Source organism: Mycobacterium asiaticum (assembly GCF_001668675.1).
Taxonomy (GTDB): domain Bacteria; phylum Actinomycetota; class Actinomycetes; order Mycobacteriales; family Mycobacteriaceae; genus Mycobacterium; species Mycobacterium asiaticum_D.
This window is the reverse complement of sequence record NZ_LZKQ01000210.1, coordinates 56,829-112,115: the sequence shown is the minus strand read 5'-3', so window position 1 is coordinate 112,115 and position 55,287 is coordinate 56,829. Positions and strand designations below refer to the sequence as shown.

The window sequence follows — 55,287 nt, the reverse complement described above, 5'->3', positions numbered from 1 at the left end:
AAGGGCGCCAAATACGGCCGTGACGCCAACGGCGAACTCGACGGCACCGCCGAAGAGATCGGTGCCGTGTTCCCGCTGCTGGGCGGCGCCATCTCGGCCGGCAGCTACCCGGACATGCTGCGCGCCGAATGCGCCCGGCTCAACCGGGCCGGCCTGACCACCTGCTCGGAGATGGCCTTCGACCCGAAGTTCAAGCCGCTGGTCGAGCAGCTGCACAACGACCTGACGGTGCGGCTACGCACCTACGAGGTGTCCAACGCGCAGATGTCCACCGACGCCACGCCGGGCGAGGGCGACGACATGCTGCGGCAGGTCGGCATCAAGATCTGGGTGGACGGCTCGCCGTGGATCGGCAACATCGCTTTGTCCTTCCCCTACCTGGACACCCCGGCCACCCGCAGCGCGGGCATCGAGCCCGGATCCTGCGGTTGCGCCAACTACACCAAGGAGCAGCTGACCGAGATCGTCGGCGCCTACCTGCCGCTGGGTTGGCAGATGGCCTGCCACGTGCAGGGCGACGCCGGCGTGGACACCATCCTGGACGTCTACGAGGAAGCGCTGCGCCAACACCCGCGCACCGACCATCGATTGAGACTCGAACACGTCGGCGCCATCCGGCCCGAGCAACTGCAGCGCGCCGCCGATCTCGGCGTCACCTGCAGCATCTTCGTCGACCAGATCCACTACTGGGGCGACGTGATCGTCGACGGCCTGTTCGGGCCCGAACGCGGCAGCCGCTGGATGCCGGCCGGATCCGCCGTGGCCACCGGCATGCGCATCTCGCTGCACAACGACCCGCCGGTGACGCCCGAGGAGCCGTTGCGCAACATCAGCGTCGCCGCGACCCGGGTGGCCCCAAGCGGCCGAGTGCTCGCGCCCCAGGAGCGGCTCACGGTCGAGCAGGCGATCCGGGCGCAGACCATCGACGCCGCCTGGCAGCTTTTCGCCGACGACGCGATCGGCTCGCTGGAGGTCGGCAAGTACGCCGACCTGGTGATCCTCTCGGCTGACCCGCGCACGGTCCCGCCCGAGCAGATCGCCGACCTGGAAATAAGAGCGACCTACCTGGCCGGTCGGCAGGTTTATCCGCGGTGACCCTAACGCTGTCCGACCTGCTGGATCGCCTGCACGTGGTGGCGCTGCCGATGCGCGTTCGTTTCCGCGGCATCACCACCCGGGAACTGGCACTCATCGAGGGCCCGGCCGGCTGGGGCGAATTCGGGGCCTTCGTGGAGTACGAGCCGCCCGAGGCCGCGCACTGGCTCGCCTCGGCGATCGAGGCGGCCTACCGACAGCCGCCGCCGGCGCGCCGGGACCGCATCCCGATCAACGCGACGGTGCCGGCGGTCAGCGCCGCCGAGGTCCCCGACGTCCTGGCGCGTTTCCCCGGCGCCCGCACCGCCAAGGTCAAGGTCGCCGAGCCGGGCCAGAGCCTGGCGCAGGACGTGGAGCGCGTGAATGCGACCCGGACGCTGATCCCGACCGTGCGGGTGGACGCCAACGGCGGCTGGGATGTGCAAAGCGCCGCCGCGGCCGCCGCCGCGCTGACGGCCGACGGCCCGCTGGAATACCTCGAACAGCCCTGCGCCACCGTCGCCGAACTCGCCGAACTGCGACGCCGGGTCGACGTGCCGATCGCCGCGGACGAAAGCATCCGCAAGGCCGATGACCCGCTGGCCGTGGTCCGGGCCGGTGGCGCGGATGTCGCTGTCCTGAAAGTGGCTCCGCTGGGCGGGATTTCGAAGGTCCTCGAGATCGCCGGACAGATCGACATTCCGATAGTGGTGTCCAGCGCGCTGGATTCGGCGGTCGGCATCGGCCGTGGTTTGCTCGCCGCGGCGGCCCTGCCGGAGTTGCGGCACGCCTGTGGGCTGGGCACCGGACGGTTGTTCGTCGACGACGTCACCGCGCCCGCCGTGCCCGTCGACGGCTTCCTGGGTGTCGAACCGGTGGCACCCGAACCGGGGCGGTTGGCGGCACTGGCGGCGCCGGGGGATCGGCGGCAGTGGTGGATTGACCGAGTCAAGGCCTGCTACCCGTTGCTTGTACCGTCGTTCGGGTGATCAACCTGGCTTACGACGACAAGGGGACCGGTGAGCCGGTTGTCTTTATTTCCGGGCGCGGTGGCGCCGGACGCACCTGGCAGCTGCATCAGGTGCCGGCGTTTTTGGCCGCCGGATATCGCTGCGTCACGTTCGACAATCGCGGCATCGGCGCCACCGAGAACGCCGAGGGTTTCACGGCCCAGACCATGGTGGCCGACACCGCTGCCCTGATCGAATCCCTGGATCTCGGGCCGGTGCGCCTGGTGGGGGTGTCGATGGGTTCGTTCATCGCCCAGGAACTGATGGTGGTCCGGTCCGAGCTGGTCAGCTCCGCGGTGCTGATGGCCACCCGCGGCCGACTGGACCGGACCCGGCAGTTCTTTCACCAGGCCGAGGCCGACCTGGACGGGGCCGGACCCGGGCTGCCGCCCACCTATGACGCGAAAATCCGTCTGCTGGAAAGCTTTTCCCGCAAGACCCTGAACGATGACGCGGCAGTCGCGGACTGGATCGCGATGTTCAGCATGTGGCCCACCAAACTCACGCCGGGCTTCCGCGCCCAACTCGACGTCGCGCCGCTGATCAACCGGCTGCCGGTCTACCGCACCGTCGCCGCGCCCGTGCTGGTGATCGGCTTCTCCGATGACGTGATCACGCCGCCCTACCTGGGCCGCGAGGTCGCCGACGCGCTGCCCAACGGCCGCTACCTGCAGATCCCCGACACCGGTCATCTGGGCTTCCTGGAACGCCCGGAGGCGGTGAATGCGGCGATGCTCAAGTTCTTCGCCGGCGTGAAGGCCTGAGCCGCTGCGACGCAGGTTGTGACACTCTGTAGTAGTGAACCCCTCGACGACCCAGGCCCGCGTCGTCGTCGACGAATTGATCCGCGGTGGGGTGCGCGACGTGGTGCTGTGTCCCGGGTCGCGGAACGCGCCGCTGGCGTTCGCCCTGCACGACGCCGATCGGGCCGGCCGGCTGCGGTTGCACGTGCGCATCGACGAGCGCACCGCCGGTTACCTGGCCATCGGGTTGGCCATCGGGGGCTCAAACGGTCCCGCGCCGGTGTGTATCGCGATGACATCGGGCACCGCGGTGGCCAACCTCGGACCCGCGGTCGTCGAGGCCAACTACGCTCGGGTGCCGTTGATCGTGCTGTCCGCCAACCGGCCCTACGAAATGCTGGGCACCGGGGCCAATCAGACCATGGAGCAGCTGGGCTACTTCGGGTCGCAGGTGCGCGCCACCATCAGCCTGGGCCTGGCCGAAGACGCGCCCGAACGGATTCCCGCCCTGAACGCCACCTGGCGCTCGGCCACCAGCCGAGTGTTGGTGGCGGCCTTGGGTTCTCGTACCGCGAACGCCGGGCCGGTGCACTTCGACATCCCGCTGCGCGAACCCCTGGTGCCCGACCCGGAACACCTGAACGCGCCCACCCCGCCCGGACGTCCCGACGGCAAGCCGTGGACCTACACACCGCCGGTCACCTTCGACCAACCGCTCGACATCGACCTCACGCCAGACACCGTCGTCATCGCCGGGCACGGCGCGGGCAGCTACCCCAATCTGGCGGAATTGCCGACCGTCGCCGAGCCGACGGCGCCGCCGGCCACCAACCCGCTGCATCCCCTCGCCCTGCCGCTGCTACGTCCCCAGCAGGTGATCATGCTGGGCCGGCCGACCCTGCACCGCCCGGTTTCGACGCTGCTGGCTGACCCCAGCGTGCCGGTGTATGCGCTGACGACGGGTCCGCGCTGGCCGGACGTGTCGGGCAACTCCCAGGCCAACGGCACCCGGGCGGTCACCTCGGGAGCGCCCAACCCCGCCTGGCTGCGCCGCTGTGGCGAGCTGCACCAGCAGGCCGTCGCCGCGGTGCGCACCCAGCTCGCCGAGCACCCGCTGACCACCGGCCTGCACGTCGCCGCCGCCGTGGCCGACGCGCTGCGGCCCGGTGACCAGCTGGTGCTGGGCGCGTCGAACCCGGTGCGGGACGCTGCGCTGGTCGCGCTGGACACGCGCGGTATCCGGGTGCGATCCAACCGCGGCGTGGCCGGCATCGACGGGACCGTGTCCACCGCGATCGGCGCGGCACTGGCGCACGCGCGCGTCGCCGACCAGGACGACCCGCCCCGCACGGTCGCGCTGATCGGTGACCTGACCTTTGTGCACGACAGTTCCGGGCTGCTGATCGGGCCCACCGAACCCACACCCCGCCGCCTGACGATCGTGGTGTCCAACGACAACGGCGGCGGGATCTTCGAACTGCTCGAGCAGGGCGACCCGCGCTTCAGCGACGTCTCGTCCCGGATCTTCGGCACCCCACACGACGTCGATGTGGGCGCGCTGTGCCGCGCCTACCACGTGGAGAGCCGTCAGATCGAGGTCCAGGAGCTGGCGGCCGCCCTCGACGAACCCGGCGAGGGTATGCGGGTGCTGGAGGTCAAGGCGGACCGGTCGTCGCTGCGACGATTGCACGCGGCGATCAGGGCGGCCCTTTGACGTCGCTGAAACGGTTGGTGCGCATACTGATTCATGGCACCACCGAGGACAGGCCGGACACCAGGGCCAGGATTGTGGTGCGCTGGGCGCGCATCACTGTGCTGATCGTCACCTTCCTGGTGACCCTGCAATCGGTGCTGCTGGTGGCCGGCGCGTGGCGCAACGATCTGGCGATCCAGCGCAACATGGGGGTGGCGCAGGCCGAGGTGCTCAGCGCCGGGCCGCGGCGCTCCACCATCGAGTTCGTCACGCCCGAGCGGGTCACCTACCGGCCCGAGCTGGGGGTTCTCTACCCGTCCGAGCTGGCCACCGGCATGCGGATCTACGTCGAGTACAACAAGCGGGACCCCAACCTGGTGCGGGTGCAGCACCGCAACGCCGGGCTGGCGATCATCCCGGCGGGGTCGATCGCGGTGGTCGGCTGGTTGGCGGCCGCCGTCGCTCTGACGCTGCTCGCGGTGCTGGACAAGCGGCTGCACAAACGCACCGGTTCGTAGCCCCGGATTCTGCGACGCGTATCCCGTCGGCAACCTTGCCGACAGGCGGCGCTGCCACCGTGGTGTCGTGCGCGTTGCGATCGTCGCCGAATCGTTCCTTCCACAGGTCAACGGTGTCAGCAACTCGGTGGTCCGGGTCCTCGAGCATCTGCGCCGAACCGGGCACCAGGCGATCGTCATCGCGCCGGACAACCCGGCCGGTGAGCCGCGCGCCGACCGCCTGCACGACGGTGTCTGGGTGCATCGGGCGCCGTCGCGGATGTTCCCCAAGGTGACGACGCTGCCGTTGGGCGTACCCACCCCGAAGATGTTGCGGGTGCTGCGCGGGTTCGATCCGGACGTGGTTCATCTGGCTTCACCGGCGCTGCTCGGCTACGGCGGGATGCTCGCCGCGCGCCGGCTGGGTGTGCCGACGGTGGCGGTCTATCAGACCGACGTGCCGGGCTTCGCGGCCAGCTACGGCATCCCGATGACCACCCGGGCCGCGTGGGCGTGGTTCCGGCACCTGCACAGTCTCGCCGACCGCACCCTGGCGCCCTCCACGCCCACCATGGAAGTCCTTGCCGCGCAGCGGTTCCCACGGGTACACCGGTGGGCCAGGGGAGTGGACCTGATCCGCTTCGCGCCCTCTGCGTGCGACGAGGTGCTGCGCCGCCGGTGGTCCCCGCACGGCAAGCCGCTCGACGTGCTTTTCCGGGGCGAGGCGGCCGACGACTCGGTGCAGGTCGTTGTAGTTGGCGACGGCATCGACCGCGTCAAGCTGCAATCGGCAATGCCCACAGCGGTTTTCACCGGGGCGTTGTACGGCAGCGCGCTGGCCGCGGCATATGCCAGCATGGACGTCTTCGTGCACCCCGGGGAGCACGAGACGTTCTGTCAGGTCGTGCAGGAAGCGCTGGCGTCGGGGTTGCCGGTTATCGCCCCCGACGCCGGCGGCCCGCGCGACCTGGTCACCCCGTACCGCACCGGGCTGCTGTTGCCGGTGGGGCAGTTCGAGGCGCAACTGCCCAATGCCGTCGCGCACCTGCTGCAGCAACGGCGGCGCTACGCCCCGGCAGCGCGGCGCAGTGTGCTGGGCCGCAGCTGGCCGGTCATCTGCGACGAGTTGCTCGGCCACTACGAAGCGGTGCTGGCCGCTCCGGCGCGCCCGAGCCTCACCCGGCGCTACGCCTGAGCCCTAGCCCTGCGCGAGTTCGGCGACGGGCTGCCATTCCTCCCAGGTGCGCAGCCGGTTCTCGTAGTCCTCCTTAGCGATCTGCAGCGGTCCCGCTCCGAAAAATACTCGCAGTGGCGGCTTTTCGGCGTCGACCACCTTCAGCACCGCCGCCGCCGAGGCGGACGGATCGCCGGGCTTGGCCCAGCGCTGTTTGCGCCACTCGTCCTGCGCGGCGTGTACGTCGGCGTAGTCGGGCAGGCGCGTGGCGCGCTTGGACGACGAGCCGCTCCAGTCGGTGTCGAAGCCGCCGGGTTCGATCAGCGTGACGTGCACACCGAACGGCGCGACCTCCTGGGCCAGCGCCTGGGAGAACCCCTCTAGCGCCCACTTGGATGCGTGGTAGATGCCGACGTCGGGAAACGCGCTGATGCCACCGATCGAGGAGACCTGGATGATGTGCCCGCTGCCCTGTGCCCGCAGATAGGGCAACGCGGCCTGGGTGATCCACAGCGCGCCGAAGACGTTCGTCTCGATCTGGTCGCGAGCCTCCTGCTCGGTCAGCTCCTCGATGAACCCGAACTGTCCGTATCCGGCGTTGTTGACCACGATGTCCAGGCGCCCGAAGTGGTCGTGTGCCTGCTTGACGGCAGCGAAATCCGCCTCGCGGTCGGTGACGTCCAGCTGAATCGGCAACACCGCGTCACCGTATTGGCTGACGAGGTCGTCCAGCGTCGCGGTGTTTCGTGCGGTAGCGGCCACCTTGTCGCCACGTTTCAGTGCGGCGGCGGCCCATTCCCGTCCGAAGCCGCGCGACGTACCGGTGATAAACCAAACTTTTTCGCTCACGCCAAGATGTAACGCAGTGACCGGCGGTGAATTCCCGCGCGCGCCGGGCCGGTAGCGTCTGAGGCGTGAGCCGCGCGGACCTCGACAAAGATCCCCGCGACGTCGCGTCGATGTTCGACGGCGTCGCACGCCGCTATGACCTCACCAACACCGTGCTTTCGCTGGGCCAGGACCGGTTCTGGCGTCGGGCCACCCGCGCGGCGCTGGGGATCGGGCCCGGCCAGAAGGTCCTCGATCTCGCCGCGGGTACCGCCGTCTCGACGGTCGAGTTGGCCAAGTCCGGCGCGTGGTGTGTGGCGGCCGACTTCTCGGTCGGCATGCTGGCCGCCGGCAGCGCACGTGCGGTGCCCAAGGTCGCGGGTGACGCGACCAAGCTGCCGTTCGCCGATGAGGTATTCGATGCGGTGACAATCAGTTTCGGCCTGCGCAATGTGGCCGACTATCCCGCCGGGCTGCGCGAGATGGCCCGCGTCACCAAACCCGGCGGCCGGTTGGTGGTGTGCGAATTCTCCACTCCGACAAGCAAAGTGTTCGCCACGGCGTACAAGGAATATCTGATGCAGGCGCTGCCGCGGGTGGCGCGCGCGGTGTCAAGCAACCCCGACGCCTACGTCTACCTCGCCGAGTCGATCAGGGCGTGGCCGGATCAGGCGGCGCTCGCGAACGCGATTTCGCGCGCTGGGTGGTCGGCGGTGCGGTGGCGGAATCTGAGCGGCGGCATCGTGGCGCTGCACGCCGCGTACAAGCCGGCCTGACTAGGTGCCGGCGCGCTGCAGAACGCCGACCTGCTCGGGGCAGTAGTGGTCGATGCCGGCGCCGAGGAACTGCAGCGACTGACCCTGGGTGGTGCCGCGGGGCAGGTTGCGTTGCAGGAACGTCGCCGCCTGGTGGGCGTCGTGATCGACGCCCCGCTCCAGACGCTGGCAACTGATCTTGGCCAGCCAGGCGTTGTAGTCCTGCGGGCCGTAGATGCCGAACCCGTTCAGCGTTTTGTTGAAGACCTGGTCGTAGTCATCGGCCTGGGCGGGTGCCGCAAACCCGATCGCGGCAACCGCCAGCCCAGCGAAAACAGCCAGCCGTGTGCGCTTCATTAGACGGACTATACACCTGGCTTGTGCACGCTATTGCCCCAGATGTGCGGCGAGCAGCCACGCCCCGACCGATTTGCGGCCGTCGGGTTCGTCGTGGGCGATGAAGCGCTCGCTCGTCGAGTTCGGCGGGATGTACGCGTAGATGCGGGCCGGCCGGATCTCGTCGATCACCCAGTGCCTGGCGACGGCCTCGCGCAGTTCTTCCTCGGTCACCGCAAACGGCGGGGGGTCGGGGATGGCTGCCTTGTCGAAGACCAGCACGAAGTAGCGGGCACCCGGTGCGGCGGCCTGCACGATCGCGCGCTGGTAACCCTCGCGCAGCTCGACGGGCATCGAATGGAACAGGGTGCTGTCCACGATGGTGCCGAACCGTCCGGCCGACCCCGGCGGGTAAGCGCCGAAATCGGTGATGTCGGCCACCGCGAATGTGGCGGTTGTGACTCCCTGCCTCTGCGCCTCGGCCTGGGCCAGCTTGATGGCGGTGGGCGAGGAGTCCAGGCCAACGGTGGTGTGGCCGCGCTTGGCCAGAGCCAACGAGATGGCGCCCTCGCCGCAGCCGGCGTCGAGCACGTCGCCGGTGAACTTGCCCTGTTCGATCAGGGCGGCCAGCTCCGGCTGCGGCTCGCCCAGGCTCCACGGGGGCCGCACGCCCTCGCCCATGCTGGCGGATTCGCCACGGTAAACGGATTCGAACTCGAATTCTGTTGGCGTATTCATACCGGTAGGTATATCAACCGTCCTGATATATGTCAACCACCTTGATATGGGTGAGCAGACGCTGAAGCCCCCGACGCGCCGTGCGCGCGGGGGCTTCAGCGTCTGCTCGCGCTACCTAACTGAACGGTGGTCGGCGGTCGATCAACCGCGATGCGCGCCCGCCGCTGCGCCACACCCTGGCCACCAGATCGGTGTCTTCGTCGGTGACCAGGTTGGCCATCACCCGGACCGCGATGCGCATCAGGGTCGTGGAGCGCATCGCGATCGGTCCGGTCGCCGGCAAGAACCGCTGGAAGGTCAACAGCAGCGCCAGCCGGCGGGCCACCGAGAAGCCGCGGGCGTAGTGGTCGGTCAGCAACGCGGGCCACAGCTGCGACAGGTCGGGCGAATCCAGCACCTCGGCGGCCAGTCGACCCGTCTCCAGCCCGTAGTCGATGCCCTCGCCGTTGAGCGGATTCACGCAGGCCGCGGCGTCGCCGATCAGCACCCAGTTGGGTCCGGCCACCCCGGACACCGCGCCCCCCATCGGCAGCAACGCCGAGGCCACCGCCCGCGGACCGCCTTCGAAACCCCACTCGTCGCGGCGCAGGTCGGTGTAGTAGGAGATCAGCGGCCGCAACGAGAGGTCGGCCGGTCGCTTGGTGGTCGACAGTGCGCCGACGCCGATGTTCACCTCGCCATTGCCCAGCGGGAAGATCCAGCCGTAGCCGGGCAGCACGGCGCCGTCCGGCGACCGCAGTTCCAGGTGCGACGTGAGCCAAGGGTCGTCGGCGCGGGCGGTGGCCAGGTAGCCGCGCGCCGCCACGCCGTACACCGTTTCCTGGTGCCAGCGCCGGCCCAATTTGCGGCCCAGCGAAGACCGCGCCCCGTCGGCCACAATCAGATGGCCGCAGGTCACCTCGGTGCGGTCGGCCAGTGTCAGCGACGTCACGCGCCGTGACGAGTCATGGTGCACCCCAACAACTTTGGTGCCCAACAGCATCCGCGCCCCGGATTCCTCGGCGACCTTGCGGATCCGGTCGTCGAGCTCCGTCCGCGCCACCGCGCTGCTGTGGGCGGGGAACGAGGGACCCGGCCAGGCGACCTCGACCTCGCCACCGAAGCCACTCATCCGCAGCCCACGGTGCTGGATCCGGCCGGCCAGCCACTCGCCGAGCCCCAGCAGCTCCATCTCGGCGATTGCGCGCGGCGTCAGCCCGTCGCCGCAGGCCTTGTCCCGCGGGAAGCTGGCCGAGTCGATGACCAGCACATCCCGGCCCGCTCGCGCTGCCCAGGCGGCCGCCGCCGACCCGGCGGGTCCGGCGCCCACGACGACCACGTCGGCGTGCAGGGCTCTGGCGGCTTGGTTCTCCACGCCCACCAGTATGTTGGTCGAATGAGAACTCCGGCGACGGTGGTGGCGGGCGTGGACTTCGGCGACGCCGATTTCGCCGCTACCGTGCGCGACGGCGTGGGCCGGGTCGAGCAGCTCATGGATGCCGAATTGCGTGGCTCCGACGAGGTGATGACCGAGTCGCTGCTGCATCTGTTCCAGGCCGGCGGCAAGCGTTTCCGCCCGCTGTTCACCGTCCTCAGCGCGCACACCGGACCCGACCCGGACAACCCGGAGGTGACGCTGGCGGGCGCGGTGGTCGAGCTCATCCACCTCGCGACGCTGTACCACGACGACGTCATGGACGAGGCGGAAGTGCGTCGCGGCGCGCCCAGCGCCAACGCGCGGTGGGGCAACAACGTGGCCATCCTGGCCGGCGACTACCTGCTGGCGACGGCGTCGCGACTGGTCTCCCGGTTGGGTCCCGAAGCGGTGCGGATCGTCGCCGACACCTTCGCCGAGCTGGTGACCGGTCAGATGCGGGAAACCCGCGGGACCCCGGAGGGTGCGGATCGCATCGAGCAGTACCTGCGGGTGGTCCATGAGAAGACCGGCAGCCTGATCGGGGCCGCGGGCCGGTTCGGCGGCATGTTCTCCCGCGCTGACGACGAGCAGATCGAACGGTTGAGCCGGCTTGGCGCCATCGTTGGTACCGCGTTCCAGATCGCCGACGACATCATCGACATCGACAGCGAATCCGATGAATCCGGCAAACTGCCGGGCACCGACCTGCGCGAAGGCGTCCGTACCCTGCCGATGCTCTACGCGCTGGAAGAAACAGCACCCGAGGGTGCGCGGCTGCGTGAGCTGCTGGCCGGGCCCATTCACGACGACGCCGAGGTGGGTGAGGCGTTGCGGCTGTTGCGGTCGTCGTCGGGGATGGCCAAGGCCAAGGAGACCCTCGCGCAGTACGCCGACCAGGCACGCCACGAGCTGGAGTTGTTGCCCGACGGCCCGGGCCGGACCGCGCTGCGGGCCCTGGTCGACTACACCGTCAGCCGGCACGGGTAGGACGAATTCCCGCCGTCCGGAACCTTGACTGTCCGCTCGAGCGTTGATCGGCTGAAGTCAAGACAAGCTGAGGTGTTCGTAGGAGGACACAAAAATGACCTGGCATCCGCATGCCAACAGGCTGAAGACCTTCGTGCTGTTGGTCGGTATGTCCGCGTTGATCGTGTTCGTCGGCGCCCTGTTCGGGAAGACGGCGCTCATCCTGGCGACGCTGTTCGCCGTCGGCCTCAACGTCTACACCTACTTCAACAGCGACAAGCTGGCCTTGCGCGCCATGCACGCCCAGCCGGTGTCCGAATTACAGGCCCCGGTGATGTACAAGATCGTGCGCGAGCTCGCCACCGCGGCCCATCAGCCCATGCCCCGGCTGTTCATCAGTGACACCAGCGCACCCAATGCGTTCGCGACCGGCCGCAACCCGCGCAACGCCGCGGTGTGCTGCACCACCGGCATTCTGCAGATCCTCAACGAGCGCGAGCTGCGTGCGGTCCTGGGCCATGAGCTGTCCCATGTCTACAACCGCGACATCCTGATCTCCTGCGTCGCCGGTGCGCTCGCGTCGGTGGTCACCGCGCTGGCCAACATGGCGATGTTCTTCGGCGCGTTCGGCGGCAACCGCGAAGGTGGCGCCAATCCCTTTGCGCTGCTGCTTGTTTCGCTGCTAGGCCCGATCGCCGCCACGGTGGTCCGGCTGGCGGTGTCGCGCTCGCGGGAGTACCAGGCCGACGAATCCGGGGCGATGCTGACCGGTGACCCGCTTGCGTTGGCGTCGGCGTTGCGCAAGATCTCCGGCGGGGTGCAGATGGCTCCGTTGCCGCCCGAGCCGCAACTGGCCAGCCAGGCACATCTGATGATCGCCAACCCATTCCGCGCTGGCGAGCGCATCGGGTCGCTGTTCTCCACGCACCCGCCGATCGAGGACCGCATCCGTCGCCTGGAGGCGATGGCGCGCGGCTAGATTGGGGTATACCTGCCGTATCGACAACGAGCAGGACAACTCCAAAAGGCTGTGATTGCAATGCCGCAGGGCAAATCGATGGAAGTTCATGAAGCCGGTGTCTCACTGAATGTCGCTGAGTTGATCTTCGAGACCCGGGCCGGCGCGGAACTGAGCCAGGAGCAACTGGCCACCGCGCTCGGAGTCAGCAAGGCCGATGTCGACGCCTGGGAGACGGGTGCCGAGTCACCGCGCGTTGACGTGCTAGACAGGTTGGCGCAGCTGTGCGGCAAGCGGCTGCACATCGCCATCGAGGCCGATTAGGGCCGCGGCCCGCGCTGGCGCACAAGCGGATACGGTTGTCGAAATCGCTTGGCGATCCTAGAAACCCGACCCGTGCACCTCGTGACCGGGGATCTCGGCGGCCAGACCGCGGTAGGCTTGCTCGACCGAGGACCCATGGTTGATCACCGCATCGACCTCGCGTGCGATCGGCATGTTCAGGCCGAACTCGTTGGCGAACTCCATGATCACGCTCGCCGCCTTGACGCCCTCGGCGACCTGGTTCATCGACGCGATGATCTCCTCGATCGGCTTGCCCGCGCCTAGCTGTTCACCGACATGCCGGTTACGGCTGCGCTGGCTGGTGCACGTGACAATCAGATCACCGAGGCCGGCCAGGCCGGGGAAGGTCTGGGCGTCACCGCCCATGGCCACTCCGAGTTTGGTCATTTCCCGCAGCGACCGGGCAATCACCAGCGCGCGGGTGTTCTCACCGATGCCCAGCGAATAGCCCATCCCGACGGCGATCGCGAAGACGTTCTTCAACGCGCCCGCCATCTCGACGCCGACCACGTCATCGGTGGTGTAGACGCGGAACAGGCGGGTGCGGAACAGCGTGGACAGCCGCGTGGCCAGATGCTGGTCGGGCATCGCCAGCACCGCGGCGGCGGCATAGCCCTCGGCCACCTCGCGGGCGATGTTCGGCCCGGCCAGGATGCCGGCCGGGTGCCCGGGCAGGATCTCCTCGATGATCTGCGACATCCGCATGTTGGTGCCCTGTTCGAGGCCCTTCACCAGCGAGACCACCGGCACCCACGGGCGCAGTTCCTTGCCCAGTTCGGTGAGCACACCACGGAAGCCGTGCGACGGAACGCCCATCACGATGACATCGGCGGTATTGGCGGCCTCGACGAAGTCGGTAGTGGCGCGCAGGTTTTCGCACAGCTCCACCGCGTCGCCCAAGTAGCGACTGTTGCGGTGGTTCTCGTTGATGTCCTTGGCCGTTTCCTCCGAGCGCACCCACTGCAACGTCGGCCCCCGGCGCGCACAGATGGACGCCACGGTGGTGCCCCAGGATCCGCCACCAAGGACAACGACTTTGGGTTCGCGCTTGTCGGCTGCCATGAGGCTTAGCGTAAACCCAAAACTAGCCCGCCAAAGCTGCCCGGTCGGCGGCGCGTCCGAACACCATTGCCTCGTCGATCCGATCGAATCGGTAATCGATCGCGTCGGCGAAATAGTTCTGTCGCACATTCCACGGCCGCTTGGTTCCCGATTTCGGCAGCGCGTGCAGCGCCCGGCGCACATAGCCGGCCTGGATGTCCCACGCGGGCTTCTCATCCATTCGCTCGTCGCCCAGGTGCGGGCTCGCGTGGGTGTAACCGTGCGCGGCCATGTACTCGATCAGTTTGGCCGTGGCGCGGGCGGTCATGTCGGCACGCAGGGTCCAGGACGCGTTCGTATAGCCGACACACCAGAACAGGTTGGGCACGTCTTCGAGCATGTGCGCCTTGTAGACGAAGCGGTCGGTGGGATTGATCTCGACCCCGTCGATGCTGATCCGGGTACCGCCGAGGGCCTGCAGCTGCAGGCCGGTCGCGGTGACGACGATGTCGGCGTCCAGGTGCTTGCCCGACTTGAGCGCAATTCCGGTGGCATCGAAATGGTCGATGTGGTCGGTCACCACCTCGGCGCGGCCGTCGGCGATGGCGGTGTACAGGTCGGCGTCGGGAATCAGGCACAGCCGCTGGTCCCAGGGGTTGTACCGGGGCTTGAAATGCACATCGACCGCATAGCCCTCGGGCAGGTTCTGGACCGCCTTGCGGCGCAGCAGCCACTTGATGAACGCGGGGGTCTTGCGCGACAGGAACCACAGCACCCCTTCCATCAGGGCGTTGTAGAACCGGATGGTGAGGTGAGAAGGCCTGCGGGGCAGAACCTTTCGGCTGAACCAAGCGAACTTGCTGTATTTCGAGGCCGCGATCATGTACGTCGGTGAGCGCTGCAGCATGGTCACCTTGCCGGCGCGTTCGGACATCGACGGAATCAGCGTCACCGCGGTGGCCCCGCTGCCGATCACCACCACGTTCTTGCCGGTGTAGTCCAGGTCTTCGGGCCAGTGCTGGGGATGCACGACGGTGCCGCCGAACCGTTCGATGCCGGGGAAGTCGGGGGTGTAACCCTCGTCGTAGTTGTAGTAGCCGCTGCCGAAGAACAGGAACCGGGTGCGGTATTGCTTGACGGCCCCGTCCTGCTCGCAGGTCACGGTCCAGGTGTCGGTGCTGGAGTCCCAGTTCGCGCTGCGCACGTAGCTGTTGAACCGGATGTGCCGGTCGATGCCGTGCTTGCGAGCGGTGTCGGCCAGGTACTCGCGGATGTGGTCGCCGTCGGCGACGCCTTCCTCGCGCGTCCACGGCTCGAACGGAAAGCTCAGCGTGAAGATGCTGCTGTCCGACCGCACGCCGGGGTAGCGGAACAGGTCCCAGGTGCCGCCGATCCGGTCGCGGCGCTCCAGGATCGTGTAGCGCAGCCACGGGTTGCGCTGGGCGATGCGGTAGGCCGCGCCGATCCCGGAAATGCCGGCGCCGACGATCAGGACGTCGAAGCGGTCGGTGTCGACGTGCTGGTTGGTCACGGTCATCGGGAACCTCGCTGGAAGTTAGCGGTAGTTGACGAACTGCAGCGCGACGTCGAGATCGGCCTGTTTGAGCAGGCCCTGCACGGCCTGCAGGTCGTCGCGCTTCTTGCTGGTGACCCTGACCTCGTCGCCCTGGATCTGGGTCTTGACGGATTTCGGCCCTTCGTCGCGGATGAGCTTGGTGATCTTCTTCGCGTTTTCGCTGCTGATGCCCTGTTTGAGGGTGCCGGTCACCTTGTAGGTCTTGCCGGAGGCTTGCGGCTCGCCGGCCTCGAAGGCCTTCATCGAGATGTCGCGACGGATCAGCTTCTCCTTGAAGACGTCGACGGCCGCCTTCACCCGCTCCTCGGTGGACGAGGTCAGCTCGATGTTCTCCTCGCCCTTCCAGGCGATCTTGGTGTCGGTCCCGCGGAAGTCGAAACGGGTGGATAGTTCCTTCGCGGCCTGGTTGAGCGCGTTGTCGACCTCCTGCCGGTCGACCTTGCTGACGATGTCGAACGATGAGTCCGCCATGCGATAGCCCTTCCTGATCGTGCTAGCCGTTTGTGAACTGTCTACCCGTTCGTTGTAACCTGCTAGGCGGCAGGTTGCCCGAGCGGCCAATGGGAGCGGACTGTAAATCCGTCGCGAAAGCTTCACAGGTTCGAATCCTGTACCTGCCACCAGACCGATGTCTCAGGACATCGGACCAGCCCGGACCCACTTTTCAGGGTCCGGGTTCTTTCTTGGGCGGCAAGCGGTCGGCAGCACTCAGCGGGATCGCGCGACGAAGTTGCCGTGGAAACCCTGCGGGATGTGGTGGCGCAAACCGGCGGATGCAATCGGACCTCCGGCGATGTCGGCCGCGTCGAAGATGACCAGCCGAGACGTGTGGGTCCGGGCCTGGTACTCCACGGAAAGTACCCAGCCCTCATCCTCCGAGGCGGCGTTCGGCTTGGGGGTGAACACCGGCTCGCAGAAGCTGTTGCCCGCCTCGGGCGTGGTGTAGGTGGATTCGGACGAGTCGCTCAGGTCGATTCTGGTGATCGAGTCGTAGAACGCGGCGAGATGGCGACGGGTATTGATGTAGGCGTAGCGGTATTTTCGACCCTCGTATGCGGCGTGGTGGCGCGGGAACTCGCACGGTAGGTCGGAGAGCGCTTCGCCAAGGACGCGCCCCGAGCGCGTGATTCGGTAACGCATGAAGACCGACGGCGCGTCGTCGAGGATGCTGGTATGAAATCGGCTGATCCGCTTCAGCAACCGTCCGTCGCGATAGGTGATCGCATCGATCACGGTGTCGCCGCCGTCGTCGTACGCATTGCTGAGGTGGAACACCATGACGGCTCCGTATTCGACGGTGCGTATCTTGCCACCGTCACGCGGCACCAATATGAAGACGCTGCCGCGATCGGGCCGGTACCGCAGGCCATCGCCTAATGATTTGAGCCCCAATGCCACCGGAACGGCGTCCGGGATGATCGGTGACACCACGAACACCAGATGGCTTGGTGTGAGGGCGAAGTCGTGCACCATGGTGACGTACGGAAGTGGTGCCGAACGGAAGTGCTTCAGTTTGCCCGTCGGGTCGGTCCGGTAGATGCGCAGATGCGGTCTCGGAATGAATTCGACCCCGAAGTTGAACATGTCGCCGCTCTGCGGGCACGTGCTGGGATGCGCCGAATAAGAACCCACCCAGCGCAACTCGCCCCCGAACCGCCGGACGCCGATGGTTTCCAGTGTGACGGGGTCGATCTCGTGGGGAGGTCCGCCTTCCCACAGCGCATACAACCTGCCGGCGTGTTCAACCACGTTGGTATTGGCCAGATTTGGCACCAGTCGGCCGATATTGGCCTTGATCCCGCCGGGAGCGGCGGTGCCCAGATGGCGCAATCCGGTCTTGCCGAGGTAGTGGCGGGTCCGAACATATTTGTTCCGGTAGTGAACCGAGCCATCGGCGACGCTGAAGGCCGAGAGCATGCCATCTCCGTCGAACAGATGGTGCAGCGGCCGACCGCTGTGGTCCTGCCAGCGGCCGGGTCCGTTGCGGTACAGGGTTCCCTCGAGGTCGGCCGGAATGCATCCGTCGATGTCGTCAACCGGGTAGTCGTGTTCGACCGGTTGCGCCTCGCTGACCCCCAGGCTTGCTAGGTCGGCATCGCCGAGCGCACCGAGGCACGCCGTCGCTCGATCCCGTTCCTTGTCCGGCAACGACGCAAGGTATCGCCCCAGATCGGGCAACCCGGTCAGGTCGGCGCCAGCGCGCGATTGCAGCGGAGAACGAGACACCACGAGCACTCCTCGGCGGCAGAAGGACCCAAACTGAGACTGATTGCCAATTTAGTCTCAGTTCAGCGTCGGACGCAATGGGGTCGAGTACAACTGAGCGGTGGCCAAGACTCGCTCGTCGTCGCAACTGGTCCAGGCCGCGCTGGCGTTGATCGTCGATAACGGCATCGATCGGCTGACCTTGAGCCAGGTCGCGGCCCGCGCCGGCGTCTCACGTGCTACCGCCTACCGTGAGTTCGGCGGAAAAGACGGCCTCCTCGCGGCGGTCGCCCAGCAGGAGATCGGCGCCATGATCGTCGCCACCCTCGCCGATCTCGACCGGGAAGCCGATTTCACCTCGCAGGTGACCTCCGTCGTCACCGCTGCGCTGCGTTATCTGCGGAATCACCATGCGTTCGTCTACGTGCGCGACCACGAGCCGCACTGGCTGCTGTACGCCGGTTTGCCCATTGACAATTCACGTAAGAGCCTGGTGCAGACGGTGGCTGCCATGGTCGCCCCGGCAATACCCGATCCCGATCAGCTCGCCCTGACTCCGGTCGCCGCCGCTGAAGTCGTGGTTCGGACCGTTCTGTCGCACACCTTGATCGAGGACAGCGCCCTCACCGATCGGGAAGTGGCCGAAACGGTCAGCCGCGCCATCGCCCGGCACTGATGGACGGGTTCGGGCGCTACCCTCGAGTCATGGCTAGCCGCAAAGTCTGGACGGTGACGTGCTTCTTCTGCGAGCGCAACGTGCCGGTATGGCAGTCACGACGCACGCCGCAGGGCAACACCTACGGTCCCTGCTGCGCCGAACTCGGGCGCAAGGGAAACAAGCCCCACCGGCTGTTCGCGCGTTGGCGTTAAGCGGGCCCAAAACTCGTTGAGGCGGATGCCCCATGCGCCATTGAGGCGCAAGCTCGAAGATGTCCGCATGGTTGTCGCTGATATCGAGCCCCCGGTCGTGTCCCACCAGTTGTGGGACAAGGTCCTAACGGACGGTCATGCCCCGCTGGTGAAGGCGCGCCGCATGTTTCGGTATCTGCCCTCGGCGCCGCGCTGCAAAGTGTGCAACAACCCGTTCGGGGGCCCGGTCGGCCGCATCCTCGCTGTCGCCGGGTTCACCCCCTCGCGCAAGAACCCCAACCTGTGCAGCCGTTGTTGCGACGCGTTGCCGTCCGGGGGCGCCGAGGTGGACATCGCGGTCTTGTTCGCCGATGTGCGCGGCTCCACGATGCTGGGCAAGCATCGCGACGCCACCGACTTCGCCGGCCTGCTGAACCGCTTCTACGCCGCCGCGACGCACACCCTGCTGCGCCACGACGCCGTGATCGACAAGCTGATCGGCGACGAGGTGATGGCGTTCTTCGTCCGTGGCATCAGCGGTCCCGACTACCGACGCAGGGCGGTGCTGGCGGGGCGGGACCTGCTCGAGGCGGTCGGTTACCGAAGCGGGCGTGAGCCGTGGATCGACGTGGGCGTGGCGGTCAACGCCGGTGTCGCGTATGTGGGCAACGTCGGGCAGGCAGTCGTCGACTTCACCGCCCTGGGCGACCCGGTCAACGTCGCGGCGCGGATGCAGCAGCACGCAGCCGGCGGGGAACTGCTCGTGGCGGCGGGGGTCGCCGACGAACTCACCGCGGGCGCGCCGCAGCGGCGGCTGAATCTGCGCGGCCACCAGCAGCCGATTGATGCCCGCGTGGTGCGCAGTCCGCAGTAAAGGCCCACTCGCGCAACTAATTTGCCAATGACCTCCCACTCGACGATCGAGTCGGCGAACCGGTCGACAATGAAATGCACTGGCAAGAAAGGGTTTCGCGGCGCGAGCAGGAAGGCAAAGCCTCAGATGTCACGCCAGCGTGGCGCCGGTTCTTCAGCGCGGCGGTGGTGGCGGATGGAATGCACCAACAGCACAATCCCCAGCACCGCGATACCACCGAAAACGAAGGTGAGGACCATGTTGACCGTTTCACCTTCAAAACAGGTGCCGCCCCGCGTACCGCTGCCACACGCATACGCGCGGTTTTCTTCATCGTGCGCCAACCACTTGTAGCCGAAGAATCCCGCCATTACCAGGAACGCGACGATCCCGGCCGTCGCGAGCACCGCGTTCAGCCAGAGGCCGGCCTTGGTCATGGCTTACGCTAACCCAACCGGGCCCGCCGTCGCGCCCTCGCGTTGCGCGCGGCAGAAATATGGGTAGATACGGCAAAGAATGAGCGTGCCAGAGGATCGACTGCTTGTGCCCGGCCAAACCTGCTGGCGCTTGGCGCGCGCCGGGCAGTTCACGATGGTGATCGATGCCGCCGACTATTTCCGGCACGTCAAGGCCGCAATGCTGCGCGCCCAGCACCGGATCATGCTCATCGGTTGGGATTTGGACCTCAGGATGGCTTTTGAGCGGGGTGCCAGGACCCTGCCCGGCCCCAATCAACTGGGCACCTTCTTGTACTGGATGCTGCGCAAGCGCCCGGATCTGCAGATCTACCTGCTGAAGTCCAATCTGCGCCTGCTGCCGGTGTTCGACGACGTGTGGTTCGGACTTACCCCGGTGTCGCTGGTGAACCAGATCAGCAACAAGCGACTGCACTTCGCCGTCGACGGCGACCATCCGACCGGATCGGTCCACCACCAGAAGATCGTGGTGATCGACGATGCGGTGGGGTTCTGCGGCGGAATCGATCTGACCATCGGGCGCTGGGACACCCCGGCGCATCAGCACGGCAGCCGCCGGCGGCGCGCCCTGGGGCGTAGCTACGGGCCGCGTCACGAGGTGGGCGCGCTCGTCGACGGCGCTGCCGCAGCGGCTCTCGCCGAGCAGGCCAGGGAGCGGTGGCGAAATGCGACCGGCGAATCGTTGGCGCCGGTGGAGGCCAGGCATGCCGCGTGGCCCGGCAGGGTGGAGCCCATCCTCCGCGACGTCGACGTAGCTATATCCCGCACGATCCCGGAATCGGAGGACCGCGGCGAGGTCCGCGAGGTCGAGGCACTGAATCTGAAGGCAATCGCCTTGGCGCGACGCACCATCTATCTGGAGAATCAGTACCTGGCGGCGCGACGCATCGTCGAGGCCCTGGCCGATCGATTGAAGGAGAACGACGGTCCCGAGATCGTCATCGTCCTGCCGCGACGGGGCAACAACCCGCTCGAACGGGGGGCGATGGACAGTGCGCGTCATCTGCTCCTGCGGCTGCTCTGGGAGGCGGACACGCAGGGGCGATTGGGTGTCTATTGGCCGGTGACCGACGGCGGTACGCCGATCTATGTTCACTCGAAGGTGCTGGCGATCGACGATCGGCTGCTGCGTATCGGATCATCCAACATCAACAATCGGTCGTTGGGGTTCGACAGCGAATGCGACCTGGCAATCGAGGCGCATCCCGCGGATGGGACCTACGACGACGTTCGGCGTCAAATCGTCTGCGTGCGTGACCGGTTGATCGCCGAACACCTCGGCGTGTCGGTCAGCGAATTCGAGCGGGTGGCGGGGCAATCCGGTTCTGTCCTGAAATCCCTTGAGGCACTTCGTGGTCGGGGCAAGACGTTGCGGCCACTCACCGAGGACACCGTGTCCGGCGAGGCGGGTCCGCTGGCCGAGAACGACCTAATGGACCCGGACCACGTGCCGCGGTCACTGGCCCGGACCGTACAGCGGTTCATCACGGGACTCCGTGGCTGACCCGGAACCCTGGTCACCGCAGCTGCGGGATCACCTGTTCGGCAAGAAGCTCGATGTGCGCCAGGTCGGACATATCCAGCATCTGCGCGTATACGCGCTGCGTCCCCAACTCCGCCCAAAGCCCGAGCTTGTCCACGATCTCGGCGGGCGTGCCGACCAGCGGGCTGTTGGAGCGCATCTCGTCGACCTCGCGGCCGATCACCGATGCCCGACGGGCCACTTCGGCGTCGTCTCGCCCGGCGCACAACACGAAGGCGCAGGAGTAGACGATCGAGTCCGGCGCCCTGCCCGCGGCGTCGACCGCGTCGGCCACCCGCCGAAATTGTCTCTCCGCCACCTCCATCGAGACGAAGGGCAAGTTGAACTCGGCGGCGTAAGCGGCGGCCAGCTCCGGTGTGCGCTTGGCGCCCGTGCCACCGATCACGATCGGCGGATGCGGGCTCTGCACCGGCTTGGGCAGGGCCGGCGATCCGGCGATCGTGTAGTGCGTACCGGAATAGTCGAACGTTTCGCCCGGCGGCGTCGTCCAGAGTCCCTTGATGATGGCCAGCTGTTCGCTGAGCCGGTCGAACCGCTCCCGCACCGGTGGGAACGGAATGCCGTAGGCCTGATGTTCGGCGTCAAACCATCCGCTGCCCAAACCGAATTCAACTCGGCCGCCGCTCATTTCGTCCACCTGTGCCACCGCGATCGCGAGCGGGCCGGGGTAGCGGAAGGTCGCCGAAGCAACCAGCGTGCCTAGGCGTATCTGGGACGTCTCGCGCGCGATCGCTCCCAAGGTGACCCACGAATCGGTCGGACCGGGCAGACCGTCGCCGCTCATCGCCAGATAGTGATCCGAGCGGAAGAACGCGTCATAACCGAGCCGTTCGGCGGTTTGCGCGACGGCGAGCTGGTCGGTATACGAGGCGCCTTGCTGCGGTTCGACAAATACCCGAAACTCCATGGTTCCTTCCGAATCCGTCGTTACCGCAACATGTTAACGGCTCACGGCGCGTGCGTCTCCTTGCGGTGCAGATCGCTGAACTTCACGCTGACCCGTTGGAAACCCTTGACGCGTTCGGCTTTGGCTTTCCTGGTGTAGGTCTTACGGTCCGCCGGAGTCAGATCGACGTCGTCGGTGAAGGGGGTCAGCAACGCGCGCGGGTGCAGCTGCTCGACCAGGACAACGTTGATCTCGGCGCAGAGCACCAGCGTCGAAGAGATCAGGAACAAGAATGCCAGCATGCCAAGGACCAGCGCGAAGACGCTGTTGGTGGCGCTCGACGTTTTCACGACATGCCCGATGTACCCGGCGCCGAACCATTGCAGCACCTGCCAGATCAATGCGCCCGCCAGCGCACCCGGCAACACCTGCCGGTAGGTCAACTCGCGTGCGGTGGTGACGCGGAACAGCACCAGACAGATCACGGCGTTCATACACACCGTGATGACGGTGACGCCGAGCTTCCCCACCACGCCCAGCGATCCGGTCACATGGCCGACGGCGGACAGGACAGTGGTGGCAATGGCAGCCGAGCCAAGCACCAGGAGCAAGATCAGGCTGTGTTTGCGGCTCCTGATCGGGTCGCGACGCGCGTGCTTCGGCACCGCCCACACCGAGTCCATCGCGTTCTGCACCGCCTGCCCCACGCCCAGTCCGCCGTAGAGCGCGCCGAGAATGCCGACCACCACGGCGACGGTTCCTCCGCTGAGGCCTTCCGGCTGGTGTAGCTGGCTGCCGATGACCGGAAATTGGCTCAGCGTGCTGTGCAGCACCTGCGCCTGCAGATCCGGCCGGCCGCGAAGCAGCACTCCGAGGCCGGTGGTCAGCAGCAACAGCAGCGGAAACAGCGACACGAAGGCGTAATACGTGATCAGTGCGGCCAGGTATCCGCCCTGGTCGTCGAGGTACTTGTAGATGACCGCGACGACCAACCCCACGCCGCGGTTGCGTCGCTGCAGCCTGTCCAGCCAGCCGACCATCGCCGTCTCACTTCAATCACACCGAAGCCATCCCCGCCCGCAGGGCTGCCGGTGAGATACCCCCAACGGCGCGATGTCAACCAGGCGCGCCGTGAACGGTCACGGCAGGTTGGTGGCCAGGAACGTGAGCGGCAGCCCGCACACCGAAAGATCGATCTCCTCGAGGTAGTTGCCGTCACCGGAGAATCCCTGTCGGAATCGGGTGATCGAACCGTAGCGCTGGGCGATGTCCTCCGCTTCCGAGGCGCCCGGAACTTGCACCACCACCGTGTAAACGCCGTCACCATGAGTGGACAGGAATTCGGTCACTGAGGCGGCGACCGCGGCGGTCGATCCCGGGTCGGGACTGATCACTTCGATGCCCCGCTCCCAGTCCAGCAGCACCCGCAGTCCCAACTCGTCCAGGGTGAGGTCGTTGAAGCTGAAGCCGAGTTGGGTGAACAGTTGCCCCACCCGGTCGTGCCGGTCCCGGGCCACCGCGAAGACGACGTGATGCAGCCGCGACGGTGCGTCGGTCATCGCCCTGGCCCGAACTCGATGGTCAGGCTGGTCGGTCCGCTCATGCCCATCATCGGTTTCCAGGGGGCCGGGCCGGCACGGCGGGCATCGGGCATCCGTCGCGCCAGAATCTTGAGCCCTTCGGCCAATTCCTTCCTGGCCAGGTTCGCGCCGAGGCAGTAGTGCGCGCCGCCGCCGAACGTCAACACCGCGGGTGCCCCCTGCCGGGTGATGTCGAAGTGGTCGGGGTCCGGATAAATGCCGGGATCACGATTGGCCGCAAAGGAATTGACGAAGATGAACGCGCCGGCCGGGAAGGTGTATCCGCCGAACGTGACGTCCTCAGCCACGGTGCGCACCGTGGTACAGACGGCAGGCGAGTGACGCATGCTCTCCTCGACCGCGGACATGGCCAGTTCCGGGCGGTCCCGCAGCAGCGCCCACTGTTCGGGATGATCCAGCAGGACCTGTAGGGAGGCGGCCAGTTGATTGCGAGTGGTGTCGGTGCCGGCAAGTAACAGTCCAGCCACCGTCATGCGTAATTCGTCGGCGCTGAGTCGGTCGCCGTCATCCTCGGCGCGGATGAGATCGGAGAGCAGGTCTTCGGTCAGGTGGTGCCGCCGGTCGGCGATCATGTCGTCGACGTAGGCGTCGAGCTCGGCCCACCCGCGCAGGACGGTTGGCATCTCCTCGATCAGGTTGACCGAGAAGTTGACCATCTTGAAGATGGCTTCGGCCCATCCTTCGAACTGGCCCCAATCTCCACGTGGCGCACCGATCAACGCACAGATGATCGGGATCGGATAGTGCCGGGCGATATCGGTGACGATGTCGCAGCGCCCCGCGCCGGCCACGCCGTCGATCAGGTCGTTGAGCACGCTCGCGATCGTGTCGTCGAGCCGGGCAATTGCGCGAGGGGTGAAGGCCCGCGAGACGAGGCTGCGCAGCCGATGGTGTTCGGCGCCTTCGGCGCAGATGATGCTGCCGACGACCCGGTCCCACAGCGGACCCGACGTCACGCCCTGGGCAGCCAGATGAAGGCCCGGTGGGATGACGAACCGGGTATCGCGAAGAATGCCCCGGGCGAGTTCGTATGAAAGCACTTCGGGACCAAGCGGGCCGAGGGCGATCGGGGCGACCTGCTGTGCGGCCCGGATTCGGTCGCAGACCGCATGTGGTGGTTCGTTGACGTCGTATTCAAGCGTTGGCAGTCCCGCATCGAAGATGCTGGGCGCGCTGGTCGCGGCGGTCATCTGCGCACCAGCCCTCGTTGGATCACCCGATAGGTCTTCGACATCGAATACCCCTCCTTTCAGTTGCTTGCCAGCACGCCTCGCGGAAGTAGCAGGGGCAGGTCGGTGTAGGTGGCGATGCCGGGCGGCGCCGCGACTACCGCGGGTATCGCCGTGATCGGCGGCATCGCGGTAATGGTCAGCCCGAGCATGATGTAGTCCTCGATCGATTCGCCGTGAAAGTCCGGTGGCGGTTCGAAATTCAGCGTTGTCTTGATGGTGGGGCGACCCTCGACGGTGACGGTGTAACCGAAGTTCGTCGACCAGGCCGGGTCCAGGGACTGACCCTTGGTCCAGACGGCGCGGAGCTCAACCACCTCGCGCGCATCGAAAATCCCCTTCCACCGGACGTCGATGCCCGCCACACATCCCTTCTTGATCGTCCAGTCGCCCGGCAGTGTGAGATCTTCTGTGGTTTGGGCGTATTCGGCCGTGCAACTGATGTTGTCGAGTTGAACGCCGAGGGCATCGGCTAGCAGCTGCACCGCTTCGCGGAAGATGCCGGATCCCTTTTCGGTGATCGTGTGCAGATCCGGCTGGCCGATCGGGTAGCCGAAACCCATCGGTATCTCCGTCGCCGGTGAGTTGTAGATGCTGGTGTCGAAGGATTCGACGATCGCTATCCGGTCGACTCGGTCGGAGAGGCCGGCGGTGACGATCGCGAGGAGTTGAATGAACCCCGGGTTGATGCCGCTACCGAAGATGGTCGCGCCGCCTTGCGCACACGCGTCGCTGATGCGGCCCCGGGCGGAGCCCAGTTGGTGCCCGGTGATGAATTCCGAGGTGGTCACGACGTTGATTCCGGCTCGCAGAATGCGCGCCACCTCATCGACATCGGCGAACATCGGGTTGTAGACGACGCAATCGGGTTTCAGGCCGAGCAGCGCATCGACATCGTTGGTGGCGTGCACTCCGAGAGGCGCGATGCCACACAGTTCCCCGACATCACGGCCGACCTTTTCGGGCGACCACGCGTAGCAGCCGACGAGTTCCAGCAGTGAATTGGCGGTGATGGCGTGGACGGATTTCTTGCCCACGTTGCCCGTCGTCCACTGGACGACGCGCAGCTTCGGTGTCACGGCTTCGCGCCGGCCTGCTGTTGCGCGGCTTGGCGGGCGAGCCTTTCCTCGTGGATGCGCACCAGTTCACGGAACCCGAGCCGGTGGTATTTCGGTGTCGGTTGAATACCCCACACGTCCTTGGCGGTGTCCTTGCCTTCGGCGCCTTCCGGCGGTCCCAGCGGCGGGTAGGGGTACTTGCACTCCAAGTTGTCGTCGGAGTAGCGGACTTTGAGTAACTCACTGCAGATCTCGGTCAGGCTCAACGTCGGATAGCCGTAGTAGACCGCCATGAACGGAAGCGTGAACGCGCCCTCGATGACCAGCGCCACCAGGCACACGAGTACCGCCCGCTTGATCCACTTGTGCATGCGCGCGTAATAGGGCGTGGTACCCGGTGGAAGGGCTTCTGCCGCTTCGTTTTCGGCTGTGGGTGATGGCGTGGTGGTCATGGAAGTGCTCCTTCAGCAGCCTCAGTCGGAGAAGATTTCACGGTTGACGGTGTGCAGGTACGGGATGGCCAGGAACGGGGTGATGTAGAAGATGTCGAAAAGCCACCAGCCGATCACCGGGAAAACGACACCGGCGTAGCGCACGTCGGCGTACATCGTCATGTTGAACACGTATGCGGTCCAGATGACCGTGCCCATCCAGCAGGTGATGATCATCCATTGATGGCCCCACCGCTTCATTTGCAGGAATCCGATCGCCGCGGCGACCCGCATCGAGAACACGGTGAGAATCAGCCCCGCCACATAGGCCTTTTCACCGGGGCCCGCCGCACCGCCGACCCACAATTCGTTGTAGTGCCAGAAGTAACCGGCATCGAACATGTTGCCCCAGCCGACCATCAGCACCCGATTGATCAAGGTGTGGTTGGCGACGAGATCCAAGGACCAGCCAAGGGTGTTGAGCATTCCGTCGATCAGGACCAGGTAACCGATCAAGGTGATGATCATCGGCCGAACCGACAAGCCCGCACGCAACGCCTGGCGCTGCAACCAGACTCCGCGCATGAAGATGGGGAACCCGATGAGACCGGGCGCCCAGCATCCCATCAAGCCGGCGCCGACGATCATCCACTTGTCGGCCCGGCGTTGTGCTTGCTGCGATTCGTCGTCGTGTTCGCCGAGGCCGACCGAGTCTTGCGGAGCGACAGAAAGACTCACAGATCCCACCAGCCCCGGGCGAAGGACATGTACAGCTGAATGCTGAACATGATCAGCAGGTAGCCGTAGATGAAGATCTGGAAGACGATCAGTGCCTTCTTGCGCTTGCGTTCTTGTTGGTCCACCATTTCGCTGATGCCTTTCCCTCGTGGTCCTAGGAGTTGCTTGCGAGCAATGTCGCCGCCGCGACTTCACGCAAACCGTCGTTGATCGCACCGTCGGTGCTGAGCGGCGCGAGTATGCAGGCCTCGGCCGCGTTCATTTCGGAGGCGCCGGCCGCGATCAGTTTCGCCGCGGTGACCAGCACCCTGGTGGACGGCGGCTCGAAGTGGAAGACATCGTCGGCGTTCCGGATAGCATTGGCGCAGTGCACAAGACGCCTGGCCGTCGTGACCTCCAGCCCCGATTCCGCGACGATCACCTCGGCCTCTTGCTCGGGTGGTAGGTATTTCATCGGGAGCGTGGCGAATCGTTGACGGAACGACGGCTTCAGCTCCTTCAGGGAGCTGCGGTAGGCGGGATTGTAGGAGCAGACCAGCATGAACGAATCCGGCGCCCGGACAACCTCGTCCGCGCGATCGAGGTAGAGAGCCCGGCGGTGATCGGTCAGCGAGTGCAGGATCGCCAACGAATCGTGCCGGGCCTCCACCACCTCGTCGAGATAACAGATTGCCCCCGCCTTGACGGCTCTGGTCAACGGACCGTCGGTCCACACCACGTCACCGCCGGTGACCATGAACCGGCCGACGAGGTCGGAACTGGTGAGGTCGTCGTGGCAGCTGATGGTGACGACGGGCTGGCCAAGCAGCGCACCCATGTGTTCGACGAAGCGGGTCTTACCGCAGCCGGTCGGGCCGGTGAGCATTACCGGAATGCGTTCGCGGTAGGCCTGTTCGAACAATTCGACTTCATTGCCGTTGGCGATGTAGGTGTCAGTCATGCAGCAACCAGCTCTCGGTGGACGTGGGCGAGCACCCGCGGGAGTTCCTCAACACGCTTGATGCGCCGGGACCGGCGCGACCCGAATACCTCGGGCAGTGGATCGACGCGGGTGGGCCCGACACCCACGTAGTACACGGAGACACCGGCGTCGTTGGCTTCCTCGACGGCGTGCGCCACGTCGGCCCACGCATAGCGGCCTTCATAACCTTCGTCGGAGATCAGCCCGTCGCCGATCACGATGAGCAGGCGGCGCTCCGAAGGCTGGGCCAGCAGGCGCGATGTCAAGTGGCGAATCGGTGCACCAAGCCTGGTGTAGCCGCCGGTCATCAGGCCGAGGCTGCCCGGAGCCACATATCGACCGTCGCGAAAATCCTTGAGACAGCGAACTTCGACGCGATGCCTGGTGTTCCCGGTGAACACGAAGATCCCGTGACGTTCGCGTGCGAGCGTCATCGCGCGCGACAGCGCGTCGGCGCATTCCAGTTCCAGCCGGAAGATCCGCCCGCCGTGGACACCCAATGACGAACTTCCGTCAAGTAACAATGCGGTGGTGACGTCGCGGCCGCTCGGCATGAGTTCCCGAAATATTCGGGGTTCGCTCGTCTGGCTGGTCATGGTGTCGATGTAGTGGCGGACGTATTGGTCGACGTCGAGGTCGGACCCGTCTTCGAGCCCGTTGGTCATCGCACGGTGCGTGTGTTCCTCGAACCATTTACGGAGATTCGCCGAGAGTGGTTGCGGCTGACCGCCGCGCGGCCCGGGCGGGAGTTCGAGCACCGCGACGTGGTCCTTCAGGAAGCTCTTGGTCCACGCATTCCACTCCGGATAAGGAATGCCCTGTCGCCGTTCGGGACTGATGTCCAGGTCGTTGTCCTCGGGCCGACTCGGCGGCGGCAGGTTGGGATTGCGCACACCGCCGTCTCCACCGACCGGGACGGAGTGGGCACGGGGATGACGTTTCTGAGTTGTGGTCCACGGCATGCGGCCGAATCTCTTGATCGCACTGGCCAATCCGCGAGCACTCGAGTAGGTGCGCGGTAACGTGCCGAGCAGAGAATATTCGGGAAGCGACTGACCGGCACGCGCCATTTCGATTGCCCGGTCGAACATCGCCGCGGCATCGAGTTCTGGGTCGCCGACCTCGATGTCGGGCAGCACCCTGTGCAACTCGGGCATCAACCCCGGCCACCTGGCGGCGATCCAGCCCAGGGCGACGCCGGCCTCGATGATCACCAGCGCGCGGTGCTCTCGGGCAGACAGATCGGTCAACCGGTATTGCGCGAGACGATCTTTGGACGGCGAGCATTGCAGGGCGACCCCGCACGTTAACGTTCGCCGCGTCCAGTCGCGGGCGAACGACGGGTAGGGGACGAGCACGGTGTCCAGCTCGCCGCTCAAGCCGAAGCTGCGCTGGTCGCCGGTCATCAACCGGGCGCCTTGGCGGCGCCGGTCGCTGAGCGCCACCGCCGTCAGGGCGCAACTGCGCTCCATCGTCATCGCCGACGTGTCGGCCGCCTCGGTCACGTGCTTAGAACGTTCCGATGTTGGAGAACATCCAGTACCAGAACCAAATGATCAAAGCGGTACCGCCCCAAGCGGCGACGTACCGCAACAGCTCCCAGACCATGTCCATATGCGCCAATCTCCTTATCGGGTTGCAGGATTCATCGAGGCTCCAGGCTCCGGACGGCAGTGGCGATGAGCTCACCCAGCATCGTGTCGCGTGTGTGGCCGGACGGGGTCGTGCTGAGCGCACCGTAGACGCCCAGCAGAAATAAGACGGCGCTGTAGAACGGGTCGACATCGGCGTGCACAGCACCGAGATCGCGTGCTCGCTGAATTTCGTTGACCAGCAGCACAATCAGCGGGTGATCGGTCCACTCCTCATCACGGGCGGGGCGGGTGGGGGAGAAATGGATACCAAGAAAGTCCCTGAAGAGCGGGCCGCCGAGGCGCTGTTCGAGGTCGACGACGAGTCGTGTCACCTTGGTCAGGACAGCAACCAGGTCATGAGGCTTCGTAACAAAGCGCGCCAGTTCGGCCGCCATGCGCGCTTCTTCCCGAGTCTCCAGTTCGAGCAGGACATGCTCTTTGGTGGGGAAGTGGAAGAAGAACGTGCCGTGCGCGACGCCGGCGGCGCTGATGATCGCACTCACCTCGGCGGCGGCCATGCCTGCCCGCTGGAACTCGGCCAGCGCCGCGCCGAGCAACCGCTGACGCGTTTGCAAGCGCTGCGCTTCGCGCAGAGACGTTCTGACTTGGGCAGTCATCCTGCGCTCTGTTGTAGTCTTGTTGCTGACTGAAGTCAATAGAAGTATCGTGCCGTAGTTCCCGAAAGACCTGTGGGAAACGCTAAATCAGCTCAAGTGCCAAGGGGATCGGCTATGACAAAAGTCAGTCAGAAAAGATCTCGCGATTGACCGTATGCAGGTAGGGGATCGCGAGGAATGGGGTGATGTAGAAGATGTCGTACAGCCACCAGCCGATGACTGGAAGGATGACGCCGGAAAACCGCACGTCCGCGTACATGGTCATGTTGAACACGTAGCCGATCCAGATCACCACGCCCATCCAGCAGGTGACCACCATCCATTGGTGTCCCCACCGCTTCATCTGCAAGAAGCCGATCCCGGCCGCAATCCGCATGGTGAACACGGTGAAGATCAACCCGATCTCCCAGCCCTTCTCGCCGGGGCCGGCCGCGCCACCGATCCATAATTCGTTGAAGTGCCAGAAGTAGCCGGCATCGAACATGTTGCCCCAGCCCACCAAAAGCACTCTGCCAAGCAGGGTGTGGTTGCCGACCATGTCCAGCGCCCAACCCACCGTGTTGATGGCGGCGTCGATGATGACCAGATAGCCGAGCAGGGTGACGAGCATTGGCCGCACGGACAGGCCGGTCCGCTGCGCGCGCCGGAGCAGCCAGACTCCGCGCAGAAACAGCGGAAGGCCGAAGATGCCGAGGGCGGCGGTGCCGATCAACAGCGAGCCGGAGATCAGCCATTTGTCGGCCTGCCGCTGGGCGAGCCGCGACTCCTCCGTGTGCTCGTCGAAGGCCACGCCGTCCCGGTTGCTGGGTGCGGGTGCCCCGTTTCCGGTGGAGCGACGGAAGTTCAGTGTGGGCAGATTCAAGGTTGCCTCCCCCGCCTGTTGTAGTCCACAAACTGACTAAGGTCAACACCGTTGGCGGCTGGTGACGGGTCGAAACTATCGCACTCCGAGGCTTCGCAACGACCTGGTCACGTAGTCGCCGAGCATGGCGTCGCGCGTCGGCCACGTGTTCGTCGTCGTCAACAGCGCGTACAGACCGAGCAGAAAGAACACGGCGCTGTTCATCGGGTTCACGTCCGGATCAACGTGGCCGGCTTCCTGTGCCTGCGCGATCTCCTGGGCAAGGGCCACGATGACCGGATGGTCCCTGCCATCTTCGGCGGGTGGACGCGTCTGCGAAAAATGCAGCGCCAGAAACTCTTTGAACAACACTTCGCCCAGGCGGCGTTCCAGGCCCGAGATCAGCCGAACGGCCTCTTGCAGGGCATCCGCAAGGTCGTGCTCGGCTTCCAGGAATCGGCCGAACTGGCCGGCGATGCGCTGTTCTTCGCGATGCTCCAGCTCCAGTAGCACGTGCTCTTTGGTGGGGAAATGAAAAAAGAAGGTGCCGTGGGCAACTCCCGCGGCGGCTACGATTGCCCCGACGTCCGCTTCGGCCATTCCCGAGCGCTTGAACTCGGCCACTGCCGCACCCATCAGGCGCTCTCGCGTCTGTAGACGTTTGGTCTCGCGGACCGAAACCCGATTGCTCGACGTCATTGTTCCGTTCTGTTCCTAGGCGAGCCCCACTGCAAACAGTATCGCGAGGATTACCGCCGGGCCAGGTGAGGTGGAGGCACATCACCCAATCCATCGTTGACTTAAGTCAGTTTCAGCCGTTAGATGGGGACGGCGCGTCGTCGTCCGCGGTCTGCGAGAGGGAGCTGGCATGGCTTTGGAGCAGTTCAACTTGGCTGGACAGGTCGCCATTGTGACAGGCGCCGGTAAGGGTGTGGGCCAAGGCATTGCGAGGGTGCTCGCGGAAGCCGGTGCGACGGTGGTGGGAACGGCGCGGACGGAATCGGACATCGTGGCCACCATCGACGGCATCGAGGCGGCCGGCGGCAAGGGGCTGGCACTGGTCGCCGACGCGATGAGCCGCCCGGACGGCGAGCGAGTGGTCTCGACGGCTATCGAGCAATTCGGTCGGGTCGACATCCTGATCAACAACGTCGGCGGGGCCACGTACGCCAGATTTCTCGATATCACCGACGAAGATTTCCAACTCGCCTTCGACTGGTGCGTCAAGTCCACGTTCATCATGAGCCAGCTCGTCGCCCCGCACATGATCGAGGCCGGCCGCGGCAACATCGTCAACATCTCTTCAGGCGCAGGACGCTTCGGCATCCGCGCGCTGGCCTCGTATTGCACCGCAAAGGGCGCGCTGGAAGCGTTGACCCGCGCGATGGCCCAGGAATTAGCGCCGAAGATCCGGGTCAACGCCATCGCACTCGGTTCGTTCGCCACCGACGGCTTGCAGTCCAGCCTCGACCTGATGCCTGGGTCGCTGGAGAAAATGCAGCAAGCCACCCCGCTGCATCGGCTCGGCAATGTCGAGGACCTCGGTCGCCTCTGCGTGTACCTGAGTACGGCCGACTGCTACGCCACCAACGCGATCTTCCACGTGGACGGCGGAATCGACTCGAACAACTCGCCTTTGCCGATCCCGGACTACTGAGGAGGCTGCTGATGCGCCGGGTGATCCAGTTCTCGACCGGCAACGTGGGACGACATTCGTTGCGGGCCATCATCGGGCGCCCGGACCTTGAGCTGGTCGGAGTCCACGCCTCAGGCCCGGCGAAGGTCGGCAAGGATGCCGCCGAGCTGTGCGGGTTGACCGAGCCGACCGGCATCACGGCCACCGATGATGTCGATGCGCTCGTCGCCCTCGGCGCCGACTGCGTGGTTTACACGGCGCTGGGCGAGACCCGGCCGATGGAGGTCATCGACCAAATCGCAAGATTTCTCGCCGCCGGTACCAATGTGGTTGGCACATCACTGGTTTGGCTTGCCAATCCGCGGCATGCCGATGAATGGCTGCGAGACCCGTTGCAGCGGGCGTGCGAGGCGGGCAACTCGTCGCTGTATGTCAATGGCATTGACCCAGGGTTCTCCGGGGACACCCTGGTCTACTCGGCGTGTAGCCTCACGACACGTATTTCCTCGATCACCGTCCAGGAAATATTCGACTACGCCAATTACGATGACTACGAATTCACCGGCAAGTCAATGGGCTTCGGCATGAAACCGGATGGCGACCCGCCGATGCTCTTTTTGCCCGGCGTTGTGGTGTCCATGTTCGGAGGCGCAGTTCGTAATCTGGCGGACCACCTTGGGATCACACTCGACGAGGTGCGGCAACGCGATGAACGCTGGTACACGCCGGAGCCGATCGACTGCATCATGACCAGAGTCGAGCCGGGCGGAATGGCCGCAGTCCGGTTCGCCGCCGAGGGCGTCGTCGACGGGCAGCCAGTGATCACGCTGGAGCACATCACCAGACTCACCAACGCCGCCGCACCCGAATGGCCCTACCCGCCAGACGGCGAACCCGGGGTACACCGGGTAGTCGCCGAGGGCGAACCCCGAATTGAGATCAACACACATATCTCGCATCCGGTATTCGATACGACAGACGCCGGCTGTATCTCGACGGCCGCGCGGGCCGTGAACGTCATCGACTGGGTGTGTCGTGCGCCCGCGGGATTGATCGCCGTCGACGAGATACCGCCCGCGGAGGCTCTCCGGGGGCTCATGTGGAAGGAATAGCGATGACGCAGACGGCGGAGAAAAAGTATCGCGTAATCCAGTGGGGCATCGGAAATGTCGGAACGCTCGCGTTGCGCCATTTCGCCGACAACCCCGTCTACGAGGTCGTCGGCGTGCTTTGTAGTCGCCCCGAGAAGGTCGGTAAAGACGCCGGCGAACTTGTCGGGGTGGCCCCGTTCGGTGTGCTCGCAACAACCGACAAGGCCGCCCTGGAAGCACTGGATGCGGACTGTGTGTTTTATGCACCGCTCTGGTCCGACCTCGACGAGATCTGCCGACTGTTGCGGGGCGGCAAGAACGTCGTCGCCTCCGGTGGTGCCTGGTGGTACCGAACCGAAACCAACGCCGCGGACATCGACAAGATTGAGGAAGCATGCCGGCAGGGCGGCACATCGTTCCACGGCGGCGGGATTCATCCCGGCTTTGCGGCGGACCTGCTGGTGCTGACGCTGTGCCGGATCGCGAGCCGGATCGACCGCATTCACATTTACGAAGTGGTGAACTTCAACAAGGACACGCTCAAGTACCTCGACGAAATGGGATTCGGGAAGGAGCCCGCGGAATTCGAAGCGGGGAATTTGTTCGGGGCAGCGTGGTCCCTGTTCGCGCAGTCGCTGTCCATGGTGGTGGACGGCGTGGGCAAGTCCGTCGACAAGTTCACAACAGAAACAAAAATCGGGCTGGCCACGCGCGACATTCCGTACGAGGGAACCGAAGAAATGGATATGCCCGGGTTGAAGGGGGTCATCAAGAAGGGCACCGTGGCATCCCAGCAGCACGAGTGGACGGCCTGGGTAGACGGCCGGCCCTTCATCACCCTGCACGAGATGTACTCGTTCATCGAGCACGACGCCATTGACCCCAAGCCCGACTGGGACGGCTACTACCACTACCGCCTGGTGGTGCAGGGCGACGTGTCCACCGAATTGATCCTGCGCGGCGCCGCCGATGAAAACGGTGATCACGGAAATCCCGGATACACCTGGACGGCGATGGGCCCGGTCAACACCATCCCGGCCGTCTGTGATGCATCACCAGGGTTCCTCACCCACAAGGAACTTGGGCTGGTGACGCTACGCGGCGTGGTGCGCTGAAGGCTTTCGGACGAGCGGACTACGTCCGGTCACGGGTCCTAGCTGTTTGCCCGTTTGCGAGCGACCTTGCCGGTAGTCACCGAGCGCCCTCAGGCGGCAACGGCGGTACCACAGATGCCGCAGACCTCGAACTGTCTGCGACTCCACCGCGCGACCGGAACGAAGAACAGCGTGATCTGCTTGTATTCCTGCATCCGCGTCCACTGCGTCGTGTTGTGGCAGCGCGGACAGGTCCTGACCTCTCCCACGCCGAGGTACTTCTCCTTGTTGCCGTAGCTGAAGAAGAACAACACGACACCAGCGTAGGGGTTTCGCCGTAGGACGTCCGTGGTGGGGGCGGCGGACCGTTGAACTGTGTCGACTCTTGATCTGTTTGCCCAGACGCGATGCGGGAACACAAATCGGGGTGGAGGGCAACAACGCGGACCGGTCTGCTTCGGCCAGTGACATCGTGTCGAATGCCGTCGACACGTCCTGCGACGACGGTAATGAGGGAATCGACATCGCCACTCACCCAATTGTTGCCAGGCGTGCGGGAGTGAACAGCGAGGTGACGGAGCGGACGTCGGTGGGTGAGTTAACCCCCGAACAGTTCACCGCTCTCGTGCTGCTCGCGGCGGCGCCGCCCGACAGGGTTGGCCAGGTGGTGGCTCGCCTAGTAGGTGATCACCTCACGATCGGCCCGCTCGAAGTCGGGCCAGGCGGGATCGCGTCGGCGACGGCGCGAGGTAGGCGCGGGCGGGTCCGCGTCGCCACCTGTGATCACGACTACTGGCGCCAAATCGTCATCGTCCCAATCGAGCTCCGGGTGGAGGTACGGATAGCGGGGCGACTCGTCCGCTACCGCGGCCAGGTTGAGGTGCAGACGCGATTTCGGTTGCGGCTCGACCCCCCGTGCACGGTGACCGTTGAGCTCGAAGAAGTGCAGAAACATTATGTCCGCACAACCGTCGATCCAGTCGGCTTCGGTGCTCGCCTCATCGGCTGGGTCGGCGGGGTAGACCAAATTGTCGCCGAGCAGGTCCTGTGTTACGTACGAGATCTAGTGGCAACTCCCGAGTTTGAAGCAGCCATGCACATCGACGTGGCCGGCCTGTTGGATCGCGCATGGGACGCGGGTCTGGTTGTCACGCTGCCCGCAGGTTGATCGGGTCCGCGAGCGGTCCGCATCGGATCACTCCACGCGTGCTTCGGTGGGCGTCACACGGTCGCGCGGTCGCGGCCGTCCCAATACGGCTTGCGCAGATCCTTTTTCAGGATCTTGCCCGTCGGGTTGCGGGGTAGCGCGTCGGCGATGTCGATGGTCTTGGGACACTTGTAGGCGGCCAGCCGTTCCCGGGTGAACGCGATCAGCTCCTGCTCGGTGACCTCACCCTCAAGGGCGACAACGGCTTTGACCACCTCACCCCATTTCTCGTCCGGCACCCCGATGACGGCGACCTCTGTCACCGCTGGGTGTTCGGCCAGGACACGCTCCACCTCGATCGAGTAGATGTTCTCCCCGCCCGAAATGATCATGTCCTTGAGCCGGTCCTCCACGAAGATATAGCCGTCCTCGTCGACGCGACCGATATCGCCGGTGCGGAACCAGCCGTCCTCGGTGATGGCTTCGGCCGTTGCCTCCGGCTTGTTGTGGTAGCCCTTCATCAATTGCGGTGAACGGAACCACAATTCGCCCTGCTCGCCGGTCGGCACGTCTTGCAGGGTGTAGGGGTCGACGACCCGCACCTCGGCGTTGGGCACCAGCGTCCCCGCACTGCTCAACCGCTCCGGGTGGTCCTGCGCCCGGTGCGCCTCCGGGAGCAGGTGGCTGATCACACCGCACAATTCGGTCAGACCGTAGGCCTGGATGAAGTCGGTGTTCGGCCAGGCTTTCAGCGCCGCACGCAGCAGCGGCAGGGGCATCGGCGACGCCCCGTACGAATACGTCTTCAGCGCGCCGAACAGTTTCACGGCGTCCTCGCCGGACTCGAGCACCTTGGCCAGCACCGCGGGAACCAGGAAGGTCCGGTTGGCGCCCTTGAGAATCGCCCCGGCCAGGGTCATGCCGTCGACGTCGCGGGTCATCACGCTCGGCACCCCGTCGTGAATGCCGAACTGCACGTACGACGAACCGCCCACGTGGAACAGCGGCATGGACACCATGCTCTTGTCACCGGGATCGAAATCGAAACCCTCGTGTGCGTTGAGGGTATGCGCGATCATGTTCGCCTGGGTCAACTCGACGCCCTTCGGGCGCCCCGTAGTACCCGACGAGTACATGATGATGCACACGTCGTCCGGTTCGACATCCGCGGAACGGTCGACCGGTGTCGCACCGGCCAACAGCGCCTCGTACTCGTCGCCGTCGGCGCCGTCGGGGGTGACCTCAAAGATGTGCTCGACGTTGGTCAGTGCCCCGCGCACCTTTTCCACGTTCGGCTTCAGCTCGGATCCGACGATCAACACCTTGGCGCCCGAATCGTTGAGCACATAGTCGAGTTCGTCCGCCGCCAACCTGAAATTGATGATCGCGTTCGCCGCGCCCAGCGACGCGGCGGCGAAAGTCAGCTCGACGCAGGCAGGATGGTTCTTGTCCAAGAACGCCACCACATCCCCGCGCCGCACGCCGAGTTCGGTCAGAGCGCCGGCCAACCGGCGCACCCGGTCATTCCACTGCGCCCAGGTCCAGTTCCGGTCCAGGTAGTCGATGGCTTCCTCGTCGGGTTTGGTCGCGGCCCAATGGGCGAGGCGCTCGTCGAGGAACCGTGGGTTTGCTAGATCCGGCATGCCGTGAGCCTTCCATTGTCGATCGAATAGGGATCAGTTGATCCGCGCGCTACCGCCCAGACCAATCTCCAACACGCAGCCGGTCACCACCCCCGGGTCGGTGACCAGGTAGACCACGCCGCGGCTGACGTCCTCGGGTTGCAGCCACGGTTGCGGAATCGGATTGGCCTTCATCATCCGGCGCACCAGATCGTCGGGGATGTCGTCGCCGCCGGCGGGCTGCACCATCGGTGTCTGCGTCGTGGTGGGGCAAACGACGTTGACGGTGACTCCCTCTTTGGCGACCTCAAGGGCGACCGACTTGGCCAGTCCGATCACGCCCCACTTGGTGGCGTTGTAAGCCGCGAGCTCAGGGATGCCCATCCGACCGCCCATGGACGAGGTCACCACGACCCGGCCGAACCGCTGTCGCCGCATCACGGGGATGGCAGCCCTTAGCGTATGGAACACGCCGGTCAGGTTGGTGTCGACCAACTGCCGCCAGATCTCATCGGTGACCTGATCCAGCGGCCCGGTGCTGACCACGCCGGCGTTGGCTACCACGATGTCGAGGCTGCCCATGTCGTTGACGGTCTGCTCGACGATCGCGTTGACCTGGGCCGGGTCACGCACGTCGACGGCCACCGGCAGGCACCGCCGCCCCAGCTCTTCGACGAGCTTGGCCGTCTCGCGCAGGTCATCCTCGGTGCCGAGGGGATAGGTCAGGCCCGCCATCGGTGCCGGTGCGTCGGCGGCGACGATGTCGGCGCCTTCGGCCGCCAGCGCCAATGCATGCGCCCGGCCCTGTCCGCGAGCCCCTCCGGTGATTAATGCAACCCGTCCATCCAAGACACCCATAGCGCGCAACGTTAGCGGGTGACCGTCAGTCCACCGGGAGCCTAGTGCCGCGTTCGGGTCGGCTCGGGCCGCGGGACGCAGGCACCCCGAACACATCCCAGGACTCCGCGCGTCGGAGCGGGTAGCGCGCGGGGCGGCTGGTGACAACTGACCTCGGAGCAACCGGGGGCCGGGGGTGTCGGATCGGCGTGTGCGGGTGGCGGACTGGCGAGGGTCAGCGCGGCCGCAGCCATCACTGCTGCCATCAACAACTTCACGGTGTACACCCGCCTTCGAACTGACTGCATGTAAATAACACGGTAGTCGTTGCGGCACGGTTCGAAGCTGTCAATCTGGTGCGCATAGGCTTTACATATGGGCGCCGGTGAGCAGCGGGCGGGAGTCGAGCTGACCAATCTGGACCAGCCGCTGAGTGCCGAGGCCGGCGCCACCAAGCGCGACCTGATCGACTACCTGGATGCGGTGGCGGACAGGATCCTGCCCGCACTCGCCGACCGTCCGCTGACCGTGCTGCGGGTGTTGCGGGGACGCGCGCCCTTCATGCAGAAGAACGCACCCAAGTACACCCCGGAATGGGTGCGAACGGTGGTCATCTGGGCGGAGGCGTCCCATCGCGAGGTGCACTACCCGGTCTGCGACGACCGCCGGACGCTGCTGTGGCTCGCCAATCAGCGAGCCGTCGAATACCACCCCGCGTTGGGGTTTGCCGACAACATATATCGGCCCACCCACCTCGTGCTCGACCTCGACCCGCCCGCCGAGGGCGGCTTTGCCGCGGTCGTGAAAGTGGCCCAGCTGGTGCGTCAGGCGCTACAGGACTGCGGTTTGGGCGGCGCGGTCAAAACCAGCGGCGCCAAGGGCATTCACATATTCGTACCGATCGACGACCACGCGCCGGTGGATGATGTCGCGGCGGCGACCCGGGCCCTCGCCGCCCGCGCCGAAGCGCTCGACCCTGCGTTGGCGACAACGGCATTCGTCGTGGAGGACCGCGCGGGGAAGGTGTTCGTCGACGCGACACGGGCCGGGGGTGCCACGGTGGCCGCCGCCTACAGCCCGCGATTGCGCCCCGGCACTCCGGTGTCATTCCCGTTGGACTGGTCCGACCTGGACCGGGTGAACCCCGCCGACTTCACCGTCCACTCGGCAATCGACGCTCTCGGCGGCCGCGACCCCTGGGTCGACTCGATGCCTGGGCCGCAACGCCTGCCGCATGATCTGATTGAGCAAGGCCGCGCGATTCCGGTCGCTCGGGTGGCCGCGATGCATGAGGGAAAGCGACGTGCCCGGGCGCGACGGGCGAACGAGAACTGAGGAGCAGAGGTGTCAACGTTCAAGCGGTACCTCGGAATTCAACTCACCATATTCATCTTCGGCATCGTCGGGCCGATCTTCCTGATCCTGTTCTTTGCGTCGCAGCCGGATCCGCAGATGCGGTGGGCATTTTGGATGGGTTTGTTCATCACCTACGCCGACATCATGATCGCGCTGGGAATTACCAAGGGAACACTCGACAACGACAAACCGCCGTCGGATGTGCGTGTCGCGCTGGCGGTGGCCAAGCGGCTGCAGCAAAAGCAAGGCTTCGTACTGGACGGCGACCCGTCGCTGTCCGAGTAGTGGTTACTCGATTCGCGAAGCCTGGTAGTACGCGATCTTTCCCTCGCCCTCGCCCTCGCCCTCGGTGATCAATACGCCGATGCGGACGCTGATGGTCGGCCGGTCGGGGAAGGAGAAGTCGGCGTGCAGGTATGCGAGCACGGCACCGGCAAGCGGACGGGTTTCCAGGATGTCATAGGACACCGTCATGCCGAGCGGTTGCGAGTCGTAGTACGCGGCAACGCCTTGCGGCCCAACGCTGTACGGCCGCAGACCCTGAAAGATGGCATTGTCGGTGAACAGCTCGGCGACCCGCTGCGGTTCGTGCACGTCGATGTTCGTCTTCCAGCGGTTCATCACCGCACGGACTACCTGTGCTGCGTCAGTGTCCGGCACTTTGGCCTCCGTCCACGTGCAGGATCTCGCCGGTGACGAACGAGTTGCCCTCCAAGTAGAGCACCGCGTCGACGACTTCACCGATTTCACCGAGTCGTCCGAGCGGATGCATCCGAGCTAAGAAGTCGTGCGTCGACGGGTCATGCATCGGTGTGCGGATGTTGCCCAGCGCCACCGCGTTAACGCGGATGCCGCGGTCCGCGTATTCGACCGCGAGCGCTGTGGTCGCGGCGTTGAGTCCACCCTTGGTCAACGACGCCAACGCCGATGGCACCTGGGAGTTCGGGTGGTCGACGAGGCTGGTGGAGATGTTGACGACGTGCCCGCCGCCGTCGCGGGACAGCATGGCGGCGATGGCGGCACGCGAAACTTCAAAGAAGCCACGTAGATTCACGCCGGTGACCGCGTCGTAGTCTGCGTCGGTGTACTCCGTGAACGGCTTGGGGACGAAGATCCCGGCGTTGTTGACCACGGTGTCGACCCGGCCGAAACGCTCCAGCGCCGCCGCGACGATGCGATCACCGACCCCCGGCTGCGCGACGTCGCCCGGTACGGCGAGCACCAAGGGATCGCTGCTCTCGTTGATGCGGCGCGAGTTGGCCACCACGGCGTAGCCGCGGTCGCGGTAGCCGGCGACGAGTGCGTCACCGATCCCCTGCGAGGCGCCGGTGATGATGGCGACGCGTTCACTCATTGGCAGAACCCCTTCTGACTGTGGTGCACTCGTCAACGACCATTTGGCTGCGGTGAATTCCGCCGCTCTGAGTGAATGGAACCACATGGTGACTCAGCCCGACATCGCCGTCGTCGGCGTCCATGTCCTCGACACGCACATCGTCGGGGTCGCCTCGATTCCGCAGGGATCCGACGGTCAACTGGTGGAGACGATCAAGGTGTCCGCGGCCGGCACCGCGGGTGGCACCGCCGTCGTGCTGAGCCGCCTCGGAGCCCGCGTCCGCTCCTATGGAGCCATCGGCGCCGACCCGCTCGGCGACGTCCTGTTGTCGTTGCTCGGGTCCAGTGGTGTGGATGTCGGCGGTTTGGTGCGGATCCAGGGGAGCCAGACATCCGCGTCGGTGATTCCGGTGCGGCCCAACGGGGATCGGCCCGCATGGCACTGCGTGGGAGCCAACGCCGCCTTCAGCCTTGATGCGGTCGACCTCGACGAGCTCGCCGACGTTACCCATGTGCATCTGGGAGGTCCTGAGTTCCTCGGCGGAACCGCTGCCGCAACACTGCTGCGGCACGCCAAGGGCAACGGCTGCAGCACCTCGATCGACATTCTCGCCGCCGGGGATCCCGGCTTGCTGGCCTGGATCGCCGAGGCCTTTCCGTACACCGACTACCTGTTGCCCAACGACGAGCAGGTCCTTGGCTTCACCGGTGCGGCGGACCTGGAGACGGGCGCGCGGAAGCTGCTGTCCGCCGGCGTGGGTTGTGTCGCGGTCACCAGAGGGCGGGAGGGCGCCCTGGTGGTCACCGCGGATGAGGCCGTTGCGGTGCCTGCCTATGCGGTGGACGTCGTCGACACCACCGGATGCGGCGACGCGTTCTCCGCGGGATTCATCCTCGGCCGCGCTTTCGGTCGTGACTTCGCCGAGTCAGCGCGGTTGGGCTGTGCGGTGGCGGCCCATGTCGCCGGTGGCTTGGGCACCGATGCCGGGGTGTACGACCTTGCGGTCGTCGACGATTTCGCCGCTCAGAACCAGGGCCCGGGGTAACGGCCGTCGGCGTCCTGCACCAGGACGATCTCCTTGCAGTCGCCGCGCTGGGCGGGCGCCGTCTCACCCTGGCAGACCAGCGTCCAGCCTGTTATCCGGCCGAACGGACGGCCGGACCAGGTGGATGCGACCGGGTCGGTTCCGGGCAGGGCGAGCACCGAGAACGTGCCGCCGGTGTTGGTGACATACAGGTGGTCACCGAAGAACGCCAGCTTCGAGATCGGCTGCTTCTTGGCGTCGTCTCGATTGGTCAGCAGATCCCAGTGCTGGGTGCGCAGATTCCACACGCCGTAGCCGAACTGCGACGTATCCGAGCCGCGGCCGTCGACGAACAACTTCCCGTCCGATAACGTCGCCACCAGTCCGCCGCCGGAAATCCTTTCGCTGTCACCGATTTTGATCAGGGCTCGGGTACCCAGGTCGAAAAACTCGGTGGACAGCACTGGCGGATTCTCTGCATCCCGGTGCGTGATCTGCACCAATTTGTCTGGCCCGTCGGACAATTCGCCCTCAACGGTGGCGATGTCGTTGTCCTGATAAATGGGTTCGCCGGTGGGCAAGCGCAATTCCGCACCCGCCGTGCTGCCGGGCACGGTGCTGCGCTGGAACGACAGCACGTCCTGCCACACTCGCCCCTGCTGCGGGTCAGCCCACAGCTCGGTCAGATCGGTGTTGGAAAGGACCACCGTCCTTGGTGGTGCAGGCGTTCCACGGGCGTCGGTGTAGGCGTTGATCCAGGCCACGCCGGTGGTGGTCGGCGCCAGTCGCCAGTCCTTCGCGGTGGCCAGTTTCAGCTCGGGGTTTGGCGATTGCAGATCCCTGGTGGCCAGCGGTTGACTGGACTTCAAGTCGAACACATAGGCAGTGGTCCTGGCGGCGCCAGGCTGCGGCCCGTTCTGCGGTTTGACGGTGGCGACGACGTACACGACCTTCATGTCGCTGACGTTGTTCGACAGTGCGCACATGGCGCCGGTGACGGTTTCGCCGGCCGCGACCGCAGGCACCGCCGGCATGATCAGATCGGCGGATTTCGGGTCCAGAATTTTGGGCCGAATGTCATCGAGTGCGGATTTGCTGGCGGAGAATTCGCTAGGGCAGCCGAAGTAGACGGTTTCGCCGTAGGTTTTCCAATCCTTGGCCAACGCGCTGATGTGCTGGGGCGGTGGCGCAACGGTGTTGGGCGGCGGCTTGATCGTGGTCTGCGTGGTGTGGGCGGCGGGGGGAGTCACTGTCGCGGTGGTGGCACAAGAGGCAATGGCCAGGCAGCCAAAAGCGGCGGCCAGCGCGCGCAAGCGTCTGGACGCGAACAGCCCGGTAGGCACCCTCATAGCGTTTCCCCCCGCTGAGTCGTGTCCTTCGAGCCTAAAGGCGTTCGCTGCGAGAGGCGACTTGGGCATTTCCTGTCGCGAGGCAGGTGGCCTTTACGAGTTGGCAACGATGTTTTGCTGAGTGGGCCGTGATAGACCAAGAGCCATGACGGGCCTCGCCGAACAAACACGCTGGATGGACGCCACGGACCAGGCGTCGCTGATCGCCCGGGGCGAGGTGACCCCCGCCGAATTGTTGGATGCGGCGATCGAACGCATCGAACAGTCCAACCCGGCGCTGAACGCGGTGGTCATCGAGTGGTTCGAACACGCCCGGTCGGTGGCCGCCGACCCCGCGCTGCCCGACGGCCCGTTCCGCGGCGTGCCGTTCCTGTTGAAGGACCTCTACACCAGCTTCGCCGGCCAGACGATGTCCAACGGCAACGTTGCGCTCAAAGAGGCGGGCCGGATCGACACCACCGACACAACCTTGGTGTCCCGGTTCAAGGCGGCCGGACTCGTCATCGCCGGGCGCACGAACAGTCCCGAGATGGGCAGCCTGCCTACAACCCAGCCGCTGGCCTGGGGCCCGACGCGCAATCCGTGGGACCTGGACCGCACGCCGGGCGGGTCCAGTGGCGGCGCGGCCGCGGCGGTGGCCGTCGGGATGGTTCCGTTCGCCAATGCCTCCGACGGCGGTGGCAGCATCCGGATCCCGGCGTCGTGCTGCGGACTGGTGGGGCTCAAGCCGAGCCAGGGCCGGATCACCGTCGGCCCGGTCCGCGCCGAGGTGGGTCTGGGAGTGGAGCTGTGCGTGAGCCGGACGGTGCGCGACACTGCCGGATTGCTGGACGCGGTGCGCGGCCCCGGTGTGGGTGACACCGTCATCGCGCCCGCGCCGGTGCGGCCCTACCTCGAGGAGGTCGGCGCCGAACCCGGCCGGCTACGCGTCGGGCTGCTCGACTTCCATCCGCGCGGCGGCCTTGTCCACCACGATTGCGTTGCCGCGGTGCGGTCCGCCGCGTCGATGCTGGAAAATCTTGGGCACATCGTCGAGCCGGCGTACCCGTCGTGTCTGGCCGATACGACGTTGCAGCAGAAGTTCATGGCGCTGTGGGCCACGCAGCTGGCGATGGCGGCGCGTGGCTTCAGCGCGACGCTGGGCCGCGAAGTCACCGCCGCGGACATCGAACCGGTGAACTGGGTGCTCATCGAGCGGGCGCGGCACGTCAGTGCCGTCGACTATGCCGCGGCCGAGAACGCGGTGTACGCCTTCCGGCGTGCGTTGCAGCAGTGGTGGGCCGACGGCTGGGACCTGCTGCTCACCCCGACCGTTTCCGAGCCGCCAATTCCGTTAATGGAGTTCGAGAACAACCCGGAACACCCGACGGCACCGATGCGTCGCGGCGGCGAGTTCGCCGCCTTCACACCGCCGTTCAACATGAGTGGGCAACCGGCGATCAGCCTGCCGCTGCATCGCAACGCCGACGGTCTGCCGATCGGCGTTCAGCTCGCCGCCGCTTACGGCAGGGAGGACGTGCTGATTCGCGTTGCCGCGCAACTGGAATCGGCGCACCCGTGGGCGGGGTACCGCCCGGCGATTCCGTAACATCAACCGAATTCGATCGGCAAGCTGATCGGACCGCTCAGGCTCACCATCGGCTTCCAGGGGACCGGACCCGCCAATCGCGGATTCTGGAATCGGCGCGTGAGCACCGTGAGCGCTTCGGCGAGCTCGCCTCGGGCCAGGTTGGCGCCGAGGCAGTAGTGAATGCCGCCGCCGAACGTCAGAATCGCCGGCGTCCCCTGCCGGGTGATGTCCACACGCTCGGGTTCGTCGTAGATCGCCGGATCTCGGTTGGCCGCAGCGGTATTGACCAGTACCGTGGTGCCGGCCGGGAAGAGGTAACCGTCGAGCTCGACGTCCTCGACCACCATACGAAGGGTGCCGCACGCGATCGGCGAGTGACGCATGGTCTCCTCGACCGCACCCATCGCCAGTTCGGGCCGCCGCTGCAGCAGCTCCCACTGCTCGCGGTGCTCACACAGCACCTGCACCGATGCGGCGAGTTGATTGCGAGTGGTGTCGGTACCGGCCAACAGCAGGCCACCGGCGAGCATGCGCAATTCGGCCGGGTTCAATCGGTCGCCATCGTCTTCGGCGCGGATCAGGTCGGAAAGCAGGTCATCGGTGAGACTGTGCCGGCGCCGGGCCACCATCTCGTCGACGTAGTCGTCGAGCTCTCGCCAGGCGCGCATGACGTCCGGCTCGATCGCGGCCACGCCGTCGATGAAGCTGAAGGCCTTGAAGATCTCGTCGGCCCAGCGCGAAAACCGTTGCCAATCCTCGCGGGGCGCGCCCAGCAGCGCGCAGATGATCGGCACCGGATATGGGCGTGCGAGATCCGTGACGACGTCGCAACGGCCGCCGTCGGCAACCCGGTCGACCAATTCGTCCATCACGTCGACCATCGTGTCGTGCAGGCGCAGGGTGGCCTTTGGCGTGAATGCCTTCGATGTCAGGCTGCGTAGCCGGTGGTGCGCATCGCCCTCCACGCACAGCAAGCTGTTCATCACCTTGTCCCACAAGGGGCCCGAAGTGATGCCCTGCACCACCAGATTCAGGCCGGGCGGGATCCGAAACCGGTTGTCGCGCAACACTGATCGAACCAGGTGATAGGAGAGGATCTCGGGGCCGAACGGTCCCAGCGCAACTGGGGCCTGCTGCTGTGCCTCCTGGATGCGGGGATAGATGGCTGCCGGGGTCTCCTCGGGGTGGTAGGAGAGCGTCGGTAGATCGGCATCGAAGATGTTCCTGGGCGCAATTCCGACGGCCATCGGACCCTCCTATGCAGACGAGGCTGCCACGAATGTATGGCCAGGGGTAGGTGGTGTCAACGACTACAGCGGGGCATCGGAGGTATCGCCATACATAATTCCTTGGCCGTATGGCGGGCGTTATTACTGCACGGCGGGGGGCGCCGCCGAGGGTGCGCGGAATGCCAGGGCTCGCGGCGTGTCGCCGTACCGCTGCGCACCTTCGCGCCACGAAGAAAGTTGGCCCCCTGGCCCATCGCCAACTCAAGCACGTCATCTTCATTCCGCATCGCGGCGCCCGGGTCAAAGTCCGGGCGATCAGAAATATGCCGCCCGCGACACAATCCGTCGCGTGCCCGGCCGCGCATCAGCCGACCTAGTACTACTGTCGCGGTGTGGACTTCGCGCTCGACGATGAGCAACGGGCCTGGCTGGCCGAGGTGCGCCAGTTCCTCGGTGACAACGTCACCCCCGCCCTGCGCGCCGAGTTGGCCGAGCACGACTTGGAATGCCAGGGCGGCGAGCTGTCGGCATTCCGCCGCAAAATCGGCGAGCGCGGCTGGTTCGGACTGAACTGGCCCCGTGAGTACGGTGGCCTCGGGCTGAGCGCCATGCACCAGCACCTGTTGATGAGCGAGTTCGAATATTGGGGTGTCCCCGGCCCGGATCTCACGGTCACCTCGGTAGCGCCGATGATCATGCGGCACGGCAACGAACAGAACAGGAAGGAATTCCTGCCGCCCATCGCCAAGGGCGAGATCGTCTGCGCGGTAGGCTATTCCGAGCCAAATGCCGGCACCGACCTGGCCAGCCTGCGCACCCGTGCCGTGCGCGACGGCGACGAATGGGTAATCACCGGGTCCAAGATCTGGAACAGCGGCGCACAGCGCTGCACCCACGAGTGGCTGTGCGTGCGCACCGATCCGGACGCGGCGCGCCATCGGGGCATCTCGGTGATCATGGTGCCGATCGACGCTCCCGGCATCGAGATCCGCCCGCTGTACGCCTGGTCGGGCTACCGCACCAACGAGACCTTCTTCGACGACGTGCGGGTGCCGGTTGGCAACCTCATCGGCGAGGTCAACAAGGGTTGGACTTACATCACCGGCGCCCTCGACCTGGAGCGCGGAGCCCTGACCAACGCGGGTGATCTGCGGCGCGCGCTCGACGATCTGCTGACGCTGGCCGCCAGGCCGCGCCGGGACGGGTCGGTGCCCGCGCATGACACCCTCTTCCGGCGGCGGCTCGCCCAGGCCGAGGCCGACGTCGAGGCCGCGAGACTGATGGGATACGAGGCGGCGTCAATCCTGGACAGCGGCCGCATCCCGTCGGTCGAGGTCAGTGTCGAAAAGATCTTCACCAGCGAATTGCGCCAGCGCATAGCGGATTTGGCGATTGATCTGCTGGGGCCCGACGGTTTGTTGGCGCATCGCAGCAACGAGGCGCCGCTGGGCGGCTTCTTCGAACGTCTTTATCGCGTGTCACCGCTGATGCGCTTCGGCGGCGGGACCAACGAAGTGTTGCGGGATGTGATCGCCCAGCGCGGGCACGGCATGCCGTCCTACGGGCGGTGACCGGATGCGACTGCTACCGACCCGGGACCAGCACGACCTCGCCGCCATGTGCCGAAACCTGCTGGCCGAAGACCACTCCGCGCCGCTCTGGTGGCAGGCGCTTGCCGACGCCGGAGTGCTGGGATTGACGATCGAGGAGGCGTGTGGTGGGTCGGGCGGCACCCTGACCGACCTCGGAATCTTCTACGTCGAAGCGGGACGGGCGCTGTGTCCGTTGACCGTGCACAGCACCCTGCAGGCGGCGCTAGCCATCGATTGGCTGGGCGGCCCGGCGGTGCGGCAAGCCTGGCTGCCGCCGTTGGCCGCGGGAACTGCGCGAGGCACCACCGCGCTGTGGAGTCCGCGGGATGCGGCGATGCTGACGCCTACCGTGCGTGCCGTCAAAGCGGTCGACGGTTGGCTATTGAGCGGGGTCGCCGACTTCGTCCCCGATGCCGACACCGCCGACCTGATCGTCGTCGCCGCTCAAAGCGACGGCCAGACAATGGGTTTCGTGGTCCCGGCGGAGGCGGTGGCCGTCCGTCCGCTCACCCTGATGGGTGGACACCGCGCATTCACGGTCACCTTCGACGACGTACCGGTCGATGATCCCCGCCGCATCCTCGGTGGCGGAGCGGGACTGGCGGAGCGGGAGCTGCGCCGGGTGGCGAACGCGGCGATCGCGCTGCTCTGCCTGGATCTGGTAGGGGTGGGCGAAGCGGTGCTGCAACGCACCGTCGACTACACCAAGATGCGGGAGCAGTTCGGCAGGTCGATCGCCTCCTTTCAGGCCGCCCAGCACCTGGTGGCCGATATGCACATCGCGCTGTCGGCTGCCCGGCTTACGGCGCATTCGGCAGCGTTCTGGTTGGGCCGCGGTGAGACCGCCACCCGGGAGACCGCCATCGCCAGGATGCACGCCGCGGCGGTCAAGCAGATCACCCTGGACGCCCACCAGTTGCACGGCGGCATGGGTTATGTGGTGGACACCGATCTGCACCTGTTCTCCGAGCGGGCCCGCGTACTGGCCACGATGGGCGGTGGCGCCGATGTCGCGGCCACATGGCTTGACGCAGAGATGGATTGGAGCGGCGGACAATGAGCACCGAGAGCCTGATAGATCCCGACTCCGCGGCCCGCGTCGGCACCGTTGTCGCGACCGCCACCGGCGAGGTGAACCAGCGTGACTGGCAGCGTTGGGCCGCAGCGGTCGAAGACCACAACCCGCTGTGGTTCGACCCGGACTATGCCCGGGCGCACGGATATCGCGACATCATCTGCCCGCCGCTGTTCCTGCAATACGCGATCCTCGGCGTCGCCGCGTTACGCGATCTACGGCCCGACGGATCGTCCGGGGCGGCGACCGGCAGCCTCGCGTTTCCTCGGGCCCCGCGACGCATGGCCGGTGGCGAAAGCACCACATTCCACCTGCCCGCGTACCACCGCGACCAGATCGAGATGATGCGTATGGTCGAATCGATCGTGGAGAAACAAGGCCGTTCGGGACGATTCGTGCTGGTGACCTGGCGCGCCGAATACCGCAACCAACACCGCGAATTGGTCGCCGAAGCAACCACGTCAATGATTGCCAGGCCCGCATGACCGCACAGGTGTTCTTCGAGGACGTCCAAAACGGCGATGCGGTAGCTCCTTTGACCGTCACCGTGACCGAGACGCAGATGTTCTTCTTCAGCGCCGCGACCTACAACGGGCACCGCATCCACTACGACAAGGACTGGGCGCGCGACGTGGAGGGTTATGACAACGTGCTGGTGCAGGGTCCGCTGCAGGCCGCGCTGTTGTCCCGGGCGCTCACCGATTGGATCGGCGGCGCAGGGCGGTTGGTGAGATTCACGGTGCAGAACCGTGCGATCGCCTACCCCGAGCAAGAACTGACATTCGGCGGCGTGGTCACCGGCAAACGCGCACCGAATCTGGTCGACCTCGACATCTTCTGCCGCCGGGGGGCGGACGTGTTGATGCCGGGCAGCGCCACCGTCGCATTGCCCCGTCGGGACACGACGTGACCGGCCTGCGCGGTGAGGCCGCCATCATCGGCATCGCGGAACTGCCGGCCGAACGGCGGCAGAGCCGACCGCCGTCGTTCACCCTCGATCAGTACGCCCTGCTCGCCAAACGGGTGATCGAGGATGCCGGGGTGGATCCGTCGGTGGTGAACGGCTTGTCGACCCACGGCATCACGGAATCCGACATGTTCGCGCCGGCCACGCTGTCTGAATACCTGGGCATCCCTTTGGACTTCGGTGACCGGGTGGACCTGGGCGGGGCCACCGCGGCCGGCATGGTGTGGCGGGCGGCAGCCGCGGTTGAACTCGGGATCTGTGCTGCCGTGCTGGCGGTAGTGCCCGGATCACTAGAAATCCCTCGCTCCGAGGGGCGGCCCGCCCGCACGCTGGGGTGGTACGGGGCGTCGAGCAACAACTACGGCTCACCGCAGGCCGAGTTCGAGATTCCCTACGGCAATGTCGGACAGAACGCGCCCTACGCCCAGATCGCTCAGCGCTATGCGGCCGAATACGGCTACGACGCGGCGGCTTTGGCGAGTATTGCGGTGCAACAACGGGTCAACGCCTGCGCTCACCCCGGTGCGGTTTTCCACGGCAGATCGATCACCGTCGACGACGTGCTGAACAGCCCGATCATCGCCGACCCGATCCACATGCTGGAGACGGTGATGCGGGTGCAAGGCGGCACCGCCGTCCTGATCGGCAACGCCGATGTTGCGCGACGTGGCCGCCATCGACCGGTCTGGATCAAGGGATTCGGTGAACATATCCGGTACAAGACCCCGACCTATGCCGACAACCTGTTGCACACGCCGATCGCCCGCGCCGCCGACACGGCGTTCGCGATGTCGGGTTTGGAAAGATCCGACGTGGATGTCGCATCGATCTATGACTGCTACACGATCACCGTCCTCATGACCTTGGAAGACGCGGGGTTCTGCGGAAAAGGCATGGGCATGTCGTGGTTGGCCCAGCGTGACTTGACGTTTCGGGGTGACTTCCCACTGAACACCGCCGGCGGGCAGCTCTCCTACGGTCAGGCCGGGATGGCCGGGGGCATGCACCACGTGGTCGACGCTGCCCGCCAGATCATGGGCCGAGCAGGGGACGCACAGGTCCGCGACTGCAACATCGCGTTCGTCAGCGGCACCGGCGGCATCATGAGCGAACAAGTGGCCCTGGTGTTGGGGGGTGACTGACATGAGCGATCAACGCCCGCTGCCCGAGCCGACGCCGGTGTCCCAGCCGTTCTGGGACGCACTGCGCGAACACCGGATCGTGATCCAGTATTCGCCGTCGGCGGGCAAGTACGTCTTTTATCCGCGGACGCTGACGCCGGGAACCCTCGCCGACGACTTGGAGTGGCGCGAAATCGACGGCGCCGGAACCTTGTACACCTACACCGTCGCGCGGCGCCCTACCGGACCGCCGTGGTCGGATCACCTGCCGCAACTCCCGGCCGTCGTCGAATGGGACGCTGGCCCGCGAGTCAGCACCGAGCTGGTGGACGTCGAACCCGACGACATCCGCATCGGCATGCGGGTGGTGCCGGTGTTTTGCGATGTCGATGACATCACCCTGCTGCGGTATCGGCCGGCCGATGTTTGAGACGGTTCAGCAGCTGCTGCGCTCTCGCGCGGAGGATCACACCGTCGCCGTGCGGCACGGTGACCGGACCTGGACGTGGCGCGAACACCTCGCCGAGGCGACAGCTGAGGCGTCGACGCTGCTGTCCCGCATCGACCGGGCGCGGCCACTGCATGTCGGTGCCCTGCTGGGCAATTCGCCGGCGATGCTGCGCTCCCTGGCGGCGGCCGCACTTGGTGGCTATGTGCTGTGCGGAATCAACACCACCCGCCGCGGCGCCGGGCTGGCCGCCGATATCCGAAGAGCGGATTGCCAATTGGTGCTCGCCGACCCCGAGCACATCGGGTTACTCGAGGGGCTCGACCTGGGTGACATTCCGGTTCTGGACGTCGATGGCGAGGCCTACCGCGACGCGGTGGCGTCGGCGAGCCCTTTGGTGGCGCGCGAGGCCGCCGGGGCGGACCCGGTCACCATGATCTTCACCTCCGGCACCAGTGGCGACCCCAAGGCGGTGCGGTTCGCCCACGCGATGGCGGTGATGTGCGGGGCGAGCCTGGTGCAGCGCTTCGAGCTCACCTCCGCCGATGTCTGTTATCTGGCGATGCCGCTGTTCCACTCCAATGGGATCGCGGCCGGCTGGGCGGTGGCGATCTCGGCGGGCGCGACGATGGTGCCGGCCAAGTTCTCGCCGTCGCGGTTCCTCTCCGACATCCGCCGCTACGGCGTGACGTACCTGAATTACGTCGGCAAGCCGCTGGCGCTCGTCCTGGCCACCCCGGAACGACCCGACGACGCCGACAACACCTTGCGTGCGGCCTTCGGCAACGAGGCCACCGAGCGCGACATCGACGACTTCGCCCGACGATTCGGCTGCCGGGTGGTGGACAGCTTCGGCTCCAGTGAGTTCGCCGTCGTCGTGATGCGTGAGGACGGCACCCCGCGCGGTTCGATCGGGAAGGGCTACCCCGGCGTCAGCGTGTACCACCAGGAGGCCGGGACCGAATGCGCGCCAGCGGTTTTCGATGAGCATGGTGCCCTGGTCAACTTCGACGACGCCGTCGGTGAACTGGTCAACACCTACGGTGCCGGCGGCTTCACCGGCTATTACAACGACCCCGCCGCAACCCGGGAGCGGATGCGCAACGGCATGTACTGGTCGGGCGATCTGGCCTACCGCGACAGCGATGGCTGGATCTACCTGGCGGGCCGGACCGCGGACTGGATGCGGGTGGACGGGGAGAACTTGGCGGCCGGTCCCATCGAGCGGGTCCTGCAACGCCTGACCCCGATCAACCACGTCGCGGTCTACGCCGTCCCCGACGAGATTGTCGGCGATCAGGTGATGGCGGCGCTGGTGCTCAACAGCGGAGCGACATTGACGCCCAAGCAGTTCGGTGATTTCCTGGCCGCTCAACCCGATTTGTCGCCGAAGGCGTGGCCGCGCTACGTACGCGTCAATGTGGCGCTGCCGCGGACCGCGACGAACAAGATCCTCAAACGCGAGCTCATCTCGGAGGGTGTCAGCGCCGGCGGAGGTGTGCTGTGGGCGCGTGCCGGCCGTGGTCGGGAGTACGCGCCGGTCCCCGGCTAGCCCACGCCGGGCGTGAACGTGCGCAGATGTACTCCGACACGCCGAGTAGGCCGGCAATCTGCGCACCTTCGGCGGGAGAAGAGGGGCGGGAGAAGAGGGGGGGTATCTAGTGGGCGACCGGGCATTTGCTCCCGTAGTCCACCTGCCAATGCTTGATGCCGGTGATGAACGGCGACCGCAGCCGCTCGGGTTCCCCCACTGCCGTCAGGTCGGGCATCGTGTCGGCGATCGCGTTGAACATCAGATCGACCGTCATGCGCGCCAGATTGGCGCCGATGCAGTAATGCGCTCCGGTGCCGCCGAATCCGACGTGCGGGTTGGGACTACGCAGGATGTTGAACGTATACGGATCGTCGAACACCTCTTCGTCGAAGTTCGCCGAGCGGTAGAACATCACCAGCCGCTGGCCCTTCTTGATCCGCACACCGCCAACTTCGGTGTCTGCCAGAGCGGTTCGCTGAAACGCGGTGATCGGGGTGGCCCAGCGGATGATCTCGTCGGCGGCGGTGCCCGGCCGCTGCGCCTTGAACAACTCCCACTGGTCCGGGTAGTCGGTGAAGGCCATCATGCCCTGCGTGATCGAGTTGCGGGTCGTCTCGTTGCCGGCGATGGCCAGGGTCACCACGAACATGCCGAACTCGGCTTCGGACAGCCGATGGCCCTCCGCATCGGGTTGAATCAACGTCGTGACGATGTCCGGGCCGGGGTCTTTGGCTTTCCGCTCGGCTAATTGCATGGCGTACCACATCATTTCGGCAGCCGACGTCAGCGAATCGTGCTCGGCGAATTCTGGGTCATCGCTGCCGATCATCTGGTTGGACCAGTCGAACAGCTTCTCGCGATCTTCCAGCGGCACGCCGAGGAGCCCGGCGATCGCCTGCAGCGGCAACTCGGACGCCACCTGCCGGACAAAGTCCCCGGACCCCTCCGCGACCGCGCGCGCGGCGATCTGCCGGGCCCGCTCGGTGAGGTCGGCCCGCAGCCGTTCGACCGCGCGAGGTGTGAACCCGCGCGCGACGACCTTGCGCAGCCGGCTGTGCTCCGGGTCGTCCATCATGATCATCGAGGACCGGCCGAGCTCGATCTGCGCCTGCGCCACCTCTTCCGGATAACGCGGCACGACGGACTTCTCGGCCGAAGAGAAGACGTCGCTGCGCAGGGAGACCTCGCGGACGTCTCGGTGCTTGCTCACCACCCAATAGCCGCCGTCACCGAACCCGCCCTGACCGGGCGGCTGTTCGTTCCACCAGATCGGTGCCGTCGCCCGTAGTTCGGCGAACTCCTGCGTCGGTATCCGGTGGGCATAGATGTCGGGGTCGGTGAAGTCGAAACCCGGCGGCAGATTCGGGGCGGCCATGAAAGATGGTAATGACGTCGCGGGGGGCGGACGCAAGAGTTTCGCAAGAAATGCGCGGCAGCCTGGAGGCAGAACCGGTCCGACCGAAAAGAAGGCTCCATGAAGATCACACCGATAGCAGTTGCGGTGCTGGTCGCCACCGCGCTGGCGACGGCAGGTTCCGCGCACGCAGATCCGCGGTCCGAAGTGCAAGAGCTGCAACAACAAACGTCGGAATTGCATGCCAGCTGGGACAGCTTGACCCCGGCGCAGCGACAGGAGCGCTTGGCGCAACTGAACCGGCAGACCAGCATCGTGCAGAACGAAACCCAGCACCTGCCGCCCGAACAGCAACCCGAGGTGGAATTGCGGCTGGGTCAAGTCGCCTTGGAACTGGCCGACCTGCTCAGGAAGGTGTGGCCGGCCCCCTGATAACGGCGTCCGCATCGAGATGGGTTGCCGCGGCGATGACTGCCCGGTCGATCTGGCGTAGCGGATGCAGCACGGACGGGTGAGTGCGCGGGTCGGGCCCGGGTTCGGCCAGGCGGAAGTTGCTGTCATACTGCCGGGCCAAGGCTTCGGCCGCGTCCAGGGCGTCGGCAGCGGAGGCCACGGCCGTGCTGTGCGCGCCGTCGAGCGTCGCGATCAACGCTTCGATGTTCAGTCGGATCCGGTCGGCCGCCGCGTTGATGGCCGCCGCGAGCTCTTGCGGAGCGTCCGAGTCCCGGGACTGCTCGCTGCGGCGTGCCAGTATCCGGGCGTAACGGTCGCAGGCACCGAACAGCCTGAGCCTGCGCTGCACGTCGCGGCGCCCGGCTAAGCCGGCGACTCCAGCCAGCATCGGCTTGGCGGT

General features: G+C 66.0%; 61 protein-coding genes and 1 tRNA gene (2 of these 62 running past the window's edge). 31 read left to right on the top strand and 31 right to left on the bottom strand.

Going from position 1 to position 55,287, the window contains the following annotated elements; genetic code table 11:
- The 6 genes from A9X01_RS18065 to A9X01_RS18040 all read left to right on the top strand — a co-directional run.
- Window positions 1-1,095, top strand: partial view of an amidohydrolase gene (locus A9X01_RS18065; RefSeq protein ID WP_065122049.1) — the 3' portion only. 510 nt of this gene lie to the left of the window's left edge; the window shows 1,095 of its 1,605 coding nt (coding positions 511-1,605); its start codon lies off the left edge, out of view; it ends in the stop codon at window positions 1,093-1,095.
- A gap of 50 nt (window positions 1,096-1,145) precedes the next feature.
- Complete coding sequence (locus A9X01_RS18060; protein WP_253849168.1) at window positions 1,146-2,063, top strand: o-succinylbenzoate synthase; 918 nt, start codon at window positions 1,146-1,148, stop codon at window positions 2,061-2,063.
- A complete protein-coding gene (locus tag A9X01_RS18055) occupies window positions 2,060-2,848 on the top strand; it encodes an alpha/beta fold hydrolase (RefSeq protein ID WP_065122047.1) in 789 nt (262 codons plus the stop codon). Before A9X01_RS18060 ends, A9X01_RS18055 begins: the two co-directional genes overlap by 4 nt.
- Before the next feature lie 34 nt (window positions 2,849-2,882).
- Window positions 2,883-4,541, top strand: coding sequence for a 2-succinyl-5-enolpyruvyl-6-hydroxy-3-cyclohexene-1-carboxylic-acid synthase (gene menD / locus A9X01_RS18050; RefSeq protein WP_065122046.1), 1,659 nt, complete (start codon window positions 2,883-2,885; stop codon window positions 4,539-4,541).
- Window positions 4,538-5,038 carry a DUF3592 domain-containing protein gene (locus tag A9X01_RS18045; protein ID WP_065122045.1) on the top strand — a complete coding sequence of 167 codons (501 nt, stop codon included), beginning with the start codon at window positions 4,538-4,540 and terminating at the stop codon, window positions 5,036-5,038. Before menD ends, A9X01_RS18045 begins: the two co-directional genes overlap by 4 nt.
- A gap of 67 nt (window positions 5,039-5,105) precedes the next feature.
- The gene (locus A9X01_RS18040) at window positions 5,106-6,212 is read left to right on the top strand and encodes a glycosyltransferase family 4 protein (RefSeq protein ID WP_065122044.1); all 1,107 of its coding nucleotides are present in this window, start codon (window positions 5,106-5,108) and stop codon (window positions 6,210-6,212) included.
- Window positions 6,213-6,215: 3 nt separating this feature from the next.
- Here the strand turns inward: A9X01_RS18040 and A9X01_RS18035 are convergent, their stop codons facing one another.
- Window positions 6,216-7,040: an SDR family oxidoreductase gene (locus tag A9X01_RS18035; protein WP_065122043.1), complete on the bottom strand. Its 825-nt coding sequence runs from the start codon at window positions 7,038-7,040 to the stop codon at window positions 6,216-6,218.
- Between the two features lie 65 nt (window positions 7,041-7,105).
- Between A9X01_RS18035 and A9X01_RS18030 the strand changes: the two genes are divergently transcribed.
- Window positions 7,106-7,795, top strand: a complete 690-nt coding sequence (locus A9X01_RS18030; RefSeq protein WP_065122042.1) for a demethylmenaquinone methyltransferase — start codon at window positions 7,106-7,108, stop codon at window positions 7,793-7,795.
- Here A9X01_RS18030 and A9X01_RS18025 read toward each other — a convergent pair whose 3' ends face one another.
- From A9X01_RS18025 to menJ, 3 genes are all read right to left on the bottom strand, one after another.
- Complete coding sequence (locus A9X01_RS18025; protein WP_065035387.1) at window positions 7,796-8,131, bottom strand: DUF732 domain-containing protein; 336 nt, start codon at window positions 8,129-8,131, stop codon at window positions 7,796-7,798. It abuts the gene before it with no gap.
- A 30-nt stretch (window positions 8,132-8,161) separates the two neighbouring features.
- Complete coding sequence (locus tag A9X01_RS18020; protein WP_065122041.1) at window positions 8,162-8,848, bottom strand: class I SAM-dependent methyltransferase; 687 nt, start codon at window positions 8,846-8,848, stop codon at window positions 8,162-8,164.
- A gap of 115 nt (window positions 8,849-8,963) precedes the next feature.
- The gene (menJ, locus tag A9X01_RS18015) at window positions 8,964-10,178 is read right to left on the bottom strand and encodes a menaquinone reductase MenJ (protein WP_253849167.1); all 1,215 of its coding nucleotides are present in this window, start codon (window positions 10,176-10,178) and stop codon (window positions 8,964-8,966) included.
- Between the two features lie 45 nt (window positions 10,179-10,223).
- On the opposite strand from menJ, the gene grcC1 reads away from it, so the two are divergent.
- From grcC1 to A9X01_RS18000, 3 genes are all read left to right on the top strand, one after another.
- Window positions 10,224-11,231: a nonaprenyl/(2E,6E)-farnesyl/geranylgeranyl diphosphat synthase gene (grcC1, locus tag A9X01_RS18010; RefSeq protein ID WP_065122039.1), complete on the top strand. Its 1,008-nt coding sequence runs from the start codon at window positions 10,224-10,226 to the stop codon at window positions 11,229-11,231.
- 94 nt (window positions 11,232-11,325) lie between these two features.
- Window positions 11,326-12,189, top strand: coding sequence for a zinc metalloprotease HtpX (htpX, locus tag A9X01_RS18005; RefSeq protein WP_036352352.1), 864 nt, complete (start codon window positions 11,326-11,328; stop codon window positions 12,187-12,189).
- Between the two features lie 60 nt (window positions 12,190-12,249).
- Window positions 12,250-12,492: a helix-turn-helix transcriptional regulator gene (locus A9X01_RS18000; protein WP_065122088.1), complete on the top strand. Its 243-nt coding sequence runs from the start codon at window positions 12,250-12,252 to the stop codon at window positions 12,490-12,492.
- A 57-nt stretch (window positions 12,493-12,549) separates the two neighbouring features.
- On the opposite strand, the gene A9X01_RS17995 is transcribed toward A9X01_RS18000, so the two are convergent.
- The 3 genes from A9X01_RS17995 to A9X01_RS17985 are packed head-to-tail and all read right to left on the bottom strand — an operon-like array spanning window position 12,550 to window position 15,601.
- Window positions 12,550-13,575: an NAD(P)H-dependent glycerol-3-phosphate dehydrogenase gene (locus tag A9X01_RS17995; protein ID WP_065122038.1), complete on the bottom strand. Its 1,026-nt coding sequence runs from the start codon at window positions 13,573-13,575 to the stop codon at window positions 12,550-12,552.
- A gap of 22 nt (window positions 13,576-13,597) precedes the next feature.
- Window positions 13,598-15,091, bottom strand: coding sequence for a flavin-containing monooxygenase (locus tag A9X01_RS17990; RefSeq protein ID WP_065122037.1), 1,494 nt, complete (start codon window positions 15,089-15,091; stop codon window positions 13,598-13,600).
- Window positions 15,092-15,109: 18 nt separating this feature from the next.
- The gene (locus tag A9X01_RS17985; RefSeq protein WP_065035393.1) at window positions 15,110-15,601 is read right to left on the bottom strand and encodes a YajQ family cyclic di-GMP-binding protein; all 492 of its coding nucleotides are present in this window, start codon (window positions 15,599-15,601) and stop codon (window positions 15,110-15,112) included.
- 68 nt (window positions 15,602-15,669) lie between these two features.
- Between A9X01_RS17985 and A9X01_RS17980 the strand changes: the two genes are divergently transcribed.
- Window positions 15,670-15,753 (top strand) — tRNA-Tyr (locus A9X01_RS17980).
- Between the two features lie 85 nt (window positions 15,754-15,838).
- Here the strand turns inward: A9X01_RS17980 and A9X01_RS17975 are convergent.
- Complete coding sequence (locus A9X01_RS17975) at window positions 15,839-17,359, bottom strand: carotenoid oxygenase family protein (RefSeq protein ID WP_065122087.1); 1,521 nt, start codon at window positions 17,357-17,359, stop codon at window positions 15,839-15,841.
- Window positions 17,360-17,456: 97 nt separating this feature from the next.
- Between A9X01_RS17975 and A9X01_RS17970 the strand changes: the two genes are divergently transcribed.
- From A9X01_RS17970 to A9X01_RS17965, 3 genes are all read left to right on the top strand, one after another.
- Window positions 17,457-18,011 carry a TetR/AcrR family transcriptional regulator gene (locus tag A9X01_RS17970; RefSeq protein WP_065122036.1) on the top strand — a complete coding sequence of 185 codons (555 nt, stop codon included), beginning with the start codon at window positions 17,457-17,459 and terminating at the stop codon, window positions 18,009-18,011.
- Window positions 18,012-18,040: 29 nt separating this feature from the next.
- A complete protein-coding gene (locus A9X01_RS30000; RefSeq protein ID WP_155772145.1) occupies window positions 18,041-18,205 on the top strand; it encodes a hypothetical protein in 165 nt (54 codons plus the stop codon).
- 67 nt (window positions 18,206-18,272) lie between these two features.
- Window positions 18,273-19,058, top strand: a complete 786-nt coding sequence (locus A9X01_RS17965; protein ID WP_065122035.1) for an adenylate/guanylate cyclase domain-containing protein — start codon at window positions 18,273-18,275, stop codon at window positions 19,056-19,058.
- A 122-nt stretch (window positions 19,059-19,180) separates the two neighbouring features.
- Here the strand turns inward: A9X01_RS17965 and A9X01_RS17960 are convergent, their stop codons facing one another.
- On the bottom strand, window positions 19,181-19,474 hold the full coding sequence (locus A9X01_RS17960) for a hypothetical protein (RefSeq protein WP_065122034.1): 294 nt from the start codon (window positions 19,472-19,474) through the stop codon (window positions 19,181-19,183).
- 79 nt (window positions 19,475-19,553) lie between these two features.
- On the opposite strand from A9X01_RS17960, the gene A9X01_RS17955 reads away from it, so the two are divergent.
- Window positions 19,554-21,017, top strand: a complete 1,464-nt coding sequence (locus A9X01_RS17955; protein ID WP_172832549.1) for a phospholipase D-like domain-containing protein — start codon at window positions 19,554-19,556, stop codon at window positions 21,015-21,017.
- Window positions 21,018-21,030: 13 nt separating this feature from the next.
- Here the strand turns inward: A9X01_RS17955 and A9X01_RS17950 are convergent, their stop codons facing one another.
- From A9X01_RS17950 to A9X01_RS17895, 13 genes are all read right to left on the bottom strand, one after another.
- Window positions 21,031-21,963, bottom strand: coding sequence for an LLM class F420-dependent oxidoreductase (locus A9X01_RS17950; RefSeq protein ID WP_065122033.1), 933 nt, complete (start codon window positions 21,961-21,963; stop codon window positions 21,031-21,033).
- 41 nt (window positions 21,964-22,004) lie between these two features.
- A complete protein-coding gene (locus tag A9X01_RS17945) occupies window positions 22,005-22,982 on the bottom strand; it encodes a YihY/virulence factor BrkB family protein (RefSeq protein ID WP_065122032.1) in 978 nt (325 codons plus the stop codon).
- A gap of 99 nt (window positions 22,983-23,081) precedes the next feature.
- Entirely contained in the window at window positions 23,082-23,501 is a 420-nt protein-coding gene (locus A9X01_RS17940) for a hypothetical protein (RefSeq protein WP_065122031.1), read from the bottom strand.
- Window positions 23,498-24,733 carry a cytochrome P450 gene (locus tag A9X01_RS17935; RefSeq protein ID WP_065122030.1) on the bottom strand — a complete coding sequence of 412 codons (1,236 nt, stop codon included), beginning with the start codon at window positions 24,731-24,733 and terminating at the stop codon, window positions 23,498-23,500. Before A9X01_RS17935 ends, A9X01_RS17940 begins: the two co-directional genes overlap by 4 nt.
- Window positions 24,734-24,792: 59 nt before the next feature.
- Window positions 24,793-25,851, bottom strand: coding sequence for an NAD(P)H-dependent amine dehydrogenase family protein (locus tag A9X01_RS17930; RefSeq protein ID WP_253849166.1), 1,059 nt, complete (start codon window positions 25,849-25,851; stop codon window positions 24,793-24,795).
- Window positions 25,848-26,282, bottom strand: a complete 435-nt coding sequence (locus tag A9X01_RS17925; protein WP_065122029.1) for a hypothetical protein — start codon at window positions 26,280-26,282, stop codon at window positions 25,848-25,850. The genes A9X01_RS17930 and A9X01_RS17925 overlap by 4 nt, the downstream gene beginning before the upstream one ends.
- 21 nt (window positions 26,283-26,303) lie before the next feature.
- A complete protein-coding gene (locus A9X01_RS17920) occupies window positions 26,304-26,909 on the bottom strand; it encodes a hypothetical protein (RefSeq protein WP_436405282.1) in 606 nt (201 codons plus the stop codon).
- Between the two features lie 86 nt (window positions 26,910-26,995).
- On the bottom strand, window positions 26,996-27,127 hold the full coding sequence (locus A9X01_RS31900; protein ID WP_301336944.1) for a hypothetical protein: 132 nt from the start codon (window positions 27,125-27,127) through the stop codon (window positions 26,996-26,998).
- A 26-nt stretch (window positions 27,128-27,153) separates the two neighbouring features.
- Window positions 27,154-27,939 carry a CbbQ/NirQ/NorQ/GpvN family protein gene (locus A9X01_RS17915; RefSeq protein ID WP_065122027.1) on the bottom strand — a complete coding sequence of 262 codons (786 nt, stop codon included), beginning with the start codon at window positions 27,937-27,939 and terminating at the stop codon, window positions 27,154-27,156.
- Window positions 27,936-29,438, bottom strand: a complete 1,503-nt coding sequence (locus A9X01_RS17910; RefSeq protein WP_172832551.1) for a nitric oxide reductase activation protein NorD — start codon at window positions 29,436-29,438, stop codon at window positions 27,936-27,938. Before A9X01_RS17910 ends, A9X01_RS17915 begins: the two co-directional genes overlap by 4 nt.
- Window positions 29,439-29,605: 167 nt before the next feature.
- Window positions 29,606-30,211: a TetR family transcriptional regulator gene (locus tag A9X01_RS17905; protein WP_065122025.1), complete on the bottom strand. Its 606-nt coding sequence runs from the start codon at window positions 30,209-30,211 to the stop codon at window positions 29,606-29,608.
- A 124-nt stretch (window positions 30,212-30,335) separates the two neighbouring features.
- A complete protein-coding gene (locus A9X01_RS17900) occupies window positions 30,336-31,058 on the bottom strand; it encodes a hypothetical protein (RefSeq protein WP_065122083.1) in 723 nt (240 codons plus the stop codon).
- A 90-nt stretch (window positions 31,059-31,148) separates the two neighbouring features.
- A complete protein-coding gene (locus A9X01_RS17895; RefSeq protein WP_065122024.1) occupies window positions 31,149-31,751 on the bottom strand; it encodes a TetR family transcriptional regulator in 603 nt (200 codons plus the stop codon).
- 169 nt (window positions 31,752-31,920) lie between these two features.
- On the opposite strand from A9X01_RS17895, the gene A9X01_RS17890 reads away from it, so the two are divergent.
- From A9X01_RS17890 to A9X01_RS17880, 3 genes are read left to right on the top strand one after another with little or no spacing between them, the layout of a single operon-like run.
- On the top strand, window positions 31,921-32,709 hold the full coding sequence (locus A9X01_RS17890) for an SDR family NAD(P)-dependent oxidoreductase (protein ID WP_065122023.1): 789 nt from the start codon (window positions 31,921-31,923) through the stop codon (window positions 32,707-32,709).
- Window positions 32,710-32,720: 11 nt separating this feature from the next.
- The gene (locus A9X01_RS17885) at window positions 32,721-33,800 is read left to right on the top strand and encodes an NAD(P)H-dependent amine dehydrogenase family protein (protein WP_065122022.1); all 1,080 of its coding nucleotides are present in this window, start codon (window positions 32,721-32,723) and stop codon (window positions 33,798-33,800) included.
- 2 nt (window positions 33,801-33,802) lie between these two features.
- Window positions 33,803-34,894 carry an NAD(P)H-dependent amine dehydrogenase family protein gene (locus A9X01_RS17880; protein ID WP_065122021.1) on the top strand — a complete coding sequence of 364 codons (1,092 nt, stop codon included), beginning with the start codon at window positions 33,803-33,805 and terminating at the stop codon, window positions 34,892-34,894.
- 89 nt (window positions 34,895-34,983) lie between these two features.
- Here the strand turns inward: A9X01_RS17880 and A9X01_RS17875 are convergent, their stop codons facing one another.
- The gene (locus A9X01_RS17875; protein WP_065122020.1) at window positions 34,984-35,187 is read right to left on the bottom strand and encodes a zinc-ribbon domain-containing protein; all 204 of its coding nucleotides are present in this window, start codon (window positions 35,185-35,187) and stop codon (window positions 34,984-34,986) included.
- A gap of 80 nt (window positions 35,188-35,267) precedes the next feature.
- Between A9X01_RS17875 and A9X01_RS17870 the strand changes: the two genes are divergently transcribed.
- Window positions 35,268-36,041: a hypothetical protein gene (locus A9X01_RS17870; protein ID WP_155772144.1), complete on the top strand. Its 774-nt coding sequence runs from the start codon at window positions 35,268-35,270 to the stop codon at window positions 36,039-36,041.
- A 53-nt stretch (window positions 36,042-36,094) separates the two neighbouring features.
- Here the strand turns inward: A9X01_RS17870 and A9X01_RS17865 are convergent, their stop codons facing one another.
- Complete coding sequence (locus A9X01_RS17865) at window positions 36,095-37,663, bottom strand: long-chain-fatty-acid--CoA ligase (protein ID WP_065122018.1); 1,569 nt, start codon at window positions 37,661-37,663, stop codon at window positions 36,095-36,097.
- A gap of 33 nt (window positions 37,664-37,696) precedes the next feature.
- Complete coding sequence (locus A9X01_RS17860; protein WP_065122017.1) at window positions 37,697-38,500, bottom strand: mycofactocin-coupled SDR family oxidoreductase; 804 nt, start codon at window positions 38,498-38,500, stop codon at window positions 37,697-37,699.
- A 354-nt stretch (window positions 38,501-38,854) separates the two neighbouring features.
- Between A9X01_RS17860 and A9X01_RS17855 the strand changes: the two genes are divergently transcribed.
- Both A9X01_RS17855 and A9X01_RS17850 read left to right on the top strand, forming a co-directional pair.
- A complete protein-coding gene (locus A9X01_RS17855; protein WP_065122016.1) occupies window positions 38,855-39,814 on the top strand; it encodes a DNA polymerase domain-containing protein in 960 nt (319 codons plus the stop codon).
- 9 nt (window positions 39,815-39,823) lie between these two features.
- On the top strand, window positions 39,824-40,120 hold the full coding sequence (locus A9X01_RS17850) for a hypothetical protein (protein WP_065122015.1): 297 nt from the start codon (window positions 39,824-39,826) through the stop codon (window positions 40,118-40,120).
- Between the two features lie 3 nt (window positions 40,121-40,123).
- On the opposite strand, the gene A9X01_RS17845 is transcribed toward A9X01_RS17850, so the two are convergent.
- Complete coding sequence (locus A9X01_RS17845; protein WP_253849165.1) at window positions 40,124-40,495, bottom strand: nuclear transport factor 2 family protein; 372 nt, start codon at window positions 40,493-40,495, stop codon at window positions 40,124-40,126.
- Complete coding sequence (locus A9X01_RS17840) at window positions 40,482-41,189, bottom strand: SDR family NAD(P)-dependent oxidoreductase (protein ID WP_065122013.1); 708 nt, start codon at window positions 41,187-41,189, stop codon at window positions 40,482-40,484. The genes A9X01_RS17845 and A9X01_RS17840 overlap by 14 nt, the downstream gene beginning before the upstream one ends.
- A gap of 52 nt (window positions 41,190-41,241) precedes the next feature.
- On the opposite strand from A9X01_RS17840, the gene A9X01_RS17835 reads away from it, so the two are divergent.
- Window positions 41,242-42,216, top strand: a complete 975-nt coding sequence (locus tag A9X01_RS17835) for a carbohydrate kinase family protein (protein WP_366663652.1) — start codon at window positions 41,242-41,244, stop codon at window positions 42,214-42,216.
- Here the strand turns inward: A9X01_RS17835 and A9X01_RS17830 are convergent.
- A complete protein-coding gene (locus A9X01_RS17830; protein ID WP_065122012.1) occupies window positions 42,195-43,544 on the bottom strand; it encodes a hypothetical protein in 1,350 nt (449 codons plus the stop codon). The genes A9X01_RS17835 and A9X01_RS17830 overlap by 22 nt on opposite strands.
- A 145-nt stretch (window positions 43,545-43,689) precedes the next feature.
- Between A9X01_RS17830 and A9X01_RS17825 the strand changes: the two genes are divergently transcribed.
- Window positions 43,690-45,132, top strand: coding sequence for an amidase (locus A9X01_RS17825; protein ID WP_065122011.1), 1,443 nt, complete (start codon window positions 43,690-43,692; stop codon window positions 45,130-45,132).
- A 2-nt stretch (window positions 45,133-45,134) separates the two neighbouring features.
- Here A9X01_RS17825 and A9X01_RS17820 read toward each other — a convergent pair whose 3' ends face one another.
- Window positions 45,135-46,361 carry a cytochrome P450 gene (locus A9X01_RS17820; protein ID WP_065122010.1) on the bottom strand — a complete coding sequence of 409 codons (1,227 nt, stop codon included), beginning with the start codon at window positions 46,359-46,361 and terminating at the stop codon, window positions 45,135-45,137.
- 374 nt (window positions 46,362-46,735) lie between these two features.
- On the opposite strand from A9X01_RS17820, the gene A9X01_RS17815 reads away from it, so the two are divergent.
- The 7 genes from A9X01_RS17815 to fadD1 are packed head-to-tail and all read left to right on the top strand — an operon-like array spanning window position 46,736 to window position 53,098.
- On the top strand, window positions 46,736-47,914 hold the full coding sequence (locus A9X01_RS17815; RefSeq protein WP_065122009.1) for an acyl-CoA dehydrogenase family protein: 1,179 nt from the start codon (window positions 46,736-46,738) through the stop codon (window positions 47,912-47,914).
- A 4-nt stretch (window positions 47,915-47,918) separates the two neighbouring features.
- Window positions 47,919-48,995, top strand: a complete 1,077-nt coding sequence (locus A9X01_RS17810) for an acyl-CoA dehydrogenase family protein (RefSeq protein WP_065122008.1) — start codon at window positions 47,919-47,921, stop codon at window positions 48,993-48,995.
- The gene (locus tag A9X01_RS17805) at window positions 48,992-49,495 is read left to right on the top strand and encodes a MaoC family dehydratase (RefSeq protein WP_065122007.1); all 504 of its coding nucleotides are present in this window, start codon (window positions 48,992-48,994) and stop codon (window positions 49,493-49,495) included. The genes A9X01_RS17810 and A9X01_RS17805 overlap by 4 nt, the downstream gene beginning before the upstream one ends.
- A complete protein-coding gene (locus A9X01_RS17800) occupies window positions 49,492-49,920 on the top strand; it encodes a MaoC/PaaZ C-terminal domain-containing protein (protein WP_065122006.1) in 429 nt (142 codons plus the stop codon). The genes A9X01_RS17805 and A9X01_RS17800 overlap by 4 nt, the downstream gene beginning before the upstream one ends.
- Window positions 49,917-51,119: a thiolase family protein gene (locus tag A9X01_RS17795; RefSeq protein ID WP_065122004.1), complete on the top strand. Its 1,203-nt coding sequence runs from the start codon at window positions 49,917-49,919 to the stop codon at window positions 51,117-51,119. Before A9X01_RS17800 ends, A9X01_RS17795 begins: the two co-directional genes overlap by 4 nt.
- Before the next feature lies 1 nt (window position 51,120).
- Entirely contained in the window at window positions 51,121-51,528 is a 408-nt protein-coding gene (locus tag A9X01_RS17790; protein ID WP_065122002.1) for a Zn-ribbon domain-containing OB-fold protein, read from the top strand.
- Window positions 51,521-53,098 carry a fatty-acid--CoA ligase FadD1 gene (gene fadD1 / locus A9X01_RS17785; RefSeq protein WP_065122000.1) on the top strand — a complete coding sequence of 526 codons (1,578 nt, stop codon included), beginning with the start codon at window positions 51,521-51,523 and terminating at the stop codon, window positions 53,096-53,098. The genes A9X01_RS17790 and fadD1 overlap by 8 nt, the downstream gene beginning before the upstream one ends.
- A 106-nt stretch (window positions 53,099-53,204) precedes the next feature.
- Here fadD1 and A9X01_RS17780 read toward each other — a convergent pair whose 3' ends face one another.
- Window positions 53,205-54,455: a cytochrome P450 gene (locus tag A9X01_RS17780; RefSeq protein WP_065121998.1), complete on the bottom strand. Its 1,251-nt coding sequence runs from the start codon at window positions 54,453-54,455 to the stop codon at window positions 53,205-53,207.
- A 99-nt stretch (window positions 54,456-54,554) separates the two neighbouring features.
- On the opposite strand from A9X01_RS17780, the gene A9X01_RS17775 reads away from it, so the two are divergent.
- A complete protein-coding gene (locus A9X01_RS17775; protein WP_065121996.1) occupies window positions 54,555-54,866 on the top strand; it encodes a hypothetical protein in 312 nt (103 codons plus the stop codon).
- On the opposite strand, the gene A9X01_RS17770 is transcribed toward A9X01_RS17775, so the two are convergent.
- Window positions 54,841-55,287: the 3' portion of an FUSC family protein gene (locus A9X01_RS17770; RefSeq protein ID WP_065121994.1), read on the bottom strand. Its footprint extends 1,791 nt past the window's final position; 447 of the gene's 2,238 nt are visible here — the last part of the coding sequence; the start codon falls outside the window, past its right edge; it ends in the stop codon at window positions 54,841-54,843. The two genes, A9X01_RS17775 and A9X01_RS17770, sit on opposite strands and share 26 nt — an antisense overlap.

Bases quoted from the DNA above. Each gene is read 5' to 3' on its own strand.
- A9X01_RS18060 (WP_253849168.1), top strand. From the start codon at position 1,146: ATGCGCGTTCGTTTCCGCGGCATCACCACCCGGGAACTGGCACTCATC.
- A9X01_RS18025 (WP_065035387.1), bottom strand. From the start codon at position 8,131: ATGAAGCGCACACGGCTGGCTGTTTTCGCTGGGCTGGCGGTTGCCGCG.
- A9X01_RS18020 (WP_065122041.1), bottom strand. From the start codon at position 8,848: ATGAATACGCCAACAGAATTCGAGTTCGAATCCGTTTACCGTGGCGAA.
- grcC1 (WP_065122039.1), top strand. From the start codon at position 10,224: ATGAGAACTCCGGCGACGGTGGTGGCGGGCGTGGACTTCGGCGACGCC.
- htpX (WP_036352352.1), top strand. From the start codon at position 11,326: ATGACCTGGCATCCGCATGCCAACAGGCTGAAGACCTTCGTGCTGTTG.
- A9X01_RS18000 (WP_065122088.1), top strand. From the start codon at position 12,250: ATGCCGCAGGGCAAATCGATGGAAGTTCATGAAGCCGGTGTCTCACTG.
- A9X01_RS17995 (WP_065122038.1), bottom strand. From the start codon at position 13,575: ATGGCAGCCGACAAGCGCGAACCCAAAGTCGTTGTCCTTGGTGGCGGA.
- A9X01_RS17990 (WP_065122037.1), bottom strand. From the start codon at position 15,091: ATGACCGTGACCAACCAGCACGTCGACACCGACCGCTTCGACGTCCTG.
- A9X01_RS17985 (WP_065035393.1), bottom strand. From the start codon at position 15,601: ATGGCGGACTCATCGTTCGACATCGTCAGCAAGGTCGACCGGCAGGAG.
- A9X01_RS30000 (WP_155772145.1), top strand. From the start codon at position 18,041: ATGGCTAGCCGCAAAGTCTGGACGGTGACGTGCTTCTTCTGCGAGCGC.
- A9X01_RS17965 (WP_065122035.1), top strand. From the start codon at position 18,273: ATGGTTGTCGCTGATATCGAGCCCCCGGTCGTGTCCCACCAGTTGTGG.
- A9X01_RS17960 (WP_065122034.1), bottom strand. From the start codon at position 19,474: ATGACCAAGGCCGGCCTCTGGCTGAACGCGGTGCTCGCGACGGCCGGG.
- A9X01_RS17955 (WP_172832549.1), top strand. From the start codon at position 19,554: ATGAGCGTGCCAGAGGATCGACTGCTTGTGCCCGGCCAAACCTGCTGG.
- A9X01_RS17950 (WP_065122033.1), bottom strand. From the start codon at position 21,963: ATGGAGTTTCGGGTATTTGTCGAACCGCAGCAAGGCGCCTCGTATACC.
- A9X01_RS17945 (WP_065122032.1), bottom strand. From the start codon at position 22,982: ATGGTCGGCTGGCTGGACAGGCTGCAGCGACGCAACCGCGGCGTGGGG.
- A9X01_RS17940 (WP_065122031.1), bottom strand. From the start codon at position 23,501: ATGACCGACGCACCGTCGCGGCTGCATCACGTCGTCTTCGCGGTGGCC.
- A9X01_RS17935 (WP_065122030.1), bottom strand. From the start codon at position 24,733: ATGACCGCCGCGACCAGCGCGCCCAGCATCTTCGATGCGGGACTGCCA.
- A9X01_RS17925 (WP_065122029.1), bottom strand. From the start codon at position 26,282: ATGACCACCACGCCATCACCCACAGCCGAAAACGAAGCGGCAGAAGCC.
- A9X01_RS17920 (WP_436405282.1), bottom strand. From the start codon at position 26,909: ATGATCGTCGGCGCCGGCTTGATGGGATGCTGGGCGCCCGGTCTCATC.
- A9X01_RS31900 (WP_301336944.1), bottom strand. From the start codon at position 27,127: ATGGTGGACCAACAAGAACGCAAGCGCAAGAAGGCACTGATCGTCTTC.
- A9X01_RS17915 (WP_065122027.1), bottom strand. From the start codon at position 27,939: ATGACTGACACCTACATCGCCAACGGCAATGAAGTCGAATTGTTCGAA.
- A9X01_RS17910 (WP_172832551.1), bottom strand. From the start codon at position 29,438: ATGACGATGGAGCGCAGTTGCGCCCTGACGGCGGTGGCGCTCAGCGAC.
- A9X01_RS17905 (WP_065122025.1), bottom strand. From the start codon at position 30,211: ATGACTGCCCAAGTCAGAACGTCTCTGCGCGAAGCGCAGCGCTTGCAA.
- A9X01_RS17895 (WP_065122024.1), bottom strand. From the start codon at position 31,751: ATGACGTCGAGCAATCGGGTTTCGGTCCGCGAGACCAAACGTCTACAG.
- A9X01_RS17890 (WP_065122023.1), top strand. From the start codon at position 31,921: ATGGCTTTGGAGCAGTTCAACTTGGCTGGACAGGTCGCCATTGTGACA.
- A9X01_RS17885 (WP_065122022.1), top strand. From the start codon at position 32,721: ATGCGCCGGGTGATCCAGTTCTCGACCGGCAACGTGGGACGACATTCG.
- A9X01_RS17880 (WP_065122021.1), top strand. From the start codon at position 33,803: ATGACGCAGACGGCGGAGAAAAAGTATCGCGTAATCCAGTGGGGCATC.
- A9X01_RS17865 (WP_065122018.1), bottom strand. From the start codon at position 37,663: ATGCCGGATCTAGCAAACCCACGGTTCCTCGACGAGCGCCTCGCCCAT.
- A9X01_RS17860 (WP_065122017.1), bottom strand. From the start codon at position 38,500: ATGGGTGTCTTGGATGGACGGGTTGCATTAATCACCGGAGGGGCTCGC.
- A9X01_RS17855 (WP_065122016.1), top strand. From the start codon at position 38,855: ATGGGCGCCGGTGAGCAGCGGGCGGGAGTCGAGCTGACCAATCTGGAC.
- A9X01_RS17840 (WP_065122013.1), bottom strand. From the start codon at position 41,189: ATGAGTGAACGCGTCGCCATCATCACCGGCGCCTCGCAGGGGATCGGT.
- A9X01_RS17830 (WP_065122012.1), bottom strand. From the start codon at position 43,544: ATGAGGGTGCCTACCGGGCTGTTCGCGTCCAGACGCTTGCGCGCGCTG.
- A9X01_RS17825 (WP_065122011.1), top strand. From the start codon at position 43,690: ATGACGGGCCTCGCCGAACAAACACGCTGGATGGACGCCACGGACCAG.
- A9X01_RS17820 (WP_065122010.1), bottom strand. From the start codon at position 46,361: ATGGCCGTCGGAATTGCGCCCAGGAACATCTTCGATGCCGATCTACCG.
- A9X01_RS17810 (WP_065122008.1), top strand. From the start codon at position 47,919: ATGCGACTGCTACCGACCCGGGACCAGCACGACCTCGCCGCCATGTGC.
- A9X01_RS17805 (WP_065122007.1), top strand. From the start codon at position 48,992: ATGAGCACCGAGAGCCTGATAGATCCCGACTCCGCGGCCCGCGTCGGC.
- A9X01_RS17800 (WP_065122006.1), top strand. From the start codon at position 49,492: ATGACCGCACAGGTGTTCTTCGAGGACGTCCAAAACGGCGATGCGGTA.
- A9X01_RS17790 (WP_065122002.1), top strand. From the start codon at position 51,121: ATGAGCGATCAACGCCCGCTGCCCGAGCCGACGCCGGTGTCCCAGCCG.
- fadD1 (WP_065122000.1), top strand. From the start codon at position 51,521: ATGTTTGAGACGGTTCAGCAGCTGCTGCGCTCTCGCGCGGAGGATCAC.
- A9X01_RS17780 (WP_065121998.1), bottom strand. From the start codon at position 54,455: ATGGCCGCCCCGAATCTGCCGCCGGGTTTCGACTTCACCGACCCCGAC.
- A9X01_RS17775 (WP_065121996.1), top strand. From the start codon at position 54,555: ATGAAGATCACACCGATAGCAGTTGCGGTGCTGGTCGCCACCGCGCTG.